General features: G+C 65.3%; 42 protein-coding genes (2 of these 42 running past the window's edge). 20 read left to right on the top strand and 22 right to left on the bottom strand.

The features are described 5' to 3' along the window. The 4 genes in view from F8197_RS21850 to tssF are tightly spaced (at most 9 nt apart) and all read right to left on the bottom strand, a layout consistent with a single transcriptional unit that may run on beyond the window. A protein-coding gene (locus F8197_RS21850) for an esterase/lipase family protein (protein ID WP_373996936.1) crosses the window boundary here: on the bottom strand, positions 1-59 show its 5' portion. Its footprint begins 1663 nt before the window's first position; only the first 59 of its 1722 coding nucleotides appear in the window; its start codon is at positions 57-59; its stop codon lies off the left edge, out of view. Between the two features lie 9 nt (positions 60-68). Next, positions 69-2843, bottom strand: coding sequence for a type VI secretion system Vgr family protein (locus tag F8197_RS21845; protein ID WP_373996935.1), 2775 nt, complete (start codon positions 2841-2843; stop codon positions 69-71). Positions 2844-2852: 9 nt separating this feature from the next. Beyond that, a complete protein-coding gene (tssG, locus tag F8197_RS21840; RefSeq protein WP_227012342.1) occupies positions 2853-3806 on the bottom strand; it encodes a type VI secretion system baseplate subunit TssG in 954 nt (317 codons plus the stop codon). After that, complete coding sequence (gene tssF, locus F8197_RS21835) at positions 3770-5719, bottom strand: type VI secretion system baseplate subunit TssF (RefSeq protein ID WP_152883566.1); 1950 nt, start codon at positions 5717-5719, stop codon at positions 3770-3772. Before tssF ends, tssG begins: the two co-directional genes overlap by 37 nt. 42 nt (positions 5720-5761) lie before the next feature. On the opposite strand from tssF, the gene F8197_RS21830 reads away from it, so the two are divergent. The 5 genes from F8197_RS21830 to F8197_RS21810 are packed head-to-tail and all read left to right on the top strand — an operon-like array spanning position 5762 to position 12848. Next, complete coding sequence (locus tag F8197_RS21830) at positions 5762-6082, top strand: nucleotidyltransferase domain-containing protein (RefSeq protein WP_152883565.1); 321 nt, start codon at positions 5762-5764, stop codon at positions 6080-6082. A 27-nt stretch (positions 6083-6109) separates the two neighbouring features. After that, on the top strand, positions 6110-7570 hold the full coding sequence (locus F8197_RS21825) for a DUF3375 domain-containing protein (RefSeq protein ID WP_152883564.1): 1461 nt from the start codon (positions 6110-6112) through the stop codon (positions 7568-7570). After that, positions 7557-8246 carry a DUF4194 domain-containing protein gene (locus F8197_RS21820; RefSeq protein WP_152883563.1) on the top strand — a complete coding sequence of 230 codons (690 nt, stop codon included), beginning with the start codon at positions 7557-7559 and terminating at the stop codon, positions 8244-8246. The genes F8197_RS21825 and F8197_RS21820 overlap by 14 nt, the downstream gene beginning before the upstream one ends. Further along, complete coding sequence (locus F8197_RS21815) at positions 8243-11620, top strand: ATP-binding protein (RefSeq protein ID WP_152883562.1); 3378 nt, start codon at positions 8243-8245, stop codon at positions 11618-11620. Before F8197_RS21820 ends, F8197_RS21815 begins: the two co-directional genes overlap by 4 nt. After that, on the top strand, positions 11604-12848 hold the full coding sequence (locus F8197_RS21810; protein ID WP_152883561.1) for a Wadjet anti-phage system protein JetD domain-containing protein: 1245 nt from the start codon (positions 11604-11606) through the stop codon (positions 12846-12848). The genes F8197_RS21815 and F8197_RS21810 overlap by 17 nt, the downstream gene beginning before the upstream one ends. On the opposite strand, the gene F8197_RS21805 is transcribed toward F8197_RS21810, so the two are convergent. Together F8197_RS21805 and F8197_RS21800 are read right to left on the bottom strand one after the other, a co-directional pair. Continuing rightward, positions 12805-13725: a hypothetical protein gene (locus F8197_RS21805; protein ID WP_152883560.1), complete on the bottom strand. Its 921-nt coding sequence runs from the start codon at positions 13723-13725 to the stop codon at positions 12805-12807. The two genes, F8197_RS21810 and F8197_RS21805, sit on opposite strands and share 44 nt — an antisense overlap. Before the next feature lie 158 nt (positions 13726-13883). Next, the gene (locus F8197_RS21800; protein WP_152883559.1) at positions 13884-14444 is read right to left on the bottom strand and encodes a type 1 glutamine amidotransferase domain-containing protein; all 561 of its coding nucleotides are present in this window, start codon (positions 14442-14444) and stop codon (positions 13884-13886) included. A 139-nt stretch (positions 14445-14583) separates the two neighbouring features. Here F8197_RS21800 and F8197_RS21795 point away from each other — a divergent pair, with 139 nt between their 5' ends. The 3 genes from F8197_RS21795 to F8197_RS21785 all read left to right on the top strand — a co-directional run bounded on the left by F8197_RS21795 (position 14584) and on the right by F8197_RS21785 (position 16662). Then, positions 14584-15309: an ABC transporter substrate-binding protein gene (locus F8197_RS21795; RefSeq protein ID WP_227012341.1), complete on the top strand. Its 726-nt coding sequence runs from the start codon at positions 14584-14586 to the stop codon at positions 15307-15309. A 219-nt stretch (positions 15310-15528) separates the two neighbouring features. Further along, on the top strand, positions 15529-16143 hold the full coding sequence (locus F8197_RS21790) for an OmpW family protein (protein ID WP_152883558.1): 615 nt from the start codon (positions 15529-15531) through the stop codon (positions 16141-16143). A 63-nt stretch (positions 16144-16206) separates the two neighbouring features. After that, positions 16207-16662 (top strand): hypothetical protein, encoded by a 456-nt coding sequence (locus tag F8197_RS21785; protein ID WP_152883557.1) that lies wholly within the window; start codon positions 16207-16209, stop codon positions 16660-16662. A 1-nt stretch (position 16663) separates the two neighbouring features. Here the strand turns inward: F8197_RS21785 and F8197_RS21780 are convergent, their stop codons facing one another. After that, positions 16664-18277: a methyl-accepting chemotaxis protein gene (locus tag F8197_RS21780; RefSeq protein WP_152883556.1), complete on the bottom strand. Its 1614-nt coding sequence runs from the start codon at positions 18275-18277 to the stop codon at positions 16664-16666. Positions 18278-18467: 190 nt separating this feature from the next. On the opposite strand from F8197_RS21780, the gene F8197_RS21775 reads away from it, so the two are divergent. Continuing rightward, positions 18468-20111 (top strand): M20/M25/M40 family metallo-hydrolase, encoded by a 1644-nt coding sequence (locus F8197_RS21775; RefSeq protein WP_152883555.1) that lies wholly within the window; start codon positions 18468-18470, stop codon positions 20109-20111. Here F8197_RS21775 and nudC read toward each other — a convergent pair. Both nudC and F8197_RS28650 read right to left on the bottom strand, forming a co-directional pair. Next, complete coding sequence (gene nudC / locus F8197_RS21770; protein WP_152883554.1) at positions 20108-20923, bottom strand: NAD(+) diphosphatase; 816 nt, start codon at positions 20921-20923, stop codon at positions 20108-20110. The genes F8197_RS21775 and nudC overlap by 4 nt on opposite strands. A 32-nt stretch (positions 20924-20955) precedes the next feature. Next, positions 20956-21108: a hypothetical protein gene (locus tag F8197_RS28650; protein WP_193333511.1), complete on the bottom strand. Its 153-nt coding sequence runs from the start codon at positions 21106-21108 to the stop codon at positions 20956-20958. On the opposite strand from F8197_RS28650, the gene F8197_RS21765 reads away from it, so the two are divergent. From F8197_RS21765 to F8197_RS21755, 3 genes are read left to right on the top strand one after another with little or no spacing between them, the layout of a single operon-like run. After that, positions 21107-24319, top strand: a complete 3213-nt coding sequence (locus F8197_RS21765) for a methyltransferase domain-containing protein (protein WP_373996934.1) — start codon at positions 21107-21109, stop codon at positions 24317-24319. The genes F8197_RS28650 and F8197_RS21765 overlap by 2 nt on opposite strands. 27 nt (positions 24320-24346) lie before the next feature. Then, the gene (locus F8197_RS21760; RefSeq protein WP_152883553.1) at positions 24347-25240 is read left to right on the top strand and encodes a WxcM-like domain-containing protein; all 894 of its coding nucleotides are present in this window, start codon (positions 24347-24349) and stop codon (positions 25238-25240) included. Beyond that, positions 25237-26346, top strand: coding sequence for a DegT/DnrJ/EryC1/StrS aminotransferase family protein (locus F8197_RS21755; RefSeq protein WP_152883552.1), 1110 nt, complete (start codon positions 25237-25239; stop codon positions 26344-26346). Before F8197_RS21760 ends, F8197_RS21755 begins: the two co-directional genes overlap by 4 nt. A 46-nt stretch (positions 26347-26392) precedes the next feature. Here F8197_RS21755 and F8197_RS21750 read toward each other — a convergent pair whose 3' ends face one another. After that, positions 26393-26983: a GNAT family N-acetyltransferase gene (locus F8197_RS21750; RefSeq protein ID WP_152883551.1), complete on the bottom strand. Its 591-nt coding sequence runs from the start codon at positions 26981-26983 to the stop codon at positions 26393-26395. A 112-nt stretch (positions 26984-27095) separates the two neighbouring features. On the opposite strand from F8197_RS21750, the gene F8197_RS21745 reads away from it, so the two are divergent. Next, positions 27096-28058: a glycosyltransferase family A protein gene (locus tag F8197_RS21745; protein WP_152883550.1), complete on the top strand. Its 963-nt coding sequence runs from the start codon at positions 27096-27098 to the stop codon at positions 28056-28058. Positions 28059-28064: 6 nt separating this feature from the next. Here the strand turns inward: F8197_RS21745 and F8197_RS21740 are convergent, their stop codons facing one another. Genes F8197_RS21740 through F8197_RS21725 form a run of 4 tightly spaced genes read right to left on the bottom strand, consistent with a single transcriptional unit; the run spans position 28065 to position 32570 of the window. Next, complete coding sequence (locus F8197_RS21740) at positions 28065-29291, bottom strand: acyl-CoA reductase (protein WP_152883549.1); 1227 nt, start codon at positions 29289-29291, stop codon at positions 28065-28067. Further along, positions 29288-30415 carry an acyl-protein synthetase gene (locus tag F8197_RS21735; RefSeq protein WP_152883548.1) on the bottom strand — a complete coding sequence of 376 codons (1128 nt, stop codon included), beginning with the start codon at positions 30413-30415 and terminating at the stop codon, positions 29288-29290. The genes F8197_RS21740 and F8197_RS21735 overlap by 4 nt, the downstream gene beginning before the upstream one ends. Then, entirely contained in the window at positions 30412-31812 is a 1401-nt protein-coding gene (locus tag F8197_RS21730) for an AMP-binding protein (protein ID WP_152883547.1), read from the bottom strand. The genes F8197_RS21735 and F8197_RS21730 overlap by 4 nt, the downstream gene beginning before the upstream one ends. Then, entirely contained in the window at positions 31809-32570 is a 762-nt protein-coding gene (locus tag F8197_RS21725) for an SDR family NAD(P)-dependent oxidoreductase (protein WP_152883546.1), read from the bottom strand. Before F8197_RS21725 ends, F8197_RS21730 begins: the two co-directional genes overlap by 4 nt. A 168-nt stretch (positions 32571-32738) precedes the next feature. Here F8197_RS21725 and F8197_RS21720 point away from each other — a divergent pair, with 168 nt between their 5' ends. From F8197_RS21720 to F8197_RS21695, 6 genes are all read left to right on the top strand, one after another. Then, a complete protein-coding gene (locus F8197_RS21720; RefSeq protein ID WP_152883545.1) occupies positions 32739-32978 on the top strand; it encodes an acyl carrier protein in 240 nt (79 codons plus the stop codon). Between the two features lie 302 nt (positions 32979-33280). After that, complete coding sequence (rfbF, locus tag F8197_RS21715) at positions 33281-34054, top strand: glucose-1-phosphate cytidylyltransferase (protein ID WP_152883544.1); 774 nt, start codon at positions 33281-33283, stop codon at positions 34052-34054. Continuing rightward, positions 34054-35154 carry a CDP-glucose 4,6-dehydratase gene (gene rfbG, locus F8197_RS21710; protein ID WP_152883543.1) on the top strand — a complete coding sequence of 367 codons (1101 nt, stop codon included), beginning with the start codon at positions 34054-34056 and terminating at the stop codon, positions 35152-35154. Before rfbF ends, rfbG begins: the two co-directional genes overlap by 1 nt. Further along, the gene (locus F8197_RS21705) at positions 35142-35600 is read left to right on the top strand and encodes a dTDP-4-dehydrorhamnose 3,5-epimerase (protein WP_152883542.1); all 459 of its coding nucleotides are present in this window, start codon (positions 35142-35144) and stop codon (positions 35598-35600) included. The genes rfbG and F8197_RS21705 overlap by 13 nt, the downstream gene beginning before the upstream one ends. After that, the gene (locus F8197_RS21700) at positions 35597-36475 is read left to right on the top strand and encodes a sugar nucleotide-binding protein (protein ID WP_152883541.1); all 879 of its coding nucleotides are present in this window, start codon (positions 35597-35599) and stop codon (positions 36473-36475) included. The genes F8197_RS21705 and F8197_RS21700 overlap by 4 nt, the downstream gene beginning before the upstream one ends. A 45-nt stretch (positions 36476-36520) precedes the next feature. Continuing rightward, entirely contained in the window at positions 36521-37798 is a 1278-nt protein-coding gene (locus F8197_RS21695; RefSeq protein WP_152883540.1) for an NAD(P)/FAD-dependent oxidoreductase, read from the top strand. Between the two features lie 34 nt (positions 37799-37832). On the opposite strand, the gene F8197_RS21690 is transcribed toward F8197_RS21695, so the two are convergent. The 8 genes from F8197_RS21690 to czcI all read right to left on the bottom strand — a co-directional run bounded on the left by F8197_RS21690 (position 37833) and on the right by czcI (position 56511). Then, positions 37833-39200: an HlyD family type I secretion periplasmic adaptor subunit gene (locus F8197_RS21690; protein WP_152883539.1), complete on the bottom strand. Its 1368-nt coding sequence runs from the start codon at positions 39198-39200 to the stop codon at positions 37833-37835. Then, positions 39173-41323, bottom strand: coding sequence for a peptidase domain-containing ABC transporter (locus F8197_RS21685; protein ID WP_152883538.1), 2151 nt, complete (start codon positions 41321-41323; stop codon positions 39173-39175). The genes F8197_RS21690 and F8197_RS21685 overlap by 28 nt, the downstream gene beginning before the upstream one ends. 199 nt (positions 41324-41522) lie before the next feature. After that, positions 41523-49205, bottom strand: a complete 7683-nt coding sequence (locus F8197_RS21680) for a heme utilization protein (protein WP_152883537.1) — start codon at positions 49203-49205, stop codon at positions 41523-41525. Positions 49206-49929: 724 nt separating this feature from the next. After that, positions 49930-50337: a hypothetical protein gene (locus F8197_RS21675; protein WP_152883536.1), complete on the bottom strand. Its 408-nt coding sequence runs from the start codon at positions 50335-50337 to the stop codon at positions 49930-49932. A gap of 83 nt (positions 50338-50420) precedes the next feature. Next, on the bottom strand, positions 50421-53543 hold the full coding sequence (locus F8197_RS21670) for an efflux RND transporter permease subunit (protein WP_152883535.1): 3123 nt from the start codon (positions 53541-53543) through the stop codon (positions 50421-50423). Positions 53544-53556: 13 nt separating this feature from the next. Further along, positions 53557-54831 carry an efflux RND transporter periplasmic adaptor subunit gene (locus F8197_RS21665; RefSeq protein ID WP_152883534.1) on the bottom strand — a complete coding sequence of 425 codons (1275 nt, stop codon included), beginning with the start codon at positions 54829-54831 and terminating at the stop codon, positions 53557-53559. After that, on the bottom strand, positions 54828-56069 hold the full coding sequence (locus F8197_RS21660) for a TolC family protein (RefSeq protein WP_152883533.1): 1242 nt from the start codon (positions 56067-56069) through the stop codon (positions 54828-54830). Before F8197_RS21660 ends, F8197_RS21665 begins: the two co-directional genes overlap by 4 nt. Positions 56070-56139: 70 nt before the next feature. Beyond that, entirely contained in the window at positions 56140-56511 is a 372-nt protein-coding gene (gene czcI, locus F8197_RS21655; RefSeq protein ID WP_056143140.1) for a cation efflux protein, CzcI family, read from the bottom strand. Between the two features lie 119 nt (positions 56512-56630). On the opposite strand from czcI, the gene F8197_RS21650 reads away from it, so the two are divergent. After that, positions 56631-57671, top strand: partial view of a phosphatase PAP2 family protein gene (locus tag F8197_RS21650; RefSeq protein ID WP_152883531.1) — the 5' portion only. 897 nt of this gene lie beyond the right edge of the window; the window shows 1041 of its 1938 coding nt (coding positions 1-1041); its start codon is at positions 56631-56633; its stop codon lies beyond the right edge, outside the window.

Here is a 57671-nt window from a genome sequence, read left to right as displayed (position 1 = left end):
GTACAGCACCCGTAAGAAACGGTGGGTACGGCAGGCGGATTTTTAAGTGGCGTAGACACGGTTCCTCCTCAATCCAATAGCTCAATTTTGTACGTCGCGAACGCGATACTTGTGCTGAATTTTTTCGTAAGCCCGGAGGCATCTGTTACACCTTCAATTACCTGGCCATCCTCAACGCTGATTTTGTATTTCTTGTTTGGAATGGGGGCTTCGGTTCGGAAATCTTTTACTAAAACGCGTTGATCGTGTTCAACTTTTGTGGTTGGCAGATCCAAACTTTCTGTAGAGCTGTTGCCATCAGACGTGTGAATAAACTTTGATGATTTGATAGTATGAGTTCCTGTGCTCTGCTGAGTCACCACACCTCCGCCGTAGTTAACTTGACATCCCTGGGCAATAAATTTTATTGAAGGGGCTTGCAGTTCAATATCGTTATTGGCAATTAATTTAATGCGCTTTGTTGACGTTATCTCGATGTCTCCGTTCTGAGACTGGATACGAATATTGCCACTGGCAGCAATCAGTTTTATACCTATTTTCAATGCGAACATGCTAATGCCACGAGCCGCTCTCAACATCAAATTTGCACCGGCACTTACGCTAACATCCGACATACTCATCACATCGACCTTGGTTTTCCCAGAAACAGCAATCGTTTTGTCACTTCCAATGAATCCTCCTGAAGGAGCGCTGAGCGCGATAATTCCTTGGTCACCGCTCGCCTGAGCACGGTCCGTACAATCATCCCAATTTGAGATTCTTCGTACCAATTCAGATAATTCCTGTCCCTCGTGAGGATCTTCCGAATGTTTTTCGGCAAGCGAGGAGAGTTCATTTGCGAGATGTTCAGATGTCTCCGCAAGGCGTGAAAGTTCCGCCCTACTCAGAGACAACCCTTTTGAGTCCAGTTGTCCATTTGCAGAAATTAATACACCCTGAGCACCGCGAATCGCTATTGTCCGGTCAGTACGTAACTCCGCCCCGTCACCTCGTTGTTCAGCCTGCCCCTCCGCCCTTGGATGAGTGATGAAACCGAGATTTAGCTCGCTGCTGCTGTGATCACTTCGTAACTGGGCATTGATCTCGCCGGGGGTATCATCAAAGCAAAGCTGGTTAGCGCGAATCCCTTCAATTTCCCGACTTTTCATTCCGGACAGATACCGATTGCCAGGCAGGTCGCCCGCTTCGCTCAACGCCGGCGGCTCGGCCATTTGGTTATAAAGCTGCCCCACAATCACCGGCCGATCCGGATCCCCACCCAGAAAATTCACCAGCACCTCCGTCCCAACCCTCGGCAACCACACCGTCCCGCACTGCTGCAAACTCCCCGGCCCATTCCCCGCCCAGTTCGACGCCACCCGCACCCAGGCAGAATCGGCGTCCGTTTCCGATGCCCCCGCGCCGCCCGCCGCCTCGTGGTCCGCTGGCCGCGTGCCGGGAAAACGGATCTTCACCCGGCCCAACTGGTCGCAATGCACCTCCTCACCTGCCGGTCCCACCACGATCGCGCTCTGCATCAGTGCGGCCGGCAGGTCGGTGCGGGCGTCGTAGGTGGGGACGATGTTCACGCCGCGCCGCACTGCCGTGAACTGGACGTGCACGCGCAGTGGCCCGGAGGCCACTGCATCGGCTGCGTCGCGCGATAACAGGGAGTCTGCCGATTCCGTACCCCACCGGCTGCGTGCAAACAGCCGTTCCACGCGCGCGGCCAGGACCTTGGGCAAGTTGTTCTGAGCGTGCATGCGCAGTGCGGTCAGGACGAAGTCGCGCTCTTCTTCCGCGTGGTCGTCCACTTCCGGATGGTCGGCCAGGGTGAAGTATTCGCCGGCGCAGAAGTCGCGCACGCTGCCTTCGCCGTGGAAGCATTTCGATTCGTAGTCGTGGCGGCTCATGCGCAGCTGGCCCAGGCGGCACAGGTCTTCGTTGTCGTCGCCGGCGTGGGGCATCAGGACCTGGTAGTCGTCGAGGGTGGCGGCGAGTTCGTTGCCGTGTACGCCCTGGTCCACGCTACTGACGGCATCGGCGGTCATGAAGTCGCGGCCTTGCGGGTTGCGGTAGTCCCAGCTGTGGCGCGTGACCACGCCCGGTTGCAGGGTGCGCACTGCCGTCCAGGAGGTGATGGCGTCGCGCTCTTCGGTGGCGCCGTCGCGATGGTAGCGGACGGTGCCGGCGGCGTTCTGGCGCAGGCTGTCGGCGTTGTTGAACAGGACCAGCGTGTGCATCGGCGCTTCGTCGTCACCTACGGCGCGAATGTACCAGCCGATGCCGCGCCGCTTGAGCAGGCGGCGGATAAAGGCGGCGTCCGATTCGTTGTGCTGCATCGTGAATTCGCGCCGCGGATACTCGCGCTGGGCGAATGCTTCATCCACTTCGTGCGCGAAGGTGGTGCCGAGGATGGGGCTTTTCTGGCGCCACTCGTTGAGGATGCGCTGGACGATCTCCACTTCGTTCATGTCGCGGAATACGCGGGTGTTGGTGCGCTTTTCCAGGATGGCCAGCGCGTCGCGCAGCACCAGCTGGTAGCTGGCCAGGCCACCGTCACTGTCGCCGGCGGCCGCTTCGGTGACGATGCCGCACACGCTGCGCAGGGCGCCGGTGTCGGTGACCAGGTCCAGTGCGGCTGGCACGGCGATCATCTGCTTGAGGGGCAGGTGCGCGCTGCCTGACACGCACAGCACGCGGTAGTCGATGCCGCCGCACAGCGTTTCGGTGCCCATCACGCGCTGCGGCAGCAGCATGTCGTCGTTGATCCCGCCCGGCAGATCGAGCCGCAGGCGCAAGGGCCGGTTGCTGGTCACCAGTTCCTTGGCCAGGCCCATGAAGCTGAAAAAGTCGTTGTCCACTTGCGCTCCTCAGGTATGCAGCAGGTACATCAGCTCTTCGCGGTCCGGTTGTGGGCCACCGTCCACCAGGAACGCGTCCACGCCCAGGCGGCTGGCGCCGTCGAGGCGCGGTGCGCGCATGGCGCTGCCTTCGCGCGCCAGGCACACCTCCCAGGTCATGCCGGCACCGCAGTGCAGGCCGAGCATCGCGGCCAGTTGCACGGCGTCGGCGCCACCGGGCAGGAAGCGTTCGTAGGCGTCCTGCACCAGCGGGCCGATACGCAGGCGCACGCGCGCGTCGCAGCCGTAGATGCGCTCTCCCAGCAACACACCGCAGCCCAGATCGACGTTGGCACGGCCCAGTTGCGCCTGGTGTTCGGGTTCCAGGTTCTGCCATTGGCCGACCAGTTGCTGCACCGCGAACGGCACGTTGAAGTATTCGGTGTACATGCCCGCCATCTGCGGCGCCGACACGCTGCGGCTGCGGATCTGCATGGCGTAGCGCGCCAGCGTTTCGGGCTGCACGCCGTCGCATGCGGGCACGCCGGCCAGCGCCAGCAGCATGGTGAGAAAACTGTCGTCGTCGTCCGGCCCGTCCATGGCTTCGGGACGATGTTTGGCCCAGGCCTGGTAAAACAGTTCGGTGGCGCGGTGCGACAGCAAATCAAGGAAGGCGCGCGGGCCGCCGTCGTTGTGGCTTTTCTCGTGGCGATTCACGCACTCGGAATAATGCAGCGGCAGCACGCCGTGGCTGCCCAGCATGCCCATGAAGGCTGGCGTGAGGCGGATGCGGCCATCGCCTTCCTCGCCGATGTTCTCGATCTGGTTCGGCGGGAACGCCAGCGACAGGCGGTTGCGGTAACGCGGTTGCGGCAGGCGCGCCTGTGCCAGCAGCCGCACCGCCTGGAAAAATTCAAAGCTGTGCGGTGCGGCCATCAGTTCGGCGATCACGCCAGTGTCAGCGCTCCGTTGCGAGGCAGGCATCGCAGCAGCTCCTTTCCGTCCGGGTGCGACAGCACCACCAGTTGGGTAAAACTGTTGAGGTGGACGTGCAGGCCGAACACGTGGTCGAGCAGTTGCGCAAAGGCGTGGATGCCGGTGCCGGCATAGGCGTCCTCGTCGAGCCACACGCGCACTTCCACACCGCGCAGGTAGGCGGCGCCGCGATCCTGCTGCACCCACGCGGTGGCCGGCCGGTGCGACAGCGCGGCAATGCCGTCGATCTGCCGCTGCGACACCACACTGTCGGCGCGCGCGTACAGGCGCAGCATGGCGGCCAGCGCCGGCAAGCCTTCCTGCGTGAGCGAACGGTGATTCAGGGCCAGGTGGGCGATCAGGCTCCACTGCTGGTTGGCGCCGGTCGATTGCCGGTACGACTGCGTGGGCCGGCGCAGCAGCCGGATCGGGAAGCCGCCGGACTGCGTCTCGGTCGCCAGGTCGCCACCGGCGCGACCGTACGGCAGATCGTGCGGCACATTGCGGTTGGTGCAGGTTACGCGTACGGATGCGGTGCCGTCGTCCACCTTCAACGGGGAAAAATCGCGGTCCACCAGCGCCAGCGACATGTCGTGGCCGGCGCCAATCGATGCCAGTTCCTCGTCGCGCTGCACGCGCCAGTAGTTGCCCTGGTTGCCTGCGTGGCCCAGCGCGTAGTACGGCAGGAATTCGGTGACGGTACTGCCCTGCGGCGTTTTGCGCAGCAGCTGCACCGAGTCCACGCTGTAGATGTCGCAGGCGTGGCCGGGGAGCTCGTCGGGCGCCAGCGGATAGCTGCTGCGGCGGTGGTTGATGCGGATCGGCGTGGCCGGCTGCGCGAACAGGTTGACCACGGGCGTGCAGCCCAGCACCAGGTTGTCGGCGGTGAGGGTGCGCAGCAGGCGCGCCACCGGGTCGTCCGGGCGCACGTCGGCCAGCGCCAGGCGCACAGTGATGCTGGTGCAGCCGGGCGGCGCGCCGTGCAGCAGCGCGGCCAAGTCCAGGTCGAAGAAGTCGAACTTGTCGGAGAAAGCGAAGTACTCGGAGAGCAGGCGGTAGGCGCTGTGTTCCGATGGTGCGGTTGGCAGCAAGGCCTCGTTGTCCGCGAAGCCTACCGGTTCGATCGGTAGGCATGCCAGCATGTGCCATGTTTGTCCCGCCTGCACGCAGGCGCAGCGCGTGCGCATGAACAGCAGGTCGCGCAGGGTGGCGCGCAGCGAGGCTTCGCCGTCGATGAACACGCGCAGCCGGTTCAGCTCCAACGTGGACAGCGCGCGGTTGGCCACCGTGCTCTCGATGGTGATGCAGATGGCCGATGCCGCATCGGGCGGCAATGGCAGAGTGGCCGGCGCCTGCAGGTAAGGCTCGAACCACGCGGCGCTGATGGCGACCGGGGCGATGGTCACATCGTAGGCGGTGCGAAAGCGGCAGGTGACGGCGCCGCGTCCCTGCGACTTCATCGCGGTGCCGCGCGGCAGGGTGGTGACGCTGTTGATCTGGTTGGCCTTGGTCCCGGAAAAATCCACGCGGGCGATAGCGCAGGCTGGCATGGGCCGCAGCAGGTGCGGGTACAACATGCCGAGCAGCGCTTCGGTGAAGTTGGCGTAGCCGTCGTCGAGCAGCTTGGCGGTGCGGGCGTTGAGGAAGGCGGCGCCTTGCAGCAGGCGTTCGATGTGGGGATCGGCGCAGGTTTCGCCGTGGATTTGCAGGCTGCCGGCCAGCTTGGGATAGCGCGAAGCAAACTCGGCGCCGGCGCGGCGCAGCATGCTCAGTTCGCGTTCGTAGTAGGGCAGCAATTTTTCCATCGTGGCATCCAGGGCAAGCGCGGCGGCGGCGCAGTACAGGATGTCGATGATGGCATTGCTGCCGTTAGGAAATTTTGATTTATAGCAATGGCTGCTGGATGAACGAACTTTTGCCATAGCCAGTGCTCAAACCTAGTCCGAGCAAGAACAGAGGATGCGATGGAACCACTGACGTTTGGTCTCAGCCCCACCCTGCGCGACTGGCTATGCACGGCATTTTCCCGCTTCCCGCAAGTCGAACAGGTACTGGTATACGGATCGCGCGCCACCGGGCTTTATCGCCCTCAATCCGATATCGACCTGGCCGTGGTGGCGCCCACCATGTCGGTCCGCGAGTTCTCCCGGCTATGGATGGCGTTGGACGATTTGCCCATCCTGTTCCGGCTCGATGTCTCACTGTTGCATGAGGTGACAAATCCTGCCTTGCAACGCGCCATGTTGGAAGACGGCATTCCACTCTACGAGTCTCATATCCCATAGCCACAGCACTTGTCTTAGAATGACGGCATGAAAGCCGAAAAATCCCTCGCCACCTACCGGCGGCTGCGCCAGCAGCCGTTGTGGCGATTGCTGGCCGCCGGTAGCGGACCCACTGTGCTGGCCCTGCTGCAAACCCATTTGTACGACACCGAGCGCCGCCTGCCGGCCTCGATCTTCCACGAACGCATCGCGCGCGACCTCGAACACTTGCGCAGTACGGGGGAGGACTGGCCGCAGACGGCGCAGGCCTATGTGGCCGGCTGGCTGGCCGAGGGCTACCTGGAGCGGCGCTACCCCAGCGGCGCCAGCGAGGAGGAATACGAGCTGTCCACCTCCACCATCGAGGCGATCCGCTTCACCGCCGGCCAGGTCAAGCCGCATTCGGCGGCCACCGAAACCCGGCTGGGCCTGGTGATCGACGCGCTGGCGCGGCTGGCCGAGGATACCGACGCCGACCGCCAGCGCCGCGTGGCACGGCTACGTGCAGAACAGGAGCGGCTCGAGCGCGAGATCGCTGCCATCGAGCAGGGCGTGTTGCACATCCTGCCCGAGGCGGCGGCGCTCGAGCGCACGCGGGAAATCATCGTGCTGGCCGATGGTCTGGCTGGCGACTTCCGCCGCGTGCGCGACCAGTTCGAACAACTGAACCGCGACCTGCGCGCACGCATCATGGAAAATGAGGGCAGCCGGGGCGATGTGCTCGATTCGCTGTTTGCCGGCATCGACCTGATCACAGACAGCGAGGCGGGCCGCACCTTCTCCGCCTTCTGGCGGCTGCTGACCGATCCCGAGCAGTCGGCCACGCTCGACGAAGCGCTCGACCAGCTGATGGCGCGCGATTTCGTCGGCCAGCTCGACAGCCAGGAACGCAAATTCCTGCTGCGCTTGACGCCCACTCTGCTCGACCAGGGCGGCATGGTGCACGACGTGCTGCAATCGTTCGCGCGCAGCCTGAAAAACTTCGTGCAAAGCCGCGAGTTCCTCGAACAGCGCCGCCTCACCCAACTGCTGCGCCAGGCCCAGCTGGCGGCGCTGGCCATCAAGGACGAGGTCAAGGCCACCGATACACTGCACTATTCGCTGGCTCTCACCAGCAGCCGGCTGTCGTCGCTGTCACAATGGATGCTGCACGATCCGGCCATGCAGGCGCTGCCGTCAGCCATGCAGGTCGGCGAGGCGGCACCGATCGACCTGGCCTCGGTGGGCGAACTGGTGGCGCAGTCCGAGATCGACTTCCGCAGCCTCAAGTCGCAAGTGCTCACGGTGCTGGAGCTGCGCTCGCAAGCCTCGGTGGCCGACGTGCTGCGCGCCCATCCGGCCGAGCAGGGCCTGGGCAGCGTGCTGGGCCTGCTTGCGCTGGGCAGCCGCCACGGCTTGGCTGGCGGCCACACCGAAACCGTGGACTGGATCGGCGGCGACGGGCAGGCGCGCCGCGCCAGCATTCCTGTCATCTATTTTTTGAAGGAACGTGCCGATGAACTCGCCTAGCGACATGGCAAGCGGCGCCGAAGCCACGCCAACCACCGCACTATTCCAGAACGACAGCGGCCAGTTGCCGCTCGATACGCGCCGGGCGCTGGTGCAACTGCTGTCCGGCCCGGCACTGGACGGCCGCCGTCACGCCAAGCTGTGGCCGGTGCTGCTGCGCGACGAGCTGGCCATCCGCCGCCAGTTGGCCGAGCTTTTCCTGGAACTGGTGATCGACCGCGACACGCAAGTGGCCTTCACCCGCCAGGCCGATACCGGCGACCTCGAGGCGCCGCTGCTGCTGCGCCGGGCGCAACTGACCTTCATCGATTCGGTACTGGTGCTCTACCTGCGCCACCGCCTCACCCAGGCCGACGCCCACTGCGAACGCGCGGTAGTGGCAATCGACGAAATCGAGGAAAACCTGGCGCTGTACGAAAAGGCGGCCAGCACCGACCGCGCCGGCTTCAACAAGCGCATTCACGCATCGGTGGAAAAGGTCAAGAAACACAACATCCTGCAAAAAATCCGCGCCAGCGACGACCGCTACGAAATCTCGCCGACATTAAAACTGCTGTTCTCGGCGGAAGAAATCGCCACCCTCACCCAGTTGTACCAGAGTATGGCCGCCGGCGACCTCGGCAAGCAGCCCGATGGCAGCGCAGAAGATGATGCTGTCAACGGAGAAGACGCATGAACGCCCCGGTGCGTCCGACGCTGCTGACCTCGCGAGAGCAATTCCGCATGACACGGCTGCAAGTGTACAACTGGGGCACTTTCAACGAACTGCACGAGGTGCCGATCAGCGAGCGCGGCTTTCTGATCGTGGGGCGCTCGGGCGCCGGCAAGTCCACCCTGCTCGACGCCTTTTCCGCCCTGTTGGTGCCGCCGCGCTGGGTCGATTTCAACGCCGCCGCGCGCGAGGCCGACCGTACCGGCCGCGACCGCAACCTGGTCAGCTATGTGCGCGGCGCCTGGGCTGCCCAAAGCGACAGCAGCTCGGGCGAATACGCCACCCGCTACCTGCGCCAGGGCACCACCTGGTCGGCGCTGGCCCTGCACTACCGCAATCCCATGGGCCAAAACGTGGTGCTGGTCCAGCTGTTCTGGCTGCGCGGCAACGCCAACGGTAACACCGACGTCAAGCGCTACTTCCTGGTGCTGGAACGGCCGTTCGACCTGCGCGAGCTGGGCGACTTCGGCAGCAACAATTTGGACGTGCGCAAGCTCAAGCAGGCACTGCCCGATGCCCATGCGAAGGACGAGTTCCGCCCCTACAGCGAACGCTTCTGCCGCCTGCTCGGCATCGACAGCGAGATGGCGCTACGCCTGCTGCACAAGACGCAGTCGGCCAAGAACCTTGGCGATCTCAACACCTTCCTGCGCGACTTCATGCTCGACAAGCCGGAAACCTTTGCCGTGGCCGACCGGCTGGTAAGCGAATTTGGCGAACTCAACGCCGCGCACCAGGCGGTGGTGACGGCACGCCGGCAAGTGCAAGTGCTGGCGCCGGCCAGAACGCTTCACGAAGAAATGCGGCGCCAGCAGATGGCACGCAACGCGCTGGAGGAGTTGCAGGCAGGGATGCATAGCTACCGCGAGCGCCTGCGCATCGGCCTGCTCACCGACCACCTGGCGGCGCTGGCCGTGGAGGCGGACGGCTACGCAGCCCAGCTGCAACGCCAGCGCGATACCTTCGACAATCGCAGCGCCGCCCTGCGCGACCTGGAAAGCCAGCGCCGTGAAGCGGGCGGTGACCAGATCGCCCACTGGGAAAGCGAAAAGGCCGGCCTGGCCGTGCAGCGCGCGGAACGCATGCGGCGCCGCAAGCTGGCGGTCGATGCGTGCAACAAGCTGGGCTGGACATTCCAGTCCTCGCCGCAAGCGTTTGCCGAGCTGCTCGGCAACGCGCGCGACGAAATCACGCAATGGGAGGCCGCTGGCGCGGCGCAGGAACCGCTGCTGGTACTCGACCGCCAGCGCACCGATCTGGCGGCGCAACACGCCTCGGTGCTGCGCGAAATGACGTCGCTGCGGCGCCAGCCCTCGAATATCCCGGCGCCGATGCTGGAACTGCGGCACAGCATCGCCAGCGCCATCGGCGTGGCCGAAGGCGCGTTGCCGTTCGTCGGCGAACTGCTCGACGTCAAGCCCGAAGAGTCCGCCTGGCGCGGCGCGGCCGAGCGCCTGCTGCACGGCTTCGCCCTGGCGCTGCTGGTGGACGAGCAGCACTACAACGCGCTGTCGCAACATATCAACGGCGTCGATCTGGGCCGGCGCCTGGTGTATTACCGCACCGGCGTGCGCGAAGCGGCAGCACCAAAAGTGCTCAAGCCGGGTTCGCTGGTCCCCAAGCTCAACGTCAAGGACGGCCCGCATGCGGCCTGGCTCAAGGCCGAGCTGCGCCAGCGCTACGATTACGATTGCGTGGAATCGCTCAAGGCGTTCCGGGCGGCGCCGGAGCGGGCGCTCACGCGCGAAGGTCAAATCAAGCACAACCGCACACGCCACGAAAAGGACGACCGTTATTCGGTGGACGACCGCCGCCAGTGGCTGCTGGGCTTTGACAACCGCGAGAAACTGGCCCTGTTCGAACTCCAGCACCGCGAACTGCAGCAGCAGCTGGAACAGCTCGATGCCGAGATCGCCAGCCTGCGCAAGCAAATGGAAAACAGCGCCGCCCGCCTGATGTCCTGCAACACGCTGGTCAACTTGCAATGGCAGGACATCGACGCCCTGCCGCAGACCGAGCGTATCGCCGCCATCGAGCGCCAGCTCAAAGCCCTAAACGACAGCAACACCGTACTGCAACAAATCGAGGGGCGACTACGCGAGCAGGCCGACCTGGTCGACAAGGCCGCCACCTCGGTGCGCGAGACCGATATCCGCCACCACGGCGTGCTACGTGAAATCGACAAGCAAGGCCAGCGGCTCGAACTGCTGCAACAAGACCCCACACTTATTGCGCTCACACCCCACCAGCAACAGGGCCTGGCCCAGCGCTACGCCGCCCTGCCCGACCCGGTGCTGTTGGACAAGGTGGATCACGCCGACCGCGCAGTGGGCAAGCAGATCGGCGACGACATCGGCTCGTGCAACAAGGAAATCGGCAGCTGCGAAAAGCAGATCGAAGCCGCGTTTGCCGAATTCATCCGCGAATGGAAGGGCGACTCCGACGGCCTCGATGCCACCCTGGCGGCCGCCTCCGACTTCTTCGCCAAGCTGGCGCGGCTCGAAACGGACGGCTTGCCGGCGCACGAGCAGCGCTTCTTCGAACTGCTGCACACCCAGAGCGACCAGAACCTCACCGCCCTGAGCAGCTACCTCAACAACTCGCGCAAGGCCATCCTCGAGCGCATGGAGCTGGTCAACGACAGCCTGCGCCAGGTGCCGTTCAACCAGACGGCCGAACTGAGCACCTATCTGCACATCGCCCCCAGCGACCGCCAGTTGCCCGAGGTGCGCGAATTCCGGCAAGCGATCCAGCAGGCGCTGTCGAACGCCTGGAGCGACGACCGCGACTCGGCCGAGGCGCGCTTCGTGGTGCTGCGCCGGCTGGTGGACGACCTGGCCAGCCAGGAACCGGCCAAGCGGCGCTGGCGCGAAGCGGTGCTCGACGTGCGACTGCACGTGGAATTCATCGGCCGCGAGCTCGATGCCGACAACAACGAAATCGAAATCTACCAGAGCGGCGCCGGCAAGTCGGGCGGCCAGCGCCAGAAGCTGGCCACCACCTGCCTGGCGGCGGCGCTGCGCTACCAGTTGGGCGGCAGCGACCACGCGCTGCCGGTCTATGCGCCGGTGGTGCTGGACGAGGCCTTCGACAAGGCCGACAACGAATTCACGGCGCTGGCGATGAACATCTTCGCCAACTTCGGCTTCCAGATGATCGTCGCCACGCCGCTCAAGTCGGTGATGACGCTCGAACCGTTCATCGGCGGCGCCTGCTTTGTCGATATCCGCGACCGCAAGATCTCGGGCGTCCTGATGATCGAATACGACGAGGAGCGCCAGCGCCTCGACCTGCCCGACACCACCCGCGCGGAGGCTACGCTTGAAGCTTCCCGATGAAGTGCGGCTATGGTTCGCCCGCCGCTACGCCAGCCTGCACCGGCAATGGCTGTTGGCAGCATTGGACGCGCCGACCGGCCAACCCTGGCAATTGCCGGTCACGCTCGGCATCCCCACCGAAGCGGCAGCCGTGCCCCAGCCGCAGGCAGTGCGCGCCTGGGCCGACGCCTGGCGCCACTGGCGTGGCCCAGGGCAACTGGCGTGGAGCGAGCGCCGCTGGAAAACGCTGGGCGCCCAACAACTGCCGGCCAGCCTGCTGTTGGACGACCTCGACGCCGCTGCCGGCTGGATCGGGGAACGCGAACGCTGGGAACGGGCACTGGCGCGCGGCCGGCACTTGCTGCTGCGCTGGCCGCCGCTGCGCACCACCCTGCCACGCCTGTTCGACACGCTGGCCGACTCTCCGGACGCCGATTTCCAGCGCCTCCAGGACGTACTGGACTGGCTGAACACGCACGATGCAGCCGGCCTTTACCCGCGCCAGTTGCCGCTGGCCGGCATGGACAGCAAGTGGTTCGAAGCGCGCAGCGGCGTGCTGGCCCTGCTGCTGGGAGCGCTGCGCGGGGGCCACGCCGCCACTACTGCTACTGCTGCGCAAGCGGATGCTGATGCGGCTACAGTTCGTAGCGACATTTATACTCTGGCCGGCCTGCGGCGGCCGCCTGCCACCATGCGCCTGCGCATCCTCGACCCCGCACTACGCACTGTGGTCGGTGGCCTGGGCGACTTCACTGCGCCGCTGGACATGGTTACCGCGCTGCCCTGGCAACCGGCGGTAGTACTCATCGTGGAAAACCTGCAAACCGGCCTGGCCTTGCAGGATTTACCGGGAGCGGTGGCAGTGATGGGACTGGGTTACGCGGTCGGCCACCTGGCCGGCGTGCCGTGGCTGGCGCAGGCGCGGTGCCTGTACTGGGGCGATATCGATACCCACGGCTACGCCATCCTGCACCGGGCGAGAATGGCGATACCGCACCTGCAATCGCTGCTGATGGACGAGGAGACTTTGCTGCGGTTCGCGCCGCTGTGGGCGCACGAGGCGGCCCCGGCGGCAGCCGAGGCGCTGTCCGCGCTGACGGCGGACGAACATGCGGTGTACGATGGCTTGCGCAGCCAGCGCTGGGGCCAGGCGGTGCGGCTCGAACAGGAGCGCATCGCCTGGAACGTGGCGTGGCAGGCAATCCTTACTTCGTCACACGCTCCCACCCCTCCCTTACCGCATCCTTGAACTTCTCCCAGCTCGACTGCGGGTGGTTCGACTCCCAGCTGCTGCGCAAATCCGGTTCCGCGCTTTCCCACGGCTTGTCGCGGTAGCCGGGGTTGCCGGCCATCGATTCGCCGTAGCGGTAGGCCGGGTCGTAGTCCTGGAAAGTGCCGCCAGTGTACGAGTAGGTCTTCTCCCAGTGCGAACGGAAGTAGGCCGGGTCGCTGGTGCTGTCGTCGCCGCGCAGGATGTTCAGGCTGTCCTGGTTGGGCGTGGCCACGTCGCGCGGGTAGATGCGCATGCCGCTGCGCTGCACGGTCGGCTCCACCGAGATCGGCGGCGCCAGGCCTTCGATCACCGGTGGCAGTTCCTCGCCGCGTTGCAGCGAGCCGGTGGTGGCCAGTTGCTCGGTGCGGGCGAAATCGACCGCCTCTTCGCGCGGACGAATGCCGTGGTATTCGGGCACGGCGGTCTGCTGCGAGTTGAGCGTGGTCTGCTGCATGCCGGTGCCGCTGCGCAGCGCATCGGCGCCGGTCCAGCCGCTGGCGCGCCACATGGTTTCGTGCTCGTCGATGTCGATCGGGTTGAAGTCGTCGATGATGTCGGCGGCGCGTTCGGCGGTTTCCTGGCTGGTGGTGTTGATGGTCAGTACCACGTGGCCGCGATTCAATGCTTCCGCATAGATGCTGCGGTCCGCGTGCTCGCGGCCCAGCAGGTCGCTGAACATGGTCTTGATGCTGCCGAGGATGGATTCGTCATCGTTGATGTGATGGGTGCCGGCAACGCCGACGGAATCGCTCACACGGATGGTGTCGCGGTCATAACCGCTCAGTATCAGTTCGTCCTTGGCACGGTTGGCTTCGGCACTGGTTTCGAAAACAGCTGCGAGTACGTGTGTCATGATGGTCTCCCTGGGTTTAGACGCATGAGTTCGGTTGCAATACCAGTCTACGTGTTACGGCTTGAGTTTAGCGCTCGTTTGCCAAGAAGTAAGCACGTTTTACGTCGCGCGGACGGGCTTGCAGATTTGCACCTTCGCTGCTGCGAAGGCGCCGTGTTTTATGCCGTCAGCAGTTGTTGCTGCAAGGCCTTATTGAAGGCCGGAATGTCGTCCGGCTTGCGGCTGGTAATGAGGTTGCCATCGACCACGACCTCGGCATCCTCCCACGCCGCGCCAGCGTTGCGCAGGTCGCCTTTCAGGCTGGGCCAGCTGGTCAGCTTGCGGCCGTCCACCAGGCCGGCGTCGATCAGGGTCCACGGACCGTGGCAGATCGAGGCGATCGGTTTGCCGGTGGCGCCGAAATCGCGGATGAAGCCGATCGACGGTTCCGACAGGCGCAGCGCGTCCGGGTTGGCCACGCCGCCCGGCAGCACCAGGGCGTCGTAGTCGCCGGCGTTGGCGTCTTTCACATCGCGTTCCACCGCGAACTGGCGCGACGCCGTCAGGTGCTCGAAGCCCTGCACCTGTTCGCCCTTGGCTTTCGGCGAAATCAGCGTCACCTCGGCGCCATGTTCCTCCAGGAACTGGCGTGGCTGCTCGTACTCGACCTGTTCGACGCCGTCGGTCATCAGGATGGCGATGCGCTTGCCGGACAAGCTGCCGTTATTGGGCGTATTCATGAAGTCCTCCGTGAGTGGGATAGGGCCTATCAAGATGCCACGCTCTACCCGCCACGCCTGTGCGGGGACGAACATTGCGGGCGCCTTGCGGCGCCTGGGCCGCTATAATCGCGGGATGTTCATGCTTCGTGGAAAAACCATGCCTGTACGCCTCCCCGCTCTGATGTCTGCCGCGCTGCTGGCCTGCGCGTTGCCGACGGCTGCGGCAGGCGAGCTGGTCATGGTTGCGCCGCAGGAATCGACCATGCCGGTGGCGCGCTACGAGCATGGCGCGCTGGCAGGCGGCATGCTCAAGGACGTCGGTGACGCGCTGGCGCAGCGCCTGGGTCGCCACGCGTCGTACGTCACCGCATCCAACAAGGACGTCAAGCCGCTGCTGTCCGACGGCCGCGCCGACTTGCTGTGCCACGTGATGCCGGCGTGGATCGACGGCGACTACCAGTGGACCTCGCCGCTGTTTCCCGATGCGGAAGTGATCGCCGGCCAGCGCGATGCAAAACCGCTCGCGTCGCTGAAAGACTTGCGCGACAAGCGCGTGGGTACGGTGGTCCACTACCGCTATACGCGCATCTCACAAGTGCTAGGGCCGCATTTCGTGCGCGTGGATGCGCCCACCATGGAGCTGAACCTGCAAGCGATGGTAAAAGGCACGGTGCCTTACACCATCCTCAGCGAAGCCACGCTGGCTTACCTGCGGCGCAATAACACCGCCCTCACGGTGCAAACGCAGCTGGTGTTCGCGGCCTTCAAGACCCACTGCGCGGTCTCGCGCAAGAGCCGGGTACCCTTCAGCGACATCAACAACGCGCTCGACGACATGGTGCGAGAAGGCATGATCGACCAGATCGTCGCCCGCTACCGCTAAGCCGGTCCGTTTTGACCTGGATCAAGGATTTTCATGCTCCTGATCAATACACTTCCTCCTGTTACTAAACGACCCGTAGAAATATGCCGTGTGGCATAGGGCGTACACCCCAAGCGGCAGATTATCGCCGTGGGCGGCGCCCACATACTCTGTCGCGCCGGCAGCAATGCACACGCATGCCGGCCAACCGAGAGCAGGTTACTTTTAAAGGAAGTGAAAATGAGCAAACTGATCGCCGCAGCAGCCGTACTGGCAACCCTGACATTGAATATTGGCGCCGCGACGGCGCAAGAGAGCCCCTGGCAAGTGCGCGCCCGCGCGGTGTACCTCGATCCGGCCGACAAGTCGGCGCCGGTAGCGGGCGTGGGCGCGTCGGACCGTATCACCGTGAGCGACAAGACCATTCCCGAAGTCGATATCTCGTACTTCTTCACGCCCAACTGGGCGGCCGAGCTGGTCCTCACCTATCCGCAAAAACACGATGTGTACCTTGACGGCGGCAAGATCGGCACGTTCAAGCACCTGCCGCCGTCGCTGCTGCTGCAATACCACTTCACCAACAGCACGCCGCTCAAGCCCTACCTGGGCGCCGGCATCAACTACACGCGCATCTCGAGCGTGAACCTGCTGGGCGGCGGCGCCGACCTGGAGAACGACAGCTTCGGCCTGGCGGTGCAGGCAGGCGTGGACTACCAGCTCAACAAGAACTGGTCGCTGAACTTCGATGTGAAAAAAGTACAAATCCGCAGCGACGTGTTCATCGGCGGCGCCAAGGCCAGCCGCGTGAAGGTCGATCCGGTGCTGGTCGGCGTGGGTGTCGGTTACCGCTTCTAAGACCACTGCGCGTGGGCGCTATAATGGGGCATCCCGTTTGCCGTCAAGAATGGAAACACGCCCATGCGCAAGACACTGATCCTCCTGATGCCGCTGCTGCTGACGGCCTGCGTCGATGATTCCGCCTCGTACTTCGTCGATGGCAAGGCCGGCAGCCACGCGCTGACCGTGCACCGCGCCCAAAAATACTTCTGGAGTAATGTCACCACGGTCGAGCTGATCATGCAGCGCCTGCCCGACTGCATGCGCCGTTTCGAACTGACCGACCTGCCGGCCGACGAAGTGGAAATCGAAGTGCTGTCCGGCGGCGACAACGTCTGGACCCTGCGCTCGGGCAGCGAACTGTGGCAGGTGGAATCACAGACCTGCACCATGTATCCCGACGTCAAGGGTGATGGAGGCGAACTGATCGGCGTGTTCCGCGACGACGGCAGCGGCAAGTTCGTGTTCGAGGAGGCGGTGCTGGAGCCGGTCCCGGTTCCGGTCCCTGTAACCCCAGCACCAGCACCGGCGCAATAAGCTAGCGGCTCAGGGCCACGCGCTGCGGTACCGGGCGCGTACGCTTTGCCACCACCGCACCACCCTCCCCACCCAGCCTGAACCGGCTCACCAGCTCCGCCAGGTTCCCCGCCTGCTCCTGCATGCTGCCGGCCGCAGCGGCGGCCTGCTCCACCAGCGCTGCATTTTGCTGCGTCACCGAATCCATCTCCGTGATCGCCATGTTGACGTGACCGATCCCCGTGCTCTGCTCGCTCGATGCGTCGGTGATCGCCGCCATGATCTGCGTGACCTTCGAGACGCTGGCCACCACCTGGTCCATCGTGGTGCCGGCCTCGGCTACCAGCGCGCTACCGGCGCTGATGCTGTCCACGGACGAGTTGATCAGTTCCTTGATCTCTTTTGCCGCCGCTGCCGACCGCTGCGCCAGGTTGCGCACTTCGGACGCCACCACCGCGAAACCACGGCCCTGCTCGCCGGCACGCGCCGCTTCCACTGCCGCGTTCAGGGCCAGGATATTGGTCTGGAAGGCGATACCGTCGATCACCGAGATGATATCGACGATGCGGGTGGCCGAGGCGTTGATGGTTTCCATGGTCTGCACCACCTGCGACACCACCTTGCCGCCCTGCGCCGCCACGCTCGAGGCCGACTGCACCAGGGTGTTGGCCTGCACCGCGTTGGCGGCGTTCTGGGTCACGGTGGAAGTCAGTTCTTCCATCGAGGCGGCCGTTTCTTCGAGCGAGCTGGCCTGCGACTCGGTGCGGGCCGACAAGTCCATATTGCCGCTGGCGATCTCGCTCGAGGCGGTGGCGATGGTGTCGGCGCTGCGGCGGATGTCGCCGATGGTGTCCGACAGCCGCCCTTGCATGGCTTTCATGGCAGCCAGGATGCTGTCCTGGTCGCCGGCGCCGGTGCGGATCTCGGCGCTCAGGTCGCCCTCGGCAATACGTCGCGCCACCTCGCCCACGTAGGCGGGGTCGCCGCCGATCGAGCGCCGCACGCTGCGGTTGACCACGCTGACGATGCCCCACAGCAGCGCGTACACGGCCAGCAGCAAGCCGCCCGACCTGGCCAGCGAGGCGCGGAAGGCGCTGTCGATGTCATCGGTGTACACGCCGGTGACCAGGTTCCACTCCCACGGCGCGTAGCGCTGCACGCGGCTGAGCTTGGGTACCGGCTCGGTCGTGCCTGGCCGGGTCCAGTAATAGTTGACGAAACCTGACCCTTCGGGCGAAGAACCGGCCGCCAGGATGTCGCGGTACAGGTAAGTGCCATGAGGGTCCTTGACGTCACCCACGTCCTTGCCGTCGGTCTCGGCCTTGAACGGATTCATCAGCGAAACCGTGCCACGGGTGATGGTGATGTAGCCATCCTTGCCGTAGCGCAGTCCCCGGATCAGTTCGAGCGCCTGCTTTTGCGCATCGTCCTTGCTCATGGCGCCGGACGCGGCCTTGTCACCGAATTGCTTGACGATGGAGAGGCCGGCGTCGTCGATATGGCGCAGCTCGTTCTTGCGTTCTTCGAAGCGCAGCTCACGCGTCTGGAAGGCGTGGACCACGAAGATCACGGTAATGCACAGCAGGCTGCACAGCAACGGCACCCACAGTTTTTGCTGGAACGACAGTTTGTTCATTGCAGGTCTCCTTTTTTGTTTCTTTAGAGAACAAGAATACAGAAATGGTTCCTGTGCAGCGGATAAATAAAGTGGCGGTGTTGTTTAAATGCGAGGCGGTTGAAAGCCATAAGAAAGGTTGATAGTAGGTGCACACAAGAAACAAAATCTGTCAGAATGGCGATAACCTATCTTAACAATTGTGCTTTTTATGAAACTCCTTCTGTCGGCGGCGCTGGTGGCCTTGTGCATTTCATCCAGCCTGGCAGCCACGCCTGCATCGCAGACCGTGCAGCCGTCGCCGGCAGCGCGCCGCGCCATCGACAGCGCCAGCTGGCTGGCCCATGTGACCACCTTGTCGTCCGACCGGTTCGAAGGCCGCGCCCCCGGTTCGCCCGGCGAAAAAACCACGACCGACTACCTGCAACAACAGTTCAGGCAACTGGGACTGGCGCCCGGCAACCCGGACGGCAGCTATGTGCAGGCGGTGCCGCTGGCCGCCATTTCCAGCTACCCCACGCTCAGCTACAGCATCGGCGGCAACTCTACCCAGCTCAAGTTCGGCGACGACTACGTGGCCTGGTCGGCGCGCCCGCAAAAAGAGATCGACGTCCATGGTTCCGAGCTGGTGTTCGTCGGCTACGGCATCCAGGCGCCGGCGTTGCGCTGGGACGACTACAAGGGGGGTATCGACCTCAAGGGCAAAACCCTGGTCATGCTGGCCGGCGATCCGCCCGGGGCGAAGGAGTTCGGCACGGGCGCAGGCAGCTACTACGGCCGCTGGGCCTACAAGTTCGAGATGGCGGCCCGGCTCGGTGCGGCCGGGGCGCTGCTCATCCACGATCCGAAGACGGCCGGCGCCTCGTACGAGGTGCTGCGCAACACCTGGACCAACGAAAATTTCTTCCTCGACAGCAAAGAGCCGAACCCGGACTTTCCGCTGGTGCCGGGCTGGTTGCAGCACGACCGCGCGCGGGCGCTGGTCAAGGCTGCCGGCTTCGACCTCGACAAGCTGACCAGGCAAGCCGGCAAGCGCGACTTCCACCCGGTGCCGCTGGGCGCCACGCTCAATTTCACGGAAGTCAACGCCTGGCGCACGGTTGCCACCAGCAACGTGGTGGCGCGCATCGAAGGGTCGGACCCGCAACTGAAGCACGAAGTGGTGTTGTACAGCGCGCACTGGGATCATTTCGGCCTCGACGACACCCTGCCCGGCCCGCGCGCGCAGCAAATCTTCCACGGCGCCCGCGATAACGCCGCTGGCGTGGCTGCGCTGCTCGAAATCGCCAAAGCGTACCAGGCGCTGCCGGTGGCGCCGAAACGCACCATCGTATTCCTGGCCACCACTGCCGAGGAACGCGGCCAGCTGGGCGCCCGCCACTACGCGCGCCAGCCGCTGTATCCGTTAAAAACCACGCTGGTGAACCTGAACATCCACGGCCTCAACGTCTGGGGCCGCACCAGCTCGGTCCTGCTGCGCGGCATGGGCAAGTCCAGCGCCGACGATGTAGTCGCTGCCGTGGCGCGCCGCCAGGGCCGCGCGCTGCGCCCGGAAGGCCCGCTCGAATTCGGCAACATCTACCGTGGCGACCAGTTCGAATTCGCCCGCGCCGGCGTGCCGGTGATCGCCCTGGGCGAGAGCGTGGACTACGTCGGCCGCCCGCCGGCCTGGGGCAAGGACAAGCTGATGCGCTACCACGCCCAGGTCTACCACACGGTGCACGACGTGGTGGACCCGAAATGGGATTTACGGGGCGCGGTGCAGGACATGAACCTGCTGTTCGAGGCGGGATACCAGTTCGCGCAGGGCAAGGAAGGCCCCGTGTGGCGCGAAAAGGCCGAATTCAAACGCTAACCGGGCTTGTGCGCCGCCAGCAACCTGGCCGCAATCGACACCACCACCGGCGACTCCGGCCATTCATCCCCCGGCCCGAACCACCGCGCATCCGCGATCTCGCTGTCATCGAGGCGGATTTCGCCCTCGAGGTAGTCGGCAGTAAACGCGATCATCAGCGAATGCGGGAACGGCCACGACTGGCTGGCGAAATATTGCAGGTTGTGTACCCGCAGCCCGACTTCCTCATACACCTCGCGGTGCACCGCTTCCTCGATCGATTCGCCGGCCTCGACGAAGCCGGCCAGCGCGGTATAGCGCTTGTACGGCGAATTGGTGTGCATCGCCAGCAACACCTGGTCGCCCTTGCGGATCAGGACCATCATGGCCGGCGAGATGCGCGGGTAGGCCATCATGCCGCAGTTCTGGCACTTGTAGCAGCGCTCACCCTGCAGCTGTGCCATCGGCGTCGCGCAGACGCCGCAATAGCGGTGCGTGCGCGCCCATTCGGCCAGCTGGAAGGCACGGCCGGCCAGTCCCAGGAAACCGTCATCGAGCACCCCGAACAGCGCGCGCAGGCCGTGGTAGCCGTGTTCCGCGTCCGGCGCCAGCGGCGCATCGAGCCAGGCCAGCTGGTAGTAAACGCCTTCCCACAAACCCAGCGCATGGATGCGTTCGGGGGCAATCGGCAACGCCGCAACGATGGCGGGCGCCGGCAAGCCCAGCGTGGCGTTGTTTAGCAACAACTCTCCGCGGTGGAAGACAAAGGTGCGCGGCGCGTCGGCCGCTTGCGGGCGGATCAGGGGTTCGAAGGTGGCGGGCGTAGACAGCATAAGGCGGGCTCGGTAACAGGCGGGGCCCCATCTTACCGCCTTTCAGATTTGCCCATCGCCATCCCCCGATCAGGCAGGGTTTTACATTGTTGCTTCACGGCCAAAATGTGACCATGTCCCTGCGGCGAAACGGTATGATAGGTGAACACTTGCGCCGTCTTTTTCTCCATCTGACCTGCCTTCATGACCACTCCTGCCCCTGCCACCCCCGCTTCCGTGACGAACACCCCCGCCAGTGCGCTGGACAATGTGATGGCGCTGGCGGCGCAAGGGCGGCTGGCGATCGCCGACCTGTTCGGCGCGGCGGCGGTACTGACCGAAAGCGGCCAGCCGCAGGTGGCCATCGCCCTGTACCACACCTGGATCGCCCACAGCGACACCAGGCTGATCTATGCAGCCTGCTTCAACCTGGCGGTGCTGCTGTCCCAGACCGGCGACGACGTGGGGGCCGAGGCAGCCTTGCGCCAAGCCATCGCCAACAATGCCAATTTTGTCGAGGCGCGCCTGAACCTGGGCAGCCTGCTCGAGCGCACCGGCCGTCCCGATGCGGCGCTGGCCATGTGGCAATCGATCCTCGATGACGGCCTGGTGCCGGACATCAAGACCACGCCCGCGCTGTACGTGCAAACCCTCAACAACCTGGGGCGCCTGCTGGAAATCCGCCGACGCTACCCGGAAGCGGAAGCAATGCTGGCGCGCAGCCTGCACGTCGATCCGCAGCAAGCCAACGTGATGACGCACTGGGTGCACCTGCGCCAGAAGCAGTGCGCCTGGCCCGTGTACAGCGGCCTCGAGCACATTTCGCAGGCCACCATGCTGGAGGGCACGTCGGCGCTGGCCATGCTCAGCGCGTCCGACGATCCGGCCATGCAGCTGGCAGCCGCGCGCCGCTTCGTGGTGGAAAAGGTCAACGCCGCCGTCGCCCCGCTGACCGGCGAACACGGCTACGACCACGCGCGCCTGCGCATCGGCTACCTGTCGTCGGACTTTTGCTCGCACGCGGTCTCGATCCTCACCGCCGAGCTGTACGAACTGCACGACCGCAACAAGGTCGAGGTCTATGCCTTCAGCTGGAGCCGAGAGGATGGCTCGCCGCTGCGGGCGCGCGTGGTCAAGGCCATGGACCATTACATCCGCATCGACCACCTGACCGACGAGCAGGCCGCACGCGCCATCCGCGCCCACGAAATCGACATCCTGGTGGACCTGCACGGCCTGACGCTGGGCGCACGGCCCAACATCCTGGCCTACCGGCCGGCGCCGGTGCAGATGACTTACCTGGGCTTCCCCGGCAGCACCGGCCTGCCCGGCATCGACTACGTGGTGGCGGACGAATTTTTGATCACGCCGGAAATGGCCGAGCATTTCAGCGAAAAGCCGCTGACCATGCCCGACGCATTCCAGATCAACGACCGCCAGCGCCCGATCGCGCCCACGCCCACGCGCGCCAGCGTCAACCTGCCTGAAGACGCTTTTGTATTCTGCTCGTTCAACAACAACTTCAAGTTCACCGAGGAGATGTTCGCCAGCTGGATGAACATCCTGCGCCGCGTACCGAACAGCGTGCTGTGGCTGGTGGCCGATTACCCCGAAGTGCGCGACAACCTGTGGCGCTACGCGGAACAAGCCGGCATCGACCGCCGGCGCCTGATCTTCAACAGCCGCGCGGTGCCGGCCGAGTACCTGGCGCGCTACCAGCTGGCCGACCTGTTCCTCGACACCTATCCGTTCAACGCCGGCACCACCGCCAGCGATGCCCTGTGGGCCGGCCTGCCGCTGATCACCCGCACCGGCCGCACCTTCTCGTCGCGCATGGCCGGCAGCCTGCTGCGCGCGGTGGACCTGCCGCAGCTGATCACCGACAACCTGGCCGACTACGAGGAACTGGCCGTGGCGCTGGCCCACGACCCGGCCCGCATCGCCGCCATGAAACGCCAGCTGGCCACCAACCGCCTCAACTGCGCGCTCTTCGACAGCCCGCGCTTCGTGCGCAACTTCGAGGCGGCCTTGCAGCGCGTGGCCAAGCCGGCCGCGCCGCGCCTGCCCGCACCGGCGCACGCCGTACGGCCCTCGCCGGCAACCGTGCCGGCAAGGCTGGACCAGATCCCGATCATCACCGTTTCGCACAATGCGCCGCAACAGATCGACACCTTGCTGGCCAGTGTGCGCCGCTTCCACAGCAACCGCGTGACCATCATCGACGGTTCCAACCCGGACGTCGCCGAGCGCATCCGTGCCATCGCCGCCCGGTACGACAATGTCGAGTTCATCGCTTTTGGCTACGACATCGGCCACGGCCCCGGCCTGGCCTGGGCCATCGAGCACCTGGGCCTGTCGGGCGAGGCGCTGCTGCTCGCCCCCGACGTGGAGCTGGTCAACGACGGCCTGCTGGCGGCATTGCACGCCGAGCTGGCGCCCGGCATGTATGGCGTGGGCGCCATCCACGCGGTCAACGAACTCGGTTATGCCCGCCCCGACGGCGCCTTGCGCTACCTGGATCCGGCCTGCCTGCTGGCCAACCTCGACGTGGTGCGCCAGTGGCCGCTGCCGATCAAGCACGGTGCGCCGCTGATCGCCGCCATGCTGGCCCTCGACCACGGCGGCAATCCGGACCTGATCAGGCACCTCGACTGGGTGCGTGCCGATCTCGCAGGCGGCGCCGGCGCCCACACGCCCCGCTTCCTGCAGCGCTCCGCAGCCGGTGCGGTAAAGCCGGTCCTGGCCCACCACTACGACCTGCCCGGCGCCGCCACCACGGTCAATGTCGATCTGCTGCAATTCGTGCCGGCAACGGCGCGCAAGCTGGTGGAAGTGGGCTGCGGCGACGGCACGTTCGCGCGCGCGTATCGCCAGCGCAACCCGGTCTGCAACATCACCGGCATCGAAGCGGAACCAGGCCCGGCCCAGGCTGCCCGCCAGCATTGCGACTTCGTGTTCCACGACCACATCGACACCACCGGTGCGGCCTTCTGGGACCACGTGCGCGGCGCCGACTGCTGGATTTTGGACCAGTCGCTCGAGCACATGGACGACCCGTGGCGCCTGCTGCAAAAAATCCGCACCAGCATCGCCCCCGGTGGCAAGATCGTTGCCACCATCAACAACTTCCAGCACTGGAGCACCCAGGCACGGCTGAACGCGGGCGACCTGCGCTACGGCGCCGATGGACTGGACAAGTCGCGCAAGCGGGTATTTACGCGCGGCACTGCGCTCGACCTGTTCCAGCAGGCGGGTTTCCAGGTCAGCGGCGGCAGCGCCCGCATCATCGACGAGCCGGCCCGTGAAAAGTACCTGGCGGCGATCCGCCTGATGGCCGGCGCGTCGGGCATCGATCCGGTACAGGCGGTGGAAGATGCGTTGCCGTGGCAGTACATCGTGACCGCTGTCGCGGCCTGAAGCACAACAACAATACAGGAGATCATCATGGCCCATTCTGACACTGCCCGCATCCACGACGGCGCCACCATTGCCGCCAGCGCCACCCTCGGCGACTTCGTGGTGGCCTACCCCGGCGCCGACGTCGGTGCAGATTGCCGCGTACGCGGTTTTACCCAGTTGTGGCCAGGCGTGCGCCTGGAAGCGGGCGCCGACCTCGGTCCCGGCGTGACCCTGGAGGCCCCGGAGTCGCTCGAATCGACGCAAGCCGGCGACAGCATCGTCATCGGCGCCCAGGCCCGCGTGGGCGCCGGCGCCCTGATCTCGCGCGGCGTGCGGCTGGGCCAGGGCGCGGTGATCGCGCCCGGCACGGTGGTGGCGCAGAGCGTGCCGCCGTACGCCATCGTCAGCGGCGCACCGGCGCGCGTGACCGGCTACACCCAGAACGTCAGCGGCTCGCCGGCGCTCGACTGGCACCGCCGCGTCAACGTCCCCGAAGAACCGTCGGTGGTGGCGTTGGAGGTTGCCGGTGTGACCGTGCACCGCTTCAAGTTCATGCACGACCCGCGCGGCGACCTGTCGGTGGGCGAGTTCGAACGCGAAATCCCGTTTACGCCAAAACGCTACTTCCTGGTGCTCAATGTACCCAGTGACAAGTCGCGCGGCGAGCACGCCCACCGCGAATGCCACCAGTTCCTGGTGTGCGTCAAGGGCAGTTGTGCCGTGGTGGCCGACGACCTCGAACAGCGCTGCGAGGTCCTTCTCGACTCGCCCGACATCGGCGTCTACCTGCCGCCGATGACCTGGGGCATCCAGTACAAATATTCGAGCGACGCCGTGCTGCTGGTATTCGCCTCCCATTACTACGCGGCCGACGACTACATCCGCGACTACGACGAATTCGTCGCCGCCAAGCGCGGCGCCGACCAGGAGACCACATGAACATTCCCTTCCTCGACCTCAAGGCCATCAACCTGAGCCAGCAGGACGACATTGAACAGGCCATGCGGCGCGTGCTGCATTCGGGCTGGTACATACTGGGGCAGGAGGTCGCCACGTTCGAGCAGGCGTTCGCCGCCTATTGCGGCACGCGCCACGCGATCGGCGTGGCCAACGGCCTCGACGCGATCTTCCTGCTGCTCAAGGCCTACGGCGTGGGGCCTGGCGACGAGGTCATCGTGCCAAGCAACACCTACATCGCCACCTGGCTCGCTGTAACGCACTGCGGCGCCACGCCGGTACCGGTCGAGCCGGTCGAGGGCACCTACAACCTCGACCCGGCGCGGGTGGCCGCCGCCATCACGCCGCGCACCCGCGCCATTGTCCCGGTACACCTGTACGGCCAGGCCGCCGACATGGACCCGCTGATGGCGCTGGCCGACCAACATGGCCTGAAAGTGATCGAGGATGCGGCCCAGGCGCACGGCGCGCGGTATCGCGGCCGCAAGGTCGGCGCGCTGGGCCACGCCGCCGCCTTCAGCTTCTACCCGGGCAAGAACCTCGGCGCGCTCGGTGACGGCGGCGCCATCACCACCGATGACGACGCGCTGGCACAGGCGCTGCGCACGCTGCGCAACTACGGTTCGCAAAAGAAATATCACAATGAAATAGCCGGCTACAATTCGCGGCTCGACGAGCTGCAGGCAGCGGTGCTGTCGGTCAAGCTGCCGGCGCTGGATCAGCAGAACGCCGCCCGCGCCGCCATCGCCGCCGTCTACAACGCGCAGCTGGCCGACGTGCCCGGCCTGCGCCTGCCGCAGGTGGCGCAGTGGGCCGAGTCGGCCTGGCACCTGTACGTGGTGCGCCACGCCCGCCGCGATGCGCTGGCCGAGCGCCTGGCCGCCGCCGGTATCGGCACGATGGTGCACTACCCGTTGCCACCGCACCTGCAGCCGGCCTACGCCCCGCTGGGCCTGGCCGAAGGCAGCCTGCCGATCGCCGAGGCCATCCACCGTGAAGTGCTGAGCCTGCCAATGGGCCCCACCATGACGGTGGCACAGGCGGCGGAGGTGGCAGCGGCGGTACGCGCCGCCGTCGCCGGCCTGTAACGCACGCCGGCCAGCGCCTGCCGGACGGTCGCTGCGGCCGGCGGGCCTAGCTGGCCTGATCCGGCGCTGCTGCGCGCTCGACCGTCACCGGCTGCGGCAGGAAGCGGCGGTAGCGCTGCTGCGCGGCGAGGATGTGCTCGTGACTGAGCTCGAAATGGTACGACGCCTCCGACTCGCGCACGCGGCGCGCGCCGAACAGGCGCTCGTGGAAGGCCCAGACGTTGCGGTTCTCGCGATTGACCTCGAAGTGCGAATCGCGAAACCCCAGGTGCCCGAGCGCGTAGTCGTAAATGATCAGCGCCGATTCCATGGCGGTATCGACAGCGGCGCCATCGACGATGATCCAGCTGCCCCATTCGAAGCTGGCGCCGCTGGCGTTATACAGCCGCACCGTGCCCAGAGGATTGAGGTCGCGGTCGCAGATGATGAAGTAGGCCTGGCCGCTGCCGCGCTGGTATTGCTCGATCCACGCGGCCTGGCGCGCGACATCGTCGGCCACCGGCGACAGGTAGGCGTTCTTTTTGGGATCGAGCCGCAGCGACAGGATGAAAGCGGCGTCGCCGGGCTCGACGTCGCGCAGGATCAGCTTGTTGCCGGTCAGGCGCGCAGCGGGATAAATCACGGGACTCGCTTGCATGGGTAACTCCTGTTCATACGGTGTCCGCTACTATAGCGCAGCGACAATTATAGTGGCGTCAAAGTTGGCGGCCATGTGATAATCGCCGTAAGTTTTTACAGTGAGAGCGTCGATGAAAATCACCACCGTCATTCCGGCCTATAAATCGAAATACCTGTTGGAACTGCTGGGGGCGCTAGCCCAGCAGACCGAGCCGGCCGACGAGGTGATTTTCTCCGACGACAGCCCGGACCAGAGCTTCACCGCCATGCTCGCCAACGAACAGCTGCGCGACATCGTGCGCAAGCTGAACATCACGGTGCTGCCCGGGCCGCGCCGTGGCGCCTACGCCAACTGGTCGCAGTGCATCAACGCCTATGGCGGCAAGACCGAGCTCGTGCACATTCTGTGCGACGACGACATCATCTATCCGCAGTTCTACGAGCGCCACCGCTGGGCCCATCGCCACGGCACGTTCAGCAGCACCGTCAGCCGCCGCTGGACCGCCAGCGAAGTGGGCCAGCCGTTGCTGGGCGGTCTGAATATACCGGACGAAATCGCCAACCACCCGCAGCGCCTGGTGCCGCTCGACAGCGGCGTGGTCTTTGCCACCACGGTGGGCTGGTCGCGCAACTGGTTCGGCGAGGTGTCCAACACGGTCATGCGCGCGGAAACGGCCAACCTGATCGTGCAGCGCGGCGTCGGTGGCATTTCGATGGCGGGACTGGAAGACCTCGGCGCACTGACGGTCGGCTCGATCGCCAACCCGCTGTGCTTTATCAACGAGCACCTCGGCTTCTTCCGCCAGAGCCCAAACCAGAACTCGGCCAACGGCAATTCGGCGGTGATGAAGTGCGCGATCATGTCCTACCTGGGCCTGGCGCTGACCGGCCACCGGCTGGGCAAGCTGTCGCGCGAGCAGATGCTGGCCACCATCGGCACGGTCGGCTCCAACGTGCTGCTGCACTATGCCAGCCAGCCCGACACGGCGGAGATCCGCGCGCGGCTGCCAGCGCTGATGGCCGGCGAACCCGATTCCGAAGAACCGTTCCTGGCCGCCTGGCGTGACTTCGTCACCGCCCACGGCCACTACTAAAAAACATCAACCGATGCTGATCTCGCGCATGAACACGCGCGGCAGGTCGTAGCCATCCCACACCGGACCGAAATCGAGCGCATGGCCGAAAGGCACCATGCGGTCGATGCCGGCCAGCGGCGCAGCGGTTACCAGCGCCCGCAATTCCTCACGCGTCACGCCGGTATACGACAGCGTCTGCACGGTGCGGTTGAGCAGCGGGCGCAGCGCGTCCAGGTCCGACAGCGCGCATTCGAAGAACAGGCCGGCGCCGCAATGGTGCTGCACGTGCAGCGCCGGTGCGGCCAGCCAGGTGCGCGCCAGGTCGTTGCTGGCGGCTGCCATGATCTGGCCGCCGTGCTCGATCGCCAGGCCGTCCTGCGCCAGCAGCTTGTTGACGTAGTCGATGTCGGCCAGCCGCGCGTGTTTGGCGGCGATCACTGCCTCCACACGCGGCCAGAAGTCGGCGGCGGCGGCGCGGCCCTCGGCGTCGCTGCCGAGCCATAACACCATGCGCGGTGACGAGCAGGCCATCTGGTCGAACCAGTAGGCGTCGTTGTAGAACGCCGTCGCCAGCGCCTCCTTGTCCTTGTCATCGCTGGCGAGCCAGCGCTGCGCGTGCAGCAGCGCCAGCGAATACTTGTTGCTGAAGGCAACCTCGCTGGCGGTCGGCGCCAGCGACACCGACCGGATCTGTTTCACCGTGTTGTCGCCGCCCCAGATCACCCGCACGTCGCACACGGCCGACAGGCGCGCGGTCACGCGGTCGTCGGGCGCGTAGCGCAGCAGCAGCGTGCGCGCCGCAATGGCCGCGTGCTCGGGCCTGGCCAGCAGGGTGCCGATGGCCTCGACCAGCACCTCGGCCTGCGGCGACGGCTTGCTCGACAGGCGGACAATGTTGGAATTGCCGCTGAGCAGGGACAGGAACCACGAATAGACGAAGATGGTATCGACATTGCCCGGCGCGATGTGGAAGGCGACGCCGCGCGGCACCAGCAGCGCGTCGCCACGGCGGCGCTCCAGGTCTTGCCGCAGCCGCTCCAGGTTGGCCTTGCGCATCCAGTAGCCCAGCGCCACCAGCTCCGGATAGGTACGGCTATGCGGCGAGCGCATCAGCACCGCCGACAGGCCATCGACCAGCGCCACCGCTTCGGGCGAAAACGGCGCCAGTGGCACGGTCCTGGCCAACTGTTCCGGCGTCGGTGCGTTGGCCAGCAATGCCTGGTAACCCGCTTGTTCTGCAATCACGTTCATGCTGCCTCCGCCGCGCTCGGGCGCGGGCTCTCGTGGGTATCGCTGCAGCCGCGTACTTCGGCGCGGGCCACGCGGCCGTGCACGCGCAGCGTGTGGCCGAGCCGGCCGCACGGGCAATCGTCGACGCCGAGCAGCTCGCCCACGTCCTCCGTCAGCAGGCTATGGCCCGGATAGCTGTGCGGCAGCACCGACAGCACCTGGATCAGGCCGCTCTGGCCCGGTGGCAGCACCTGCCAGGTGCGGGCATCGCGGATCAAGACGTCGGCGAACACCGGCGCATGCAATCGGCCGGCCTCGCACTCCATGAAGATCGAACCGACCTGCTCGACCATGCCATAAAAATTATGCACGCGGTCGATATGCAGGACCTCGCCCAGCGCCTGCTTGAATTCGTCGTTGCCGACCGCCTCGTCCTGCAGCTTCTTCCAGCCGCCGCTGTGGATCAGCACGGCGTTCTCGAAGTGCGGCGGATCGGGCAACGCGCGCAGCGCCTGCAGCAGGTATTTCCAGACCATGAAGGTGAAGCCAAACAGGAACACCTGCTTGCCCCGGTGGCGCTCGATGAAGGCGCGGATCGCCTCGACGTCGGGCGTCATGTCCTCGTCCCGCAGCGCGTAGGTGTGGTCGCGGCCGAAGTTCGACAGGCCGAGGATGCCCGCGCCGCGCGCCGAGAACGACTGCCGGTTCTTGATCACGCCGGGATGGTCGATCACCAGCATCGGCAGGCGCGCCTTGCCGAGGAATTGCTGGACGATGCGCACCAGCGCCCTGGTCTGGGCCTGCGCCGTATCGCGGTCGAGCACGATGCGCGACACCTGCTGCGACGTGGTGCCCGACGACGTCAGCACCTTGAACACCTGCTCCGGCGGCACCGAGCTGAGTTCGTAGCGCTTGAACAGCTGCACGGGGATGAACGGCAACTGTTCCAGCGCGTACTGGCGCCCCGGAACCTCGCCGCGCGCAGTCAGCAGCTGGTCGTACGGCGCGCAATGCCGGCGATGGTGCGCAGTGAGCGCGCTGAGGGCGGCAGCCATGCCGGCCGCCTTCTCGGCCTGCGCCACGCCATAAGGCGGCAACTCGAAATAGCTGCCGTCGGTAGCGCTGCTGGTGATATCGGTGTTCATCGGGTTTTCTCCGGGATGGGCGGCGCCAGCTGCTCGAGCAGCGCCGCGTATTGCAGCTTGCCGGCCGACGACAGCGGGAACGCGTCCACCGCCGCCACCCGCAGCGCCGAGTGGTGCAGGCGGTACCAGCCGGGCAGCACCGCCGCCAGCGCGCTGGCCTGTTCGGCGTCGCCGCGCAGCGCCACCACCATCAGGTCGTCGCGCCCGGTCACGGCCACTTCGTAGCCCCTGGCGCGCAACTGCATTTCCACTTCGTCGAGGCCGATGCGGTTGCCGAACACCTTGATGAAGCGGCTGCGCCGGCCGCGCACATAGTAATAGCCGTCGGCGTCGCGCTCGGCCAGGTCGCCGGTCAGCAGCACGCCTTTGTTGCCATCGGGCCGGGCCAGGTCGGCCGCGCATTCGGCATAGCCGAGCATGACGTTGGCGCCGCTGTAGCGCAGCTCGCCAACTATGCCGGCCGCCTCAATGACGGTACCGTCATCGTTCACCAGCTCCAGCGTGCCGCCGGGGATGGCGATGCCGATCGCGCCCGGCTTGTCGAGCAGCCGCTCGGGCGGCACGTAGGCGATGCGCGGTGCCGCCTCGGTCTGGCCGTACATGACGATAAAGCGCTGGCCGCGCGACTGCGCCAGCGTGGCGTACCATGCCACGTGCTGCTCGGCCAGGCGGCCGCCGGCCTGCGTCATGGTGCGCAAGGTCGGCAAATCCATGCGCTCGAAGCGTAACTGGCGCAGCAGCGTGTAGGTGGTGGGCACGCCGGCCAGGCTGGTGGCGCCGGCGGCACGGAAAAAGTCCCAGAAGCCGCGCCCGGTCACCGGTTCGGCCGTCAGCAGCACGGCCGCGCCGCGCGCCAGGTGGCTGTTGAGCACCGACATGCCATATGAATAATGGAAAGGCAGCGCCATGATCGGCCGCTCGTTCTCGTCAAGGTCCAGGTAGGTGGCGATCGACTCGGCGTTGGCCTGCAGGTTGCCCATGCTCAGGCGCACCAGCTTGGGGGCGCCGGTGCTGCCGGAGGTGGACAGCAGCAAAGCGACGTCGGGATGAACGTCGGTGGCAACGGCGCCACTGCGCGTCTGCCAGTTGCCTTCCGCGCCCCACACCCAGCCGATGCCGTAGTGGCGGTACAGCCGCTCGCGCAACTCGGGCGCCAACGTGCTGTCGATCAGCAGCGCCGGCTGGCCGCGCCGCAGCGCGCCAAGATAGCCGGCGACAGCGGCGACGCCGTTGTCGGCCTCGATGGCCACGACCGCGCGCGCCGATGGCGGCGCGTCGGCACGGGCGTAGACAGCGTCGGCCAACCGCGCCAGCGCGGCGTAGCTGACCGCGTCGGCGCCGGCCAGCAGCAGCGCCGGGCGCTCGCCGTGTCGTTCCAGTCCGGTAGCGAAGTTCAAACCAGCATCCCTCCGTCGACGCCGATGACCTGGCCCGTGACATAGGCGGCCATCGGGCTGGCCAGGAACAGCGCCACCTGCGCCACGTCGTCGGCGCTGCCGATGCGGCCCATGACGATGGCGGCCTGCTTCGCAGCGAGCTTGTCGGCGCCGACCGACTGCGTCAGCTCGGTGTCGATCAGGCCCGGCGCGATGGCGTTGACGCGGATCTGCTGCGGCCCCAGCTCCTTGGATAGCGAGGTGGTGATGCCGATCACGGCGGCCTTGCTGCCGGCGTAGGCCGACTGCCCGGCGTTGCCGCGCACGCCCATGATCGAGGTGATATTGATGATGCTGCCGCCGCCGTTGCGCGCCATCAGGCGGCTGGCGTATTGCGCGCAGTACAGCACGCCGAAGGCATTGGTCTGGAAGGTGCGCTCGACCTGGTCGGGCGTGACCATGCCGATCAGTGCGTCTTCCATCACGCCGGCATTGGCCACCAGCACGTCAAGGCGGCGGGCCTGCTTGAAGACTTGCTGGAAGGCATCGCGTACGCTGTCGGGGCGGCTGACATCAAGCAGCACGGTGTCGATGCGGGGTTCGGTGAGTCCTTCGGCCTGGAGCACGTCGAGGATGGCCTGGCGCGCCTGCGCCAGCGCTTCGGGATCGCGCCCGGACAGGAAGACATGCGCGCCGTGCCGGGCGTACAGGCGGGCGGTAGCAAAACCGATGCCGCGCGCAGCGCCGGTGATCAGGGCGACCTTGTGTTGCAGTAGCATCTATAACCTCGAAATTAGCTTGATCAGCTTAAAATGCAGCGTTGATATTTTACCGCAAGCCCGTCGGGCGAATGCGGGCATTCCAGAAAACAATTCTTCTGCCTGGCATAGCACCATGCCGTATGATGATGGCTGCCACCACGGCCTGCCACTTTCATCCAGACACCTATGAACAACACCGAAAAACTTCACGCCGCCTTCGCCCAGTCGCTGCAAATCGACACCAACCTGATCACCGACGAGATGGCCTACAACCAGCAACCGGAATGGGATTCGGTGGCCCACATGGCGCTGGTGGCGGAACTGGAAAGCGTGTTCGACATCATGCTCGACACCGACGACATTCTGGCGATGAGCTCAGTCGCCAAGGCGCGCGAGATACTGCAAAAGTACGACGTCGCTTTTTAAACGCTCCCCCGCCACCGCGATTTCCGCCGACACCGCCTCCTCCGCGCGGCGTCGTTCTGCCAGGAATCGTGGATTAAAAGCAACAGTACGTCACTGTGTTCCGAGCGCCTGGGCGCGCGCGTTGCCGATCAAAACGCGCACGCGATGTTCTTCGAACCCGATGCAACCAATTTGAGGTTAGGCGATATTTAATTGCTATAATCGCCGCTTTCTTATAGGTAATGCTGGCTTGCGCTCTTGCCATTGCCCGTGAGAAGGCTTTATCTGCAACTTATTATTAATCAGCACATTACGGAAGCCCTATGAAAGCAGTGATACTGGCCGGCGGCCTGGGTAGCAGAATCAGCGAAGAAACCAACCTCAAACCCAAGCCAATGGTCGAGATTGGTGGCAAGCCCATCCTCTGGCACATCATGAAAATGTATTCGCACCATGGGATCAATGAATTCGTGATCTGCTGCGGTTACAAGGGCTATGTCATCAAGGAATATTTCGCCAACTATTTCCTGCACATGTCCGATGTCACCTTCGACATGCGCAACAATGAAATGCAGGTACACCAGCAATACGCCGAGCCATGGAAAGTCACGCTGGTCGATACCGGCGAAGACTCGATGACGGGCGGCCGCCTGCGCCGCGTGCGCGACTACGTCAAGGATGAGGAAGATTTCTGCTTCACCTACGGCGACGGCGTGTCCGATGTCGATATCGGCAAAGTCATCGCCTTCCACAAGGCCGCCGGTGTGGACGCCACCCTGACCGCCACCTTCCCGCCGGGCCGCTTCGGCGCGCTCGACATCCATGACGGCCGCGTCGGCTCGTTCAAGGAAAAGCCGAAGGGCGACGGCGGCATGATCAACGGCGGTTTCTTCGTGCTCAAACCGAAGGTGATCGACCTGATCGCCGCTGACGACACCACCTGGGAACGCGAGCCGCTCGAAGCGCTGGCAACCAGCGGCCAATTAGCCGCGTATCAACACGAAGGTTTCTGGCAACCGATGGACACGCTGCGCGACAAAAATCATCTCGAACAACTGTGGCAATCCGGCCAGGCGCCGTGGAAGGTATGGAAATAATGTTTGAACAAGCTTATGCCGGCAAACGCGTGCTGGTCACCGGTCACACCGGCTTCAAAGGTTCGTGGCTCACCACCTGGCTGCTCAAGCTGGGCGCCACCGTGGCCGGTTTTTCGGACTGCGTGCCGACCGAACCGTCGATGTTCGAAAAAACCGGCCTGGCCGACAATATCGAACACCACCTGGGCGACGTGCGCGACCTCGCTGCCGTCACCAAGGTAATCGCCGACTTCAAGCCGGACTTCGTGTTTCACCTGGCCGCGCAGGCGATCGTCTCCACCTCGTACAGCGACCCGGTCGGCACCATCACCACCAACGTGGTTGGCACTGCCAACGTGCTCGAAGCGCTGCGTCTGCTGAACCCGAACTGCGTGGCAGTGATGATCACCTCCGACAAGTGCTACGAGAACGTCGAGTGGGTCTGGGGCTACAAGGAAACCGACCACCTGGGCGGCCGCGACATCTACAGCGGCTCCAAGGGCGCCGCCGAAGTGATCATCCACTCGTACGTCGAATCGTTCATGCGCAAGCCTGGCTGCAACGTGCGCGTGGCCACCGGTCGCGCCGGCAACGTGATCGGCGGCGGCGACTGGGCCCGCGACCGTATCGTGGTCGACTGCATGCGCGGCTGGTCGGAAGGCAAGCCGGTGGAAATCCGCAGCCCGTCTGCCACCCGTCCGTGGCAGCACGTGCTCGAGCCGCTGAGTGGCTACCTGACCCTGGGCGCGGCACTGGCGCGCGACGCCAAGCTGCACGGCGAGTCGTTCAACTTCGGGCCGCGTTCGGAACAGAACCGCACCGTACTCGACCTGCTCAAGGACCTGAGCGCCGCCTGGAACTTCGCCGACACCGGCGATGCCTACCAAGTGACCGCCAACATTCCGTTCCACGAAGCGGGCCTGCTCAAGCTCAATTGCGACAAGGCGCTGTTCCACCTGAAATGGGAAGCCAACCTGCAATACGTCGAGCTGGTCGATTTCGTCAGCGACTGGTACTACCGCTACTACCGTGAATCGGCCGACATGTTCGCGCTCACCCAGGCGCAGATCGGCGTCTACGAGGAACGTGCACGCGCGCGGAGCCTGGTATGGACGCGCTGACCGGCCAACCGGGCACGCTGCCGCTGGTCACCCCGCTGCTCACGCCGCTGCGCCGCATCGCCAACCCGCTCGGTGACATCTACCACGCGGTCAAGGCGACCGACGAAGGCTACGCCGGCTTCGGCGAAGCCTACTTCACCACCGTCCACCACGGCGCGGTGAAGGGCTGGAAGCAGCACAGCCGCATGACCTTGAACCTCGTGGTGCCGGAAGGCGCCGTGTGCTTCTACGTGCGCGACGACAGCGGCAACCAGTTCCGCCATGTACTGGGCAGCATCGACGGCGCCGAGTATGCGCGCCTGACCGTGCCGCCCGGCTACTGGGTGGCGTTTCGCGGCGAGGGACCGGGCCTGAACCTGGTGCTCAACGTCGCCAGCATCGCCCACGATCCAGCCGAAGCGACCAACGCGCCGCTGGAAAGCCATGCGCTGTGGGGTGACGCATGAAGCTCCTCTTGACCGGCGCCGGTGGCCTGCTCGGCAGCGCCGTCATGGCGGTGGCGGCCGAACGCGGCGACCAGTGCGACGCGCTGTCCCGTCCTGCGCTCGGCGGCGGCCAACCGGCCGTCACGGCAGCGCAGCTGGCCAACTCCCTGGCCGGCTATGACGTGCTGGTGCACGCTGCTGCCAACACCAACGTCGAAGCATGCGAAACCGCGCCCGACGACTGCTACCGCGACAATTTCCTGCTGACCGAACTGCTGGCGCAGGCCGCAGCATTGGCCGGCGTGCACATGGTGTTCGTCTCGAGCACCGGCCTGTACGGCACTGCCGGCGACACGCCTTACCGTGAATACGAGGCGGCCGTCCCTACCACGCACCACCACCGCAGCAAGCTGCTCGGCGAGCAGAGCGTGCTGGCGGCAAATGCCAGCAACCTGGTACTGCGTACCGGCTGGCTGTTCGGCGGCAGCGCTGCCAACCCCAAGAATTTCGTGGCCCGCCGGGTCGATGAAGCGCGCGCCGCGCTGGCGGCCGGACGCCACATCGAATCGAATGCGGAACAGCGCGGCGTACCGTGCTGGAACCGCGACGTCGCCACCCGCCTGCTGGACCTGGCCGATGCTGGCGTCGCCGGCGTGGTCAACTGCGTCAACAGCGGCAACGCCTCGCGCTGCGAGTATGTCGCGGCCGTGGTGCAGTTGGCCGGCATCGCGGTGGAAGTCAAGCCATCGACAGCCGCGAGCTTCGCCCGCAAGGCACGCGTATCGAACAACGAAATGGCAGACAACTGGAAAATGGCAATGCTCGGGTGGCCCGACATGCCGGACTGGCGCGCCAGCCTGGCGGCCTATCTGCACGGCGACCTGGCCGCTTATTGAGCACGAGATTGATCCCGGCACTGATACCGACACAGACGAAACAGCATGACTATTGAAAACACCATTGAAGACCTGGACGTCGTGATCCTGGGCGGCGGCGTCGCGGGCCTGGGCGCAGCCCTCAAGGCACGCGAAACCGGCCGCACCGCCGTCATTTTCGAAGCGCGCGACAGCGCCGGCGGCCTGCTTGACAACTTCACCATCGACGGCTTCCGCTTCGACAACGCCGTCCACCTGAGCTTTGCCACCGAAGAAAAAGTGCGCAATATTTTCGACCGCACGCCGTACCTGACCCACCCGTCGGATTCATACTGCTTCGAGGGCGACCGCTGGCTCAAACACCCGGTGCAGAACAACCTGGCGCCGCTCGAACCGACGGACAAGGTCGAACTGATCAAGTCATTCCTGGCCCGCCCTTCAGCGCTGGCCGGCGACGACTACGAAAGCTGGCTGCGCCACCAGTACGGCGATGGCATTGCCGAGCGCTATCCGATCCGCTACACGCAGAAGTACTGGGCCACGCCGGCCAGCGCGCTGTCGACCAACTGGATCGGCCAACGCATGCGCCGCGCGGAACTGGACGAGATCCTGTTCGGCGCCATGACCACGCAAACGCCGAACACGTACTACACCAAGGAAATGCGCTATCCGAAAGCCGGCGGCTACAAGGCGTTCATCGCGCCGCTGATCGCCGACGCCGATATCCGCACCGGCCACGCGGCCGTGGAGATCGATACGGCCGCGCGCACGGTGCGCTTTGCCAACGGCGCGCAGGTGCGCTACCGCAACCTGGTGAGCACCCTGCCGCTGCCGGTGCTGGCGCGCATCACGCCCGATGCACCAGCGACGGTCAAGCAGGCGGCTAGCGAGCTCAAGGCCACGTCGATCGACCTGGTGTCGGTGGGCTTCAACAAGCCGCTGGTGAAAGACCTGTGGTTCTACATCTACGATGATGATGTGCTGGCCAGCCGCGCGTACTCGCCGTCGGTCAAGTCGCCGGAAAACGTACCGGAGGGCTGCAGCTCGCTGCAGTTCGAGATCTATAGCCGTGGCGAAGAATCGAGCTACGACGGCGAGGCGCTCAAGCAGAACACTTTGGCGGCGCTGGAGAAGATGGGCATCGCCAAGGCGGAAGATATCGCCGTGCTCGACCACCGCGTGCTGCGCTTCGGTAACGTAATCTTCGACCAGGGCATGGAAGCTAACCGCCAGTGCGTGCTGGACTGGGCACGCGGCGCCGGCATTGCCAGCTGCGGGCGCTTCGGCGAATGGGACTACCTGTGGTCCAACCAGAGCCTGCTCAGCGGCTACAACGCGTTGTAATCACCAATCCGGGCTACGCGCCCGGGTTTTTATTTCAGGGTTCGCGGATCGACTCGTCCAGCGCCCGCGTGAGCGGGTACAGCAGGTACGACATCACGGTGCGCTGGCCCACCACGATTTCCGCCGAGACCGTCATACCGGGCAGCAGTTGCGTGCCTGGCGCCACCTTCTTCAATGCCCCCGTGTACGGAATCCGGCTCAGGTAATAGGTGTCGAGGCCGCCGCCGTTCTTGTCGGCGGTGTCGCGCTTGAACGAGTCCTGGCTCACCGTGCGCACCTTGCCCTCCAGCATGCCGTGCTTCATGAACGTGAACGCATCGACCTTGATGTGGGCCGGCATGCCGGTCTTGATGAAGCCGATATCGACCGAGTCGATCTGTACTTCCGCCTCCAGCTCGGCGCCCAGCGGCACCAGCGTGAACATCTGTTCGGCCTCGCGGATCACGGACCCCACCGAGAACTTGGCGATTTCCAGCACCACGCCGTCGGCCGGCGCCACCATCTGCACCATTTTCAGGCGCTTGTCGGCCTTCGACAGCTGCTCGTTGATGCCGTCGCGGTCGCGCGTGGCGGACAGCAGATCTTCCATCGCCTTTTGCCGCCAGCTGCGCTCGAACGCGGCGCGCTCGGCCTGTACCGACGCCAGTTCGCTGGCCATCTCGACCGCCTTGTTGCGCTGCATGTCCATGTCGCGCTCGACTTCCAGGCGGCGGTCGCGCGCTTCGAGCAAGTGCATCTTGGCGCCGAAGTTCTCGGCGACCAGCTGCTCCTGCATCGCCTCCACTTCGCGCAGGGATTTGACGCGCTGGGCCAGCACCACCTGGTCGTGCTTGTTGGTTTCCAGGCCGGCGCGCAGGCGTGCGATGTTCTGGTCCATCTTCGATTTTTGCGCTTCGTAGTTGCCGCGCCGTTCCACCGACAGCTGCTGCTGCAGGCGCGCGTCGTCGCTGCCCGCCTCGGTACTGCCGGCCTTGCCGCCCAGTTCGGCACGCAGGCCGGCGGCCTGGTTGTTCAGGCTGTCGAGACGGATGCGCAGCTGGCTTTCATCGGCCGCGCTGAAAGTGGGGTCGAGCGTGGCCAGCAACTGGCCCTTCCTGACGATTTGCCCCACCCGCACGTCGATGCTCTGGATGATCGACGTATCGAGCGGCTGCAGCACGATATTCGGCAGCGGGTTGACCAGGCGGCCGTGGGCGATGACGACCTTGTCGATCGGCGAAACGCTGGCCCAGACGATGAAGCCGACCAGCGTGAGCACCAGCAGGTGCAGGGTCAGTTGCACGAAGCGCGGCAGCGGGCCGCGCTCGATGGCGTCGGCGTCCGGCAGGAACTCGATCTCGGTCTGGTCCTTTTGCTGGCGGACCTTGGCCGGATTTACAGGTGGCTTGTTTGCTGGTTCCATAAATGCTGGTAAGTGTCGCTACGGGTAAGCAGTTCTTCATGCCGGCCGGCATCCACCAGGGAGCCTTGCTGCATGACCATGATTTTGTCGGCATTGACCAGCGTGGACAGGCGGTGCGAAATCATCACCACCGTGCGGCCCACGGCGATCTTCGAGAGATTTTTAATGAAGATCGCTTCCGATTCCGGGTCCAGCGCGGAGGCGGCCTCGTCCAGAATAAGAATGCGCGGGCGCGCCACCAGGGTGCGCGCGATCGACAGCCGCTGCTTCTGGCCGCCGGACAGGTTGGAGGCGTTCTCTTCCAGGATGGTGTCGTAGCCCTGGGGCAGGCGCTCGATGAATTCGTCGGCGCCGGCCGCGACCGCAGCCGCCACCAGTTCCTCGAACGGGGCGTCGGGCTTGGTCACCGACAGGTTTTCGCGCACCGTGCCGCGGAACAGGAAGTTCTCCTGCAACACCACGCCGATCTGGCGCCGCAGGTGCGACAGTTCGATTTCGCGCGCGTCGATGCCGTCGAAGCGGACGATGCCTTCCTGCAGCGGGTACAGCCCCTGGATCAGCTTGGTCAAGGTGGTCTTGCCGGACCCGGAGCGGCCGACAATACCCACCACCGTGCCCTGCTCGATGGTAAAGCTGGCCTTGTTGAGGGCCAGGTTCTGCGCACCGGGATAGCGGAAGATCACGTTGTCGAACCTGATCTCGCCGTCCAGCTGCGGACGCAGGCCGGTGGCGTCGGCGCGGCCTTCCGGCGCACGGTTCATCACCTCGCCCAGCATGCGCACCGACAGCGCGGTTTCCTGGTATTCGTTGACCAGGCCGACGAGCGAAATGAGCGGCTGCGTGACGCGGCCCGACAGCATCTGGAACGCGATCAGCGCACCGACCGACAGGGTGCTGTCGAACACGTCGGCCGCGCCCACCACGATCAGCGTGACCGGCAGCAGCTTGCCGAGGAAATCGGTGACGGCGTTGCCGGCGATCGAAATCTGCCCCACCCGGAAGTGCATGGTGATCGCCTCGGCCGAGCGCTGGTCCCAGGTGCGGCGCTGCGACGGCTCGATCGCCAGCGCCTTGACCGTGCGCATGCCGTGGATGGTTTCCACCAGCATGCCCTGGCGCTGGCCCTCGGCCGTGTACAGGGCGTTGAGGCGGCGCTGGAAAGTCGGCACCATGGCCAGCACCACGCCGCCGATCAGCGCCGCGAACAGCAGCACGATCAGGGTCAGCTTGAACGAGTAGCTGAACAAAATCGGAATGAACACCAGCAGCGAGATCAGATCGAGCGCGGTGAAGAACAGCCGGCCGGTAAGAAAACTGCGGATCTTTTCCAGCTGCTGCATGTGGCGCGTGATGACGCCGGCGCTGGTGGTCTCGAAAAAATCGATCGGCAGGGACAGCAGGTGGCCGAACACGCGGCGCGTCAGGCGCATGTCGATTTTATTACTGGCGGCGAGCGTCAGGGTCTGGCGCAGGAAGCCGAACAGCGCGTCGAACACCAGCGCCATGGTAATGCCCACGGCCAGCACCTGCAAGGTCGTCACGCTCTGGTGCGTGAGTACCTTGTCGATCACCAGCTGGAAGAAGATCGGCGACGCCAGCGCCAGGATCTGCATGGCGATGGCGGCAATGAAAATGTCGCGGAACGCCGCCTTCTGGCGCAGGATTTCGGGAATGAACCAGCGCAGGCCGAACGGCTGGTGCGGGTCGGTAAACTTGTGCTCGCGCTTGACGAACAGCACCTCGCCCTGCCAGCGCTGCTCGAACTCGGCGCGCGCGACCATGATCACGGTGGCGTTGGCCAGCGCCGGATTGAGTACCGCCACCTGGTCGGGGGCGCCGTCCTCGCCCGGCTTGACGCCGACGATGATGACCATGTTGCCGCTGATCAGGCGCGCCATCAGCGGGAACACGCCGCCCTGCGCCAGCAGGCGCGACCAGGTCAGCTTGTCGGCCTTGGCTTTTAGGCCGATCTCGGACGCCATGCGCAGCAGCATGCCGTTGCCCGGCTCTTCCGCGCGCAGCGCGTACTCGTCGATCAGGCGTTCGGGGTTGATTTGCAGGCCGTGATGCTGTGCGATCGCTGTCAGGCACTGTACCGCGGTGTGGGGAAATTTATCTTGCATAGGGCCTGGTGGGAGTGGGGAACCGGAGTGATACCAGCCTTGGAATTCTACCCGCCAAGGTGTTGCTTCGGGGGATTTTGTTGTTTGGAAGCACAACCCATTTTACATTTCTGTTCGACGGATGAAATCGCTGCGCGCTCCGAAAAAAAAGCGGCAAGACCCGCAGGTCTTGCCGCTCTCATGGTGCAACTACGTCAGCTTACTTGGCTGCCAGGATGCCCTGGCCATGGCCGCCTTGCAGCGCTTTGAGGCGCAGCGAGTCTTCGGTGGCCGCCTGGTGGGTCGAGGCGGTCAGCTTGTGCTCGAAGTTGCCGATGGCGCTGGCCATGGCGGCCACTTGCGAGTTCACGCTCGATGGCAGTTCCAGCTTGGCCGTGTTGGCGGTGCTGGTGGCTGCCGCGTCAAAGCTCGACAAGGCGTTCGACAGGCTGCTCACCGACGAGGTCAGGCTGCCGGCAGTCTTGCTGCTGTCCTGGAACCAGACGTCCGCTGCCTGGTGCACAGCGCCGTCGGTGGTCTCGTAGGTCGAGACCATGCCGATCAGGTTGCCGTTATCGACGATGGACGTTTTCTGCACGTCGAGGTTCAGCTTGGCGATGTTGAGGTCGGCCAGCGACTTCAGTTCATCGGCCTGGCTGACGCCGTCGGCATTGCCATCGACCCACACGCGCAGGTTGTTGAACTGGGTGTCCTTGGCATCGATTACGCCGTCGCCGTTGACATCGAGTTCCGCCAGCGCCTGGTAGCCGTTGGCCGCTTTCTGGCCGTTGGCCAGGGTGGTGCCCTCGCCGAACAGTTCGCTACCGTTGTTGATCACGCCGTCGCCGTTGCGGTCCAGGACCAGCAGGCCATCGCCACCACCCACCCAACCGACGTTGGATTTGTTACCGGTGGCCAGCAGATCGAACTGCACGCCGGCCGACAGGTTGAGGGTGTTGATGCCGTTGCCGTTCAGATCGAGAACGATAGGGCTCGACAGTGGCATCGCTGCTTGCTGGTCGGCCGTGATCGCCGCTTTCAGCGTCGTCGTGGCGTACAGCGCATCGACCTGGGCCATGGTCAGCGCCTTGATCTGGTCGGTGGACAGTGCCACGAACTGGTCGGTGGTCAACTTCACGAACTGCTGCGTGGTCAGCGCCGCCAGCGACGCGGTTTTCAGCGCCACGATGTCGGCCGTCTCCAGGGCAGCGATGCTGCTGGTGGACAGCGCGCGCAGCTGGGTGCTGGTCAGCGCGTTGATCTGGTCGCTCGACAGCGCCACCGCTTGTGCAGTGGTCAGGCCGGCGGCCAGGGCAGTGGTGCTCAGGCTGGCAATCTGGGTCGTGGTCAGCGCCGCCAGCTGGACGGTGGTGATGGCAGCGAGCTGGTTGGTGCGCAGGGCGGCAACCGCTTCCGTTTTCAGCGCGTTCAGGTCCTGCGTTTCCAGTGCAGCAACGCTGGTGGTGCTCAGCGACGAGACCTGCAAGGTGCTCAGCGCAGCGGCCTGGCTGGTGCCCAGCGCAACGATCTGGTCGGTCGTCAGGCCGTTGGCCACTTGCGCCGTGGTCAGCGCGCCCAGTGCCGCGGTCGTCAGGCTGCCGATCTGGTCGGTGGTCAGTGCACGCAGCTGGGTGGTGGTCAGCGCGGCAATCGACGTCGATTTCAGCGCGTTCAGGTCGGCCGTTTCCAGCGCGGCAACCGCATTGGTGGTCAGTGCAGCCACTTGCAGCGTGCCAAGTGCGCCAGCCTGGGCAGTGGTCAACGCCACCACCTGGTCGGTGGTCAGGGCACGGATGCCGGCGGTGGTGAAGGCCGCCAGCTGGGTGCTGGACAATGCTGCCACCTGGTCGGTGGTCAACGCGGCGATCTGCGTCGATTTCAGCGCGGCAACGCCAGCGGTGGTCAGGCCGGCCAGGTCGGCCGTTTCCAGCGCAACGATGCTGGCGGTGGACAACGCACCCACTTGCGCGGTGGTCAGGCCAGCGACCTGGCTCGAGCTCAACGCCACGATCTGGTCGGTGGTCAGGCCGTTGGCAATGTTGGCCGTGGACAGGGCCGACAGCGACGCGGTGGTCAGCGCCTGCACTTGCGCGGTGGTGATCGCGGCCACTTGCGCCGAGGTCAGGCCGGCAATGGCGGCGGTTTTCAGCGCGGCCAGGTCGGCCGTTTCCAGCGCCACGATGGCGTCGGTGGTCAGGGCGGCGACTTGCTGGGTGGTCAGCGCGTTGGCAGCGGTGGTGCTCAGGGCCACGATCTGGTCGGTGGTCAGGGCGCGGATCTGGCTGGTGGTCAGCGCGGCCAGGCTGGCGGTTTTCAGCGCGGCGAAATCAGCCGTCTCCAGCGCCACGATAGCGTTGGTGGACAGGGCTGCCGCTTGCGCCGTGGTCAGCGCGTTGGCCTGGCCGGTGGTCAAGGCAACGACCTGGTTAGTGGTCAGCGCGGCGATACCGGTGGTGGTCACGGCAGCCAGCTGGGTGCTCGACAACGCAACCACCTGGTCGGTCGTCAACGCGGCAACTTGCGCCGTTTTCAGTGCCGCGACGCCGGCGGTGGTCAGGCCGGCCAGGTCGGCCGTTTCCAGCGCAACGATGCTGTTGGTGGACAAGGCGCCAACCTGGGCCGTGGTCAGGCCGGCGATCTGGCTCGAGGTCAGAGCGACGATCTGGTCCGTGGTCAGGCCGTTGGCGATATTGGCCGTGGTCAGGGCGGCCAGGCCCGTCGTGCTCAGGCTCTGCACCTGGGCCGTGGTCAGGGCAGCGACTTGCGCCGAGGTCAGCGCGGCGTACGAAGCGGTGTCCAGGCCACGCAGGTCGGCCGTTTCCAGCGCGACGATGGCGTCGGTGGTGAAGGCGGCGACTTGCTGGGTGGTCAGCGCACCAGCGCCAGCCGTGGTCAGCGCAACCACCTGGTCGGTGGTCAGGGCGCGGATCTGGTTGGTGGTCAGCGCGGCGACAGCAGCGGTTTTCAGCGCGGCGAAGTCGGCCGTTTCCAGCGCCACGATGGCGTTGGTGGACAGCGCAGCGACTTGCTGGCTGGTCAGCGCACCGGCTTGGGCCGTGGTCAGGGCAACGATCTGGTCGGTGGTGAGCGCGGCAGCGCCGGCGGTGGTGAAGGCAGCCACCTGGGTGCTCGACAGGGCCACCAGCTGGTCGGTGGTCAGGGCGGCCACTTGCACGGTGCGCAGGGCGGCGATATCGGCGGTGGACAGGCCGGCCAGGTCGGCCGTTTCCAGCGCGACGATGCTATTGGTGGACAACGCCGCCACTTGCGCGGTGGTCAGACCGGCAACCTGGCTCGACGACAGGGAGACGATCTGGTCGGTGGTCAGGCCGCTGGCGATATTGGCCGTGGAGATGGCCGACAGCGCAGCGGTGGACAGTGCTTGCACCTGGGCGGTGGTGATCGCGGCCACTTGCGCCGACGTCAGCGCGGCAAACGACGCGGTTTTCAGGGCGGCCAGGTCGGCCGTTTCCAGCGCGACGATGGCGTCGGTGGTGAACGCGGCCACTTGCTGCGTGGTCAGCGCGGCGGCGCCGACGGTGCTCAAGGCAACCACCTGGTCGGTGGTCAGCGCACGGACCTGGTTGGTGGTCAGCGCAGCCAGGCTGGCGGTTTTCAGCGCAGCGAAGTCGGCGGTTTCCACGGCGGCAATCGCGGCGGTGGACAGGCCGGCCACTTGCTGGCTGGTCAGTGCACCGGCCTGGGTAGTGGTCAGGGCAACGATCTGGTCGGTGGTCAGCGCAGCAGCGCCGGCGGTGGTCAGCGCGACGATCTGGTTGGTGGACAGGGTCACCAGCTGGTCGGTCGTCAGGGCCGCCACTTGCGCCGTGCGCAGGGAGGCGACACCGGCAGTGGTCAGGCCGGCCAGGTCGGCCGTTTCCAGCGCGACGATGCTATTGGTGGACAACGCGCCAACTTGCGCGGTGGTCAGTGCAGCGACCTGGCTCGAGCTCAGCGCAACAACCTGGTCGGTGGTCAGACCGTTGGCGATATTGGCCGTGGACAGCGCCGCCAGCGACGCGGTGGTCAGCGCCTGCACCTGCGCGGTGGTGATCGCGGCCACTTGCGCCGAGGTCAGGCCGGCGATCGCGGCAGTTTTCAGCGCGGCGAAGTCGGCAGTTTCCAGCGCCACGATGGCGTCGGTGGTCAGGGCAGCGACTTGCTGCGTGGTCAGCGCGTTGGCGGCGGTGGTGCTCAAGGCCACGATCTGGTCGGTGGTCAGGGCACGGACCTGGTTGGTGGTCAGCGCGGCCAGGCTGGCGGTTTTCAGCGCAGCGAAGTCGGCCGTTTCCAGGGCGGCAATCGCGGCGGTGGACAGACCGGCCACTTGCTGGCTGGTCAGTGCGCCAGCCTGGGTGGTGGTCAAGGCAACGATCTGGTCGGTGGTCAGCGCGGCAGCGCCGGCGGTGGTCAGCGCGACGATCTGGTTGGTGGACAGGGCCACCAGCTGGTCGGTCGTCAGGGCAGCCACTTGCGCCGTTTTCAGGGCGGCGACGCCGGCGGTGGTCAGGCCAGCCAGGTCGGCCGTTTCCAGCGCGACGATGCTCGCAGTGGACAAGGCGCCTACTTGCGCGGTGGTCAGGCCGGCAACCTGGCTCGACGACAGGGCGACGATCTGGTCAGTGGTCAGGCCGTTGGCGATATTGGCCGTGGTCAGGGCGGCCAGGCCCGTCGTGCTCAGGCTCTGCACCTGGGCCGTGGTCAGGGCAGCGACTTGCGCCGAGGTCAGCGCGGCGTACGAAGCGGTGTCCAGGCCACGCAGGTCGGCCGTTTCCAGCGCGACGATGGCGTCGGTGGTGAAGGCGGCAACTTGCTGGGTGGTCAGCGCGCCGGCGCCAGCGGTGGTCAGTGCGACGACCTGGTCGGTGGTCAGGGCGCGGATCTGGTTGGTGGTCAGTGCGGCAACACCGGCGGTTTTCAGCGCGGCAAAGTCGGCCGTTTCCAGCGCCACGATGGCGTTGGTGGACAGGGCTGCAACTTGCGCGGTGGTCAGCGCATTGGCCTGGCCGGTGGTCAAGGCAACCACCTGGTCGGTGGTCAGCGCGGCGACACCGGCGGTGGTGAACGCTGCCACCTGGGTGTTCGACAGGGCAACGACCTGGTCGGTGGTCAGGGCGGCAACTTGCGTGGTTTTCAGCGCAGCGATGGCGGCTGTGGAGAGACCGGCCAGGTCGGCCGTTTCCAGCGCGACGATGCTATTGGTGGACAACGCGCCAACTTGCGCGGTGGTCAGACCGGCAACCTGGCTCGAGCTCAGGGCGACGATCTGGTCGGTGGTCAGGCCGTTGGCGATGTTCGCCGTGGTCAATGCAGCCAGGGCCGAGGTGCTCAGGCTTTGTACCTGGACGGTGGTCAGGGCAGCAACCTGGGCCGAGGTCAGCGCGGCAAACGAGGCGGTATCCAGGCCACGCAGGTCGGCCGTTTCCAGGGCGACGATGGCGTCGGTGGTGAAGGCGGCAACTTGCTGGGTGGTCAGCGCACCAGCGCCAGCCGTGGTCAGTGCAACCACCTGGTCGGTGGTCAGCGCCTTGATCTGGTTGGTGGTCAATGCGGCGACAGCGGCGGTTTTCAGCGCGGCGAAGTCGGCCGTTTCCAGCGCCACGATGGCGTTGGTGGACAGCGCAGCGACTTGCTGGCTGGTCAGCGCACCGGCTTGGGCCGTGGTCAGGGCAACGATCTGGTCAGTGGTCAGCGCAGCAGCGCCGGCGGTGGTGAAGGCAGCCACTTGGGTGCTCGACAGGGCCACCAGCTGGTCGGTGGTCAGGGCGGCCACTTGCACGGTGCGCAGGGCGGCGATATCGGCGGTGGAAAGGCCGGCCAGGTCGGCCGTTTCCAGCGCGACGATGCTATTGGTGGACAACGCCGCCACTTGCGCGGTGGTCAGGCCGGCAACCTGGCTCGACGACAGGGCAACGATCTGGTCGGTGGTCAGACCGTTGGCGATGTTGGCGGTGGAGATGGCCGACAGCGCAGCGGTGGACAGTGCTTGCACCTGGGCGGTGGTGATCGCGGCCACTTGCGCCGAGGTCAGCGCGGCAAACGACGCGGTTTTCAGGGCGGCCAGGTCGGCCGTTTCCAGCGCCACGATGGCGTCGGTGGTGAACGCGGCCACTTGCTGCGTGGTCAGCGCAGCGGCGCCGGCGGTGTTCAAGGCAACCACCTGGTCGGTGGTCAGCGCACGCACCTGGTTGGTGGTCAGCGCAGCCAGGCTGGCGGTTTTCAGGGCGGCGAAGTCGGCGGTTTCCAGGGCGGCAATCGCGGCGGTGGACAGGCCGGCCACTTGCTGGCTGGTCAGTGCGCCGGCTTGGGCGGTGGTCAGGGCAACGACCTGGTCGGTGGTCAGCGCGGCAGCGCCGGCGGTGGTCAGCGCGGCGATCTGGTTGGTGGACAGGGTGACCAGTTGACCGGTGGTCAGCGCGGCCACCTGCACGGTGCGCAGGGCGGCGATATCGGCGGTGGACAGGCCGGCCAGGTCGGCCGTTTCCAGCGCAACGATGCTGGCGGTCGACAGCGCGGCCACTTGCGCGGTGGTCAGACCGGCAACCTGGCTCGACGACAGGGCAACGATCTGGTCGGTGGTCAGACCGTTGGCGATGTTGGCGGTGGAGATGGCCGACAGCGCAGCGGTGGACAGTGCTTGCACCTGGGCGGTGGTGATCGCGGCCACTTGCGCCGACGTCAGCGCGGCAAACGACGCGGTTTTCAGGGCGGCCAGGTCGGCCGTTTCCAGCGCGACGATGGCGTCGGTGGTGAACGCGGCCACTTGCTGCGTGGTCAGCGCGGCGGCGCCGGCGGTGTTCAAGGCAACCACCTGGTCGGTGGTCAGCGCACGCACCTGGTTGGTGGTCAGCGCAGCCAGGCTGGCGGTTTTCAGCGCGGCGAAGTCGGCGGTTTCCAGGGCGGCAATCGCGGCGGTGGACAGGCCGGCCACTTGCTGGCTGGTCAGTGCGCCAGCCTGGGTGGTGGTCAAGGCAACGATCTGGTCGGTGGTCAACGCGGCAGCTCCGGCGGTGGTCAGCGCGGTGATCTGGTTGGTGGACAGGGTGACCAGCTGGCCGGTCGTCAGGGCAGCCACTTGCGCCGTGCGCAGGGAGGCGACACCGGCGGTGGTCAGGCCGGCCAGGTCGGCCGTTTCCAGTGCGACGATGCTGGCGGTGGACAGCGCCGCCACTTGCGCGGTGGTCAGGCCGGCAACCTGGCTCGACGACAGGGCGACGATCTGGTCGGTGGTCAGGCCGTTGGCGATATTGGCCGTGGAGATGGCCGACAGCGCAGCAGTGGACAGCGCCTGCACCTGGGTGGTGGTCAGGGCGGCCACTTGCGCGCTGGTCAGCGCGGCAAACGACGCGGTTTTCAGGGCGGCCAGGTCGGCCGTTTCCAGCGCGACGATGGCGTCGGTGGTGAAGGCGGCAACTTGCTGGCTGGTCAGGGCATTGGCGGCGGCGGTGGACAGCGCGACGATCTGGCTGGTCGTCAGGGCCTTGACCTGGGCGGTGGTCAGGGCAGCGATCGACGCGGTCTTGAGGGCGACGAAATCAGCGGTTTCCAGTGCGACGATGGCGTCGGTGCCGAAGGCGGCGACTTGCGCGGTGGTCAGCGCGCCAGCCTGGCTGGTGGTCAATGCCACGATCTGGTCGGACGACAGCGCACGTACTTGCGCGGTGGTCAGGCCGCCCAGGGCGCTGGTGGTGAGGGCGGCGAAGTCCTCGGTGGCCATGCGCGAAATGGTGCCGGTGGAGATGGCGGCTATTTGCTGCGAACGCAGCGCAATCACCTGGTCGGTGGTCAGCGCCACAATCTGATCAGACGTCAGATCCGTGAAATTGGAAGTCCCCAGCGCAGCGATCTGCGTGGTGGAAATTGCGGCAACGTTTTGCGTGCTTAAACCGGTGAAATAGCCCATTGTAATTCTCCTAAAAGAAGGCGCTGATTCGATGTCTGTCCAAAAGTTAACGACGGCCCTGTCCGTCGTCGTTGGCCTTCGTCAGTGGCAATATGCCGTTTTATTAATATGTATTTACAACCAACCCGTGACTACCGTCGCAACAAGGCGCTCGTATCGTTCTTTACGTCAACAAAAATGTTAACTTTAGCAAACGGTACGAGCTTTTTTCGTTGCGCAATATGCAAAAAATATTACTTGTCTAATTCACCACAAGAATCCGGGGCAAAGCGCCCAATGTAAAAGACCGCCGGCGGCATGGTTACAGGGCGACCGGCACGAATCTTCCACTAAGTAAACTTATTCCCGTCAGGAAAAATATTCCGATACAGCTTGATCCATTGCGCATCCAAAAACATAAGTCTTTGAATCAAATAGGCTTTTTTCAACCGCTGGGGAGCTGACCAGCTACCCGGAACGCCCGAAGTAGCGCGAAGTATAGCCGAGTTACTTGCTGAAAAGAATTTATTTGATGCCGTGTCTCGTTGCCGCAACCAACTTTTCAGCAATATTTAGGGGGCAATAAAGATGCAAAATCGACTACCTTGCATTACTTTCACAGAATTAACCTTGATTAATGGCAATAAAACATCGTTTTCGTAACAGTATTTCACTTCTGTAACTTTGTGAAATGATACTTTGCATTAATATTGTGACAGTGCAATGACTTGCTGATGGGCGGGGGTCAGCGTGCTGAAGACGCTGGAGGGGATCGGTGACGCAGGCGCCAGGCCAGCACCACCGCAGTGACGGCCAGCAAGGCCAGCGCCACCATATTGAGGACGAACACGCCGTGGCCGAACCGCGCCACCAGGCCCAGGCTCACGCCCGCCTTGACGCTGAACTGCCAGCTGCTGTCGTAGGGGAAATAACTGCCCACCTGCGGCAGGTAATAAAGAATGCCGCCGATTAGCCCGCTGATCATGCGCTTGAGCGAAAGCACCGCCGCCAGGAAGCCGAGCATGGCCACGCCAAACAGCACGGCCAGCGCGTCGCCATATTGCGGCTCGCCCAGCAAACCGAGGCTGACGGCCAGCGCCAGCGCACTATTGAGTAACAAAACCCGCGCCAGCCATTTTTCAAATTCCTGCATCTGGTGATCTCTTCAATAAGGCCGCGCCCGGTGCGCGCCGCAGATTGTACCGTTTGTACCGTGCCGCGTGCACCGGACTAACTTCAGCCAGCCTGCCTGCTGCGGCCATGCACCAGGCGATACAACAATGGCAATACCAGCAGGGTCAGGGCGGTGGATGACAGGATGCCGCCGATGACCACCGTCGCCAGCGGGCGCTGCACCTCGGCGCCGGTGCCGGTGGCCAGCGCCATCGGCACGAAGCCCAGCGATGCCACCAGCGCCGTCATCAGTACCGGTCGCAACCGACCGAGCGCGCCCGCGCGAATCGCCTGCTCCACCGTCAGGCCATCGTCGCGCAGCTTGCGGATGAACGAAATCAGCACCAGGCCATTGAGCACTGCCACGCCGGACAGCGCGATAAAGCCCACCGCTGCCGAAATCGACAACGGGATGCCGCGCAGCGCCAGCGCGGCGATGCCGCCGGTGAGCGCGAACGGGATGCCGCTAAACACCAGCAAGCCATCTTTCATGCTGCCGAACATGGCAAACAGCAAAATCAGCACCAGCGCCAGGGCCAGCGGCACCACCAGTTGCAGCCGCTGCGACGCCGACTGCAACTGCTCGAACTGGCCGCCCCACGCAGTCCAGTAACCTGCCGGCACCTGGACCTGGCTGCGCAGCGTGTTTTCCGCCTCGGCCACGAACGAACCGATATCGCGCCCGCGCACGTTGGCGCTGATGACCACGCGGCGCTTGCCATCTTCGCGGCTGATCTGGTTGGGGCCGGGGGCGATGGTGAAACTGGCCACCTCGCCAAGCGGGATGAAGTTGACGCCGGCCGCGCCCCTGGGCAGCGGCACCGGCAGCCGGCGCAAGGCTTCCAGGTCCTGGCGCTGCACGTCCGGCAGCCGTACCACGATGTCGAAGCGGCGGTCGCCCTCGAACAGCGTACCGGCCTCGGCGCCGCCGATGGCGGTGGCAATCGTGTCCTGCACGTCGCCCACGTTGAGGCCATAGCGCGCGGTTTTCTCGCGGTCGATCTGCACGGTCAGCATCGGCAGGCCGGTGGTCTGCTCCACCTTCACTTCGGCGGCGCCGGCTACGCTGCCCAGGGTAGCGGCGATTTTCGCGGCGGTGTCGTTCAGCACCTGCGTGTCGTCGCCGAACAGCTTGACCGCCACGTCGCTGCGCACGCCCGAGATCAATTCGTTGAAGCGCAGCTGGATCGGCTGCGAGAACTCGTAGCCGTTGCCGGGCAGGCGTGCCAGCGTGGCCTGGATATCTTGCAGCAGCTCGTCGCGCGTTTTACGGGGTTTTGGCCATTCCGACTGCGGCTTGAGCATGATATAGCCATCCGAAATATTCGGCGGCATCGGGTCGGACGCGATTTCCGCCGTGCCGGTGCGCGCAAAAATGCGGTCGATCTCGGGGTACTTGTTCTTCAGTGTGACCTCGATCTGTTTTTGCATTTCCACCGACTGCGTCAGGCTGGTGCCGGGGATGCGCAGCGCCTGGATGGCGAAATCGCCTTCGTTCAGGCTCGGCACGAACTCGCTGCCCAGGCGCGTGGCCAGCAGCACCGACAGCACGACCGCGATGCCGGCAAACGCCAGCACCACCGGCGTATTGGCCAGCACCCGTTCCAGCACGCGGCCATACCAGGCGCCCAGCTGCTTCTGCTCCTTTTCCACCACGTTGTCGCCGATGAACAGCGCCACGGCGGCCGGAATGAAGGTGATCGACAGCAGCATGGCGCCGGCCAGCGCCATCACCACCGTCAGCGCCATCGGGTGGAACATGCGTCCTTCCACGCCGGTAAGCGCGAAGATCGGCAGGTACACGACCATGATGATCAACTGGCCGTACAGCAGCGGACGGCGCGCCTCCTTCGCTGCCGCGAACACCTCGACAAACCGCTCGGCGCGAGTAAGCTTGCGGCCCGCCTGCGCCTGCGCGTGCGCCAGGCGCCGCACGCAGTTCTCGACGATCACCACCGCGCCATCGACAATGATGCCGAAGTCCAGTGCACCAAGGCTCAGCAGATTGGCGCTGACCTTGAAGGTGACCATGCCGGTAAAGGTAAACAGCATCGACAACGGGATCACCATGGCGGTAATCAGCGCCGCGCGGATATTACCGAGGAAGACAAACAGCACCGCGATCACCAGCACCGCCCCTTCCATCAGGTTTTTCCTGACCGTGTTGATCGCCTTGTCCACCAGCACGGTGCGGTCGTACACGGTGATCGCTTCTACTCCGGCCGGCAGGCTGCGGTTGATCTCCACCATTTTTTTATCCACCGCCTGCGATACGGCGCGACTGTTCTGGCCGATCAGCATGAACACCGTGCCGAGCACCACCTCGCGGCCGTTCTCGGTGGCGGCTCCCGTGCGCAGTTTGCGCCCGATCAGCACCTCGGCCACGTCGCGCACGCGCACCGGCACCCCGCCGGCATTGGCCAGGATGATGTTGCGGATGTCGTCAAGTGACTGCACCTGTCCCGGCGCGCGCACCAGCAGCTGCTCGCCGCGCTTTTCGATGTAGCCGGCGCTGGCGTTGCCGTTGTTGCGGTTGAGCGCCGCCACCACGTCCTGCAAGGTCAGCCCATACGATGCCAGGCGCTGCGGATCGGGCGCCACCTGGTACTCCTTGGCGTAACCGCCGATGGAATTGATCTCGGTCACGCCCGGCACGTTGCGCAGCTGCGGCTTGATGATCCAGTCCTGGATCTCGCGCAGGTCGGTGGGCGTGTATGGCGTACCGTCAGCTTTTTTGGCGCCCTCCTTCGCTTCCACCGTCCACAGGTAGATTTCACCGAGGCCGGTGGAAATCGGCCCCATCGCCGGCGCCACGCCGGCCGGCAGCTGGTTGCGCGCCTCCTGCAGGCGCTCGTTGACCATCTGCCGGGCGAAGAAAATATCGGTGCCATCCTTGAAGATGACGGTGATCTGCGACAGGCCGTAGCGCGACAGCGAGCGGGTTTGCTCGAGGTGCGGCAGGCCGGCCATCACGGTTTCGAGCGGGAAGGTCACGCGCTGCTCGGTTTCCAGCGGCGAGTAGCCAGGCGCCGACGTGTTGATCTGCACCTGCACGTTGGTGATGTCGGGCACCGCGTCGATCGGCAGTTTTTGATAGTTGTAGATACCCAGCGCCGCCATGGCGGCGACCACCAGCATCACCAGCGACCGCTGGCCGATGGCGAATTGAATCAGACGTTCGAACATATGGTCTCCGGTCTTAGTGGGTGTGTTCGGCACTGTCTTTGCCCAGCTCCGCCTTCAGCACGAAGCTGCCGGTGGAGACATAGCGCACGCCCGGCTTGAGGCCGGCCAGCACTTCGGTCATCTTGCCGTCGCTGCGTCCCAGTTTCACCGGCTGCGCCAGGAAGCCGCCCGTTGTTTCGACGAACACCACCGGCTTTTCCTCGACCATCTGCACCGCGTCGGACGCCACGGCCACCGCCGCATCGGCGGCATTGGCGTTACGATTGGCAGACCCGGAAAGAACGTCGACCGTGATGAACAGGCCCGGGCGCCAGGCGCGGTCCGGGTTGGCCAGCGCCACGCGCGCCTTGGCGGTGCGGGTTTGCTCGCCCAGCAGCTCGCCCACGTAGATGATCTTGCCCTTGGCTTCGGCGGCAAAGGCGGTGGCTTTGACGGTGACCGTCTCGCCCACGCGCATCAGGTTGAGGTCGCGCGGCGGCACGGCAATTTCAGCCCACACCGTGGACAGGTCGGACAGCGTGAACACGATGGCGTCCTCCTTGACCGCCTCGCCCTGCGCCAGGTGTTTTTCCATCACCACGCCGGAAAATGGCGCGCGCAGTTCCAGGCGGTTGAGGTTTTTGCCGGAGCCGGAACCGGGACCGGAACCGGGACCGGACCCAACGCCGGCGCCAATGGCGCTGAGCTTCTGGCGCGCATTCTGCACCGCGATTTCCGCCTCGCTCATGGCCTGCTGCGCCTGCAAATAATCCTGCTCGGCCGAGATCTTGTCCTGCCACAGGCGCTGTTCGCGCTCCAGCGTGGTTGAGGCCAGGGCCAGGCGACGCTGTGCCGACAGCAGCTCGCTGCGCTGGTCGGACAGGCCGCTGCTGGCGATCACCGCCAGCACCTGCCCCTGTTTCACGCTCTGGCCCAGGTCCGCGTGCACTTCCATCACCACGCCGGCCAGCTTGGGCACCACGTGGGCGGTGCGGTCTTCGTTAAAACGGATCTCGCCGGGCAGCGATGTCACCACGCTGATCTTTGCCGGCGCGGCGGCGGCCAGCGCGATGCCGGCAGCTTTTACCTGGACGGCGTCGAGGACGATTTTTTCCGGTGGCTCTCCATCCGCGTGCGCGAGTTCGCCCGCAAGCGGCGCTGCGGCCGCCTTGGCCGGAGCTTTTTCCTTGCCATCGTGGCCGTGGTCGTCGTGCGACTCGCCGGCCTGTTTCGGCGCCAGGATCCACGCGGCCAGCAGCAGACCGATGACCGCCATCACGGCGATGATGATTTTTTGTTTCTTGTTCATTGTTCTGCTCCGAGTATGCGGGTGATGCTGGCATGGGCGCGGTGCGCCTGGGCCAGGGCGTTCAGGTATTGGGACCGGGCGTCGAGCAGCGTGCGCTGAGCGTCGAGCACGTCGAGGAAGCCGAACTTGCCGTTTTCAAAGCCGGTAGTCGCGGCGGCGTAGGCGCTTTGGGCGCCGGGCACGATGTCGGTGCGCAGCGCCAGCGCCTGCTCGCGGGCCAGGTCGAAATCCTCGCGCGCCTGCGCCAGGTCCGAGTCCAGCCGCAGCGCGGTCGATGACAGTTCATCTCTTGCCTTGTCCACCCGGCGCGCGGTCTCCAGTACATTGCCCTGGTTGCGGTCGAACAGCGGCAGCGGCACCGAGAAGCCCACGATCAATTGCGAGCGGCCCAGCTCCTCCGAGCGCTTGCTGCCCAGGTTGAGGGTGACGTCCGGTACGCGCCTGGACAGCTCCACCTGCGCCAGCGACTGCCGGCTCGCCAGTTCCGAGCGCGCCAGCGCCATGGCCGGCGCCTGCGCCAGCCGGTGGTGCAGCATGGCCTGGTCGGGCAGCGCCGGCAACTGGTCGATGTCGCCATCGGCTTTTTCAAACCGTGGCGACGGGTTGCCCCACATCGCCGACAATTTTTTTCGCGCCACCGCCAGTTCGCTGCGTGCGCGCAGCAGTTCCAGCGTGACCGAGGCGGCAGCCACCTTGGCCCGCGTTTCCTCCACCGGCGAGACCTTGCCGGCGACCACGCGGCGGCCGGTGGCTTGCGCCGCGCGCTGCGCCAGTTCCGACGACTCCTGCGCCAGCCGCAGTTGCTCCTGCGCGGCCAGCACGGCAAACCAGGCGTCGATCACATTGGCGCGGATCTCGGCCTGGCGCGCGGTGAGCGCGGCAGCGGCGCTGTCGCGGCCACGCTCGGCGGCCTGCACGCGGGCGCTGCGCTTGCCGCCCAGTTCCAGCGGCTGGCTGATCAAAAACGTGGTTTCGCGGACGTCATCGGCGCGCTTGCGATCGACACGTTCGACTTCGAGCGTGGGGTTGGGCAGCAGGCCGGCCTGTTGCACGGCGCCGTCGGTGGCCGACAGCTCGTGGCGGGCGGCCGACAGGTCGGCATTGGCGTCGGCCGCCAGCGCCAGCGCGGTCTGCAAGGTGAGCGGCGCGGCCGGCTCCGATGCGGGCAGATTGAAAGCTGCGGCCAGCGCGAACGCCGGCCATGCCGCTACACAGAGCGGCAGGAAATACTTGACCATCGAATTCTCCAGAATAAAGGGAAATTCGACGAGACGGTGGCGTCAGGGGCTACAACGAACGTCTCGTCGCCTAAGCGAAAAGACGCCAATTGGGCCGGGGCGGCCCTTCGGCAATATGGGATAGATACTGGGGAGTGAGCGGTGGCGCATAGCCGCTGGCGGTGGCCGGGGCGGCTACGCCATGCTCGTCGAGCACCGAGGCCTGCACCGCGTGGTGGCAGACTTCGCAGTCGCTGTGGGCCTTGGTCTTGCCCGGCTGCTGGTCATCGCCATCGTCGTCATCGTCACCGGCCTGCGCCTGGTGCTGGTGGCCGTGGTGGCCGAAATGCGTGGCAGGATGCTGCTGGCTGCTTTCCTCGTGCTGGCAATAGACGGCCGCCATCGACCAGGCGTACTGGATCGGCAGGATGGTCAGCAGAATAATGAGCAGGAATTTTTTCACGCGATGATTGTAGCAAACAACACGATGCAAGAATTTTTTTCATCCGGCGCCCCGCTTGTAACAAGCACGTCATATCCGGTCATTACTCTATGGCCTCCTTCATCTGCCCTGGACTCGACATGCACGTTTCTCCCCGCCCGCTCATCCTCGCCCTCAGCATCGCCGTCGCGCTCAGCGCCTGCGGTGGCACCTACCATGAAGGCCCGCTGGTCATTCCGGCCGCACCGGCCGACCAGGGCGCGGCCGATACGGCGCCGGTACCGAGCGTGACCGCGTTTGTCGACACCATCGCCACCAACCAGCGCGGCGACGCCCGCTACGCCACGCTCGAGACCAACGCCGGCGTGCGCGTGCTGGCCGGCATGCTCGACATCTGGACCCCGCTCACCCAGCTGGTCGATGCAGGCCAGACCGCGCCGGCCGTGGGGACCTTCCCTGCTGTCGCCGCCTCCGCCTGGACCGGCGTGCCGAACGATGGCACCAACGGCGGCACCATCCGCAACGCCACCGTCCACAATTACAATATCGATTACGTGGTCAAGGCCACCACCGCCCGCACCGCCGAGCAGACCACGCTGGCCTACTTCGACGACCGCCGTGGCAAGGGCTACAGCGTGACCGATGCCATGGGTCCGCTGACCGCCGCCTGGCGCGCCTCGACCCAGCAGACCACCACCATCAATAACGTGCCGGCCGACGCCACCACGGTGCTGTACAACGACGGCGGCAACAACAACGGCGTGGGCGGCACCGCCAACGCCAACTTCGGCACCGTGGTCGATTTCGTCAACATGGTCGGCGCCAACGGTTCGACCGAACCGGCCAAGCGCTTCTACAAGTATGCGCGTCCGTTCCGCTGGAGCAGTGCGGTGCAGGTGGTGCCGGCGCTGCTGCCAGCGCGCTCCTCCACTCCGGCCACCGACGGCGGCTTTACCAGCGGCCACTCGGCCGAAGCGATGCGCAACGCGCTGGCGATGGCCTACGTGGTGCCGGAACGCTTCCAGGAAATCTTGAGCCGTGGCCTGGAACTGGGCGAATCGCGCATCCTGGCGGGCATGCACTCGCCGCTGGACGTGTTGAGCGGCCGTATCCACGGCGAGGCTGTCGTCGCCGGCAACCTGGCCGACCCGGCCAACCAGGCCCTCAAAGCCAACGCCTAC

It is taken from the genome of Duganella sp. FT27W, assembly GCF_009295655.1.
Taxonomy (GTDB): Bacteria; Pseudomonadota; Gammaproteobacteria; order Burkholderiales; family Burkholderiaceae_D; genus Rugamonas; species Rugamonas zoogloeoides.
The sequence above is the reverse complement of the archived record's forward strand: the minus strand, read 5'-3'. Positions and strand labels throughout refer to the sequence as shown.

Coding starts and splice junctions, on each gene's coding strand:
- tssG (WP_227012342.1), bottom strand. CDS start 3,806: ATGCCTGCCTCGCAACGGAGCGCTGACACTGGCGTGATCGCCGAACTG.
- tssF (WP_152883566.1), bottom strand. CDS start 5,719: ATGGCAAAAGTTCGTTCATCCAGCAGCCATTGCTATAAATCAAAATTT.
- F8197_RS21830 (WP_152883565.1), top strand. CDS start 5,762: ATGGAACCACTGACGTTTGGTCTCAGCCCCACCCTGCGCGACTGGCTA.
- F8197_RS21825 (WP_152883564.1), top strand. CDS start 6,110: ATGAAAGCCGAAAAATCCCTCGCCACCTACCGGCGGCTGCGCCAGCAG.
- F8197_RS21820 (WP_152883563.1), top strand. CDS start 7,557: ATGAACTCGCCTAGCGACATGGCAAGCGGCGCCGAAGCCACGCCAACC.
- F8197_RS21815 (WP_152883562.1), top strand. CDS start 8,243: ATGAACGCCCCGGTGCGTCCGACGCTGCTGACCTCGCGAGAGCAATTC.
- F8197_RS21805 (WP_152883560.1), bottom strand. CDS start 13,725: ATGACACACGTACTCGCAGCTGTTTTCGAAACCAGTGCCGAAGCCAAC.
- F8197_RS21800 (WP_152883559.1), bottom strand. CDS start 14,444: ATGAATACGCCCAATAACGGCAGCTTGTCCGGCAAGCGCATCGCCATC.
- F8197_RS21795 (WP_227012341.1), top strand. CDS start 14,584: ATGCCTGTACGCCTCCCCGCTCTGATGTCTGCCGCGCTGCTGGCCTGC.
- F8197_RS21790 (WP_152883558.1), top strand. CDS start 15,529: ATGAGCAAACTGATCGCCGCAGCAGCCGTACTGGCAACCCTGACATTG.
- F8197_RS21785 (WP_152883557.1), top strand. CDS start 16,207: ATGCGCAAGACACTGATCCTCCTGATGCCGCTGCTGCTGACGGCCTGC.
- F8197_RS21780 (WP_152883556.1), bottom strand. CDS start 18,277: ATGAACAAACTGTCGTTCCAGCAAAAACTGTGGGTGCCGTTGCTGTGC.
- F8197_RS21775 (WP_152883555.1), top strand. CDS start 18,468: ATGAAACTCCTTCTGTCGGCGGCGCTGGTGGCCTTGTGCATTTCATCC.
- nudC (WP_152883554.1), bottom strand. CDS start 20,923: ATGCTGTCTACGCCCGCCACCTTCGAACCCCTGATCCGCCCGCAAGCG.
- F8197_RS21765 (WP_373996934.1), top strand. CDS start 21,107: ATGACCACTCCTGCCCCTGCCACCCCCGCTTCCGTGACGAACACCCCC.
- F8197_RS28650 (WP_193333511.1), bottom strand. CDS start 21,108: ATGAAGGCAGGTCAGATGGAGAAAAAGACGGCGCAAGTGTTCACCTAT.
- F8197_RS21760 (WP_152883553.1), top strand. CDS start 24,347: ATGGCCCATTCTGACACTGCCCGCATCCACGACGGCGCCACCATTGCC.
- F8197_RS21755 (WP_152883552.1), top strand. CDS start 25,237: ATGAACATTCCCTTCCTCGACCTCAAGGCCATCAACCTGAGCCAGCAG.
- F8197_RS21750 (WP_152883551.1), bottom strand. CDS start 26,983: ATGCAAGCGAGTCCCGTGATTTATCCCGCTGCGCGCCTGACCGGCAAC.
- F8197_RS21745 (WP_152883550.1), top strand. CDS start 27,096: ATGAAAATCACCACCGTCATTCCGGCCTATAAATCGAAATACCTGTTG.
- F8197_RS21740 (WP_152883549.1), bottom strand. CDS start 29,291: ATGAACGTGATTGCAGAACAAGCGGGTTACCAGGCATTGCTGGCCAAC.
- F8197_RS21735 (WP_152883548.1), bottom strand. CDS start 30,415: ATGAACACCGATATCACCAGCAGCGCTACCGACGGCAGCTATTTCGAG.
- F8197_RS21725 (WP_152883546.1), bottom strand. CDS start 32,570: ATGCTACTGCAACACAAGGTCGCCCTGATCACCGGCGCTGCGCGCGGC.
- F8197_RS21720 (WP_152883545.1), top strand. CDS start 32,739: ATGAACAACACCGAAAAACTTCACGCCGCCTTCGCCCAGTCGCTGCAA.
- rfbF (WP_152883544.1), top strand. CDS start 33,281: ATGAAAGCAGTGATACTGGCCGGCGGCCTGGGTAGCAGAATCAGCGAA.
- rfbG (WP_152883543.1), top strand. CDS start 34,054: ATGTTTGAACAAGCTTATGCCGGCAAACGCGTGCTGGTCACCGGTCAC.
- F8197_RS21705 (WP_152883542.1), top strand. CDS start 35,142: ATGGACGCGCTGACCGGCCAACCGGGCACGCTGCCGCTGGTCACCCCG.
- F8197_RS21700 (WP_152883541.1), top strand. CDS start 35,597: ATGAAGCTCCTCTTGACCGGCGCCGGTGGCCTGCTCGGCAGCGCCGTC.
- F8197_RS21695 (WP_152883540.1), top strand. CDS start 36,521: ATGACTATTGAAAACACCATTGAAGACCTGGACGTCGTGATCCTGGGC.
- F8197_RS21690 (WP_152883539.1), bottom strand. CDS start 39,200: ATGGAACCAGCAAACAAGCCACCTGTAAATCCGGCCAAGGTCCGCCAG.
- F8197_RS21685 (WP_152883538.1), bottom strand. CDS start 41,323: ATGCAAGATAAATTTCCCCACACCGCGGTACAGTGCCTGACAGCGATC.
- F8197_RS21680 (WP_152883537.1), bottom strand. CDS start 49,205: ATGGGCTATTTCACCGGTTTAAGCACGCAAAACGTTGCCGCAATTTCC.
- F8197_RS21675 (WP_152883536.1), bottom strand. CDS start 50,337: ATGCAGGAATTTGAAAAATGGCTGGCGCGGGTTTTGTTACTCAATAGT.
- F8197_RS21670 (WP_152883535.1), bottom strand. CDS start 53,543: ATGTTCGAACGTCTGATTCAATTCGCCATCGGCCAGCGGTCGCTGGTG.
- F8197_RS21665 (WP_152883534.1), bottom strand. CDS start 54,831: ATGAACAAGAAACAAAAAATCATCATCGCCGTGATGGCGGTCATCGGT.
- F8197_RS21660 (WP_152883533.1), bottom strand. CDS start 56,069: ATGGTCAAGTATTTCCTGCCGCTCTGTGTAGCGGCATGGCCGGCGTTC.